Here is a 51,469-nt window from a genome sequence, read left to right on the forward strand (position 1 = left end):
CTCCCCGGCCCCACCAGGCCGGGGAGGGCGCTCGCTGCGGTCAGGGCCGGCCCGTCAACGCCGCGTACGCCCGCTCGACCTCGCCCAGGTACTGCCCGAGGCGGAAGTGAACCTCCTCGACGGTCCCCTCGTCGGGACCCGGGTACATCAGGTCGGACCAGATGACGGTCTCGCCCCGGAGCCGGACCCGGACGGTCAGCCTGTCCGGCCCCGGATCGGGCCGCTCCTCGGCCGCAATGTCGACCTCGCGCGGCATGTCGGCCGGATGGAGCGGTCCGCCGGGGCGCAGGAGTTGCCCCGGGTCGAGGCCGGCCATTCGGCTGTCGCTGCGCGCCACCAGGTCGAGGCCGTCGACGAAGAGGTGGGTGTGCACGGCGGTACAGGCCGGCGGGCCGGGGCACGCGCTGATGAGCAGCGTGCTGACCGCATGGTTCCGGCCCTGGTGCCGGCTATCGGGCACGGTCGCCCTCGGCCCGCGCGGGGATCTACGAGGCATCTGCCCGATGTGACGTCATGAGCCGATCGTAGTGACCGCGCCGCACGGGTTCGGAAGACCGCGTACCCGTCCGGGGCCGGGAGGTCAGTGCAGGGGAATCGTGCGGATCAGGCCCGCGAAGGCCTGCTTCTCCGCCTCGGTCAGTTCCACCGACTCCATCGGGTGCGCCGCGGAGCTGCGCTGGGCCGGGATCATCGGGAGGCCTTCGGGTGCGGTGGGCTCCGGGCGGTGGAAACGGTTGTCCCGCAGCATGTGACCGAGGCCGAGGACCCAGACGATCGCGGCCACGAGCAGGACGGCGAGGCCGATTTCCTGAGCGAGGGATATGGAGGGGAACACGAGGATCCTCCGGGGATGCGGTCGGTACAAGCCGGTACAAGATCGGGCGTGGAGATACTCAACACCACTGCCGGTCGATTCGGTGGAGATGTGTCGAGCGTCACGCCAGGGCCGAAAGTCCCTACCTTGTCCGAGAAGGCCCCGTTACGGCTCCAGCTGCAGCTTGAAGCCCTCGTGGCTGCGTGCGAAGCCCAGCCGCTCGTAGAAGCGGTGCGCGGTCGTCCGTCGCTTGTTGCTGGTCAGCTGGATCAGGCCGCAGCCGCGCTCGCGGGCCCGCTCGACGGCCGGCCGCATCAGTTCGGCGCCGAGTCCCGCGCCCCGCCGGTCCGCGCGGACCCGTACCGCTTCCACGAGCGCCCGTTCCTGTCCGTTCCGGCCCAGACCCGGGACGTAGGTCAGCTGGAGGCAGCCGAGGACCGCCCCGCCGACCCCGTCCGGGTGGCCTCACGGAAGATCATGGCCGGATTGTGGCAGGGGGCCCGGCCTGGACGGTGGCCGGACCCCTGCGGCTTCGGGACCCGAGGGGTTACGGGCGGAAGCGCAGCACCTGCGGGTCGTGGTCGCTGTTCTGGGCGGCGAACTCCGCGTTGATGTGCACGCTGTCGTACGTGAACTTCTTGATCGCCGGGCTGGTCAGGATCTGGTCCAGCACCTGCGCGTTGCCCTGGTAGACGTACGAGTACCGCTCCGCCTTCGGCAGCGACTTGATCGCCGGGTACAGCGCCCCGCCGTCCGCCAGCGCGTCCGTGGTCGCCGAGAACTCGAAGTCGTTGATGTCACCGAGGACCAGGACGTTGGCGTTCTTGTCCTCCGCCAGGATCTGCTTCACGAAGCCGTTCACGGCCTGCGCCTGGAGCAGTCGCTTGGTCTCCGAGGAACGGAGCGGCGGCTGGTGGTGCGAGGTCAGACCCTCGTCCCCGCCCTTGGAACCGAAGTGGTTGGCGATCACGAAGACCGTCTTGCCGCGGAAGACGAACTCGCCGGCGAGGGGCTTGCGGCTGTCCGCCCACGCCGGGTTGGCGGGGTCGATGCGGCCGGGGGAGTGGGTCAGGGCGGCCTTGCCGTTCTCCTTGACCACGCCGGTCGCCGTCACCGCGTCACCGGGGGCGCGCTCGGTGAAGGAGACGCGCGCCGGGTTGAAGAGGAACACCTGGCGGATGTTGCCGCCGGGCTCGCCGCCGTCCTTCTTGTCCTCCGGGTTGACGGTCCGCCACTGGTAGGCAGGGCCGCCCGCCGCGGAGATCGCCGCGGTGAACTTGGCGAGGGTCTGCTCGGCCGAGACGGTGCCGTCGTTCTTGGCGCCGTTGTCGTCCTGGATCTCCTCCAGGGCGAGGATGTCGGGGGAGGCCAGGTTCTCGACGACGGCCTTCGCCAGCGCGTCGAACTTCTCCTGCGGGTCGGTCGGGTCGAGGTTCTCGACGTTGTACGTGGCCACCGCGAGCTCCTGCTCGGCCTGCGGCTTGGTCTTCTCGGGGGCGAGGGTGCCCGCCTTGACGGTGCCGAGGGTGCGGGCCACCAGCGTGTAGCCGCCGAACTGGTTGAAGTCCAGCGGGCCTTCCGTGGTGCCGGTCAGCTTGTCGCCGACGTTGGCCACGGGGAAGGGCTGCTGCGCGATGGGCGCGAGCTGCTGGATCTGCAGGCGGCCGGTGTTCTGGGACTCGTAGGAGCCGTAGACGGTGCCGCCGCGCTTGGCGGTGTTCTCCCAGCCCTTCACCGTGACCCACAGCTCGGAGTACGGGTCGGTGGCGCCGACGACGCGCGAGGTGCCGATCTTGACGTTCATGCCCTCGAGGGACTCGTAGTGGTCCAGGGCGTAGCGCGAGGGCTCCAGCACCAGGCCGTTGATGCTGCCGCCGGCGGCCGGGTCGCCGGCCGGGGTGTACTCGGCGGGCACGGAGTACTCGTTGATCGCGGTGGCCTCGGGCAGCGCGTTGCCGGAGGAGACCACGGTCACCGTCGGCTTGGAGATCTGGGTCACCGACTGGTTGCCGGAGTTGACGCCACCGGGGATGTACTCGCCGACGGTGCCGGAGACCTTGACCGCGTCGCCCGCGGCGACGGTCGGGACCGAGTTGGTGAAGACGAAGACGCCCTCGCTGGTGGCGTCGTTGTCGTCGGCGTCCGGGTCCTGGATCCAGAAGCCCCGCGAACCGTACGTCCGCACGCCCGTCACGATGCCCTCGACGTCGGTGACCTGCTTGCCGTTCAGCGGGGATATGCGGGTGGTGCCCTGGATGTCGTGGATGCGTATCGGATCGGCGGACACGGCGCCTTCGGCCGCGTCGGCGGAGCCCGCGAGCAGGCCGGTGGCCAGTGCGGTGGCGACGAGGGCCGCGACGGCGGCGGAACGGGGATGCGAGGAGCGCATGGGCAGGAACTCCGGTGTGGGAGAGGGGAAGGTGGGGGGTGCGGCAGCGAGATCTGCGGATGGTCTGCCGCTCCCGATACATCTACGCGCGTCAATTTCCTGTGTGGCCAGCAAAGTTGTCAAGCCCTCCAGGGAATACGACAGCTGACTGTGGGATGAACCAAAGGGGATGGCCCGCCGGACGCGCCCGAAATGCGTCTACGCTGGAGCGCCGCACGACGCCGCATCTGTCATCTGCGCCACATCCGCCATGCCCGCACTGCCCGTCATGTCGGCCATGTCATCGAAATCCGGGCGCATCTGACGGTCCGCTCGTCGCACGGCCCGTGTCACCAACGCCACACCCCGTCCGACCCCGTTCAGACCCCTGTCACAGCCCCGCCCCGCCCCCGCTCCACCTGCGCCACAGCCCTGCCCCACCGCATCCGCGAGGAGAACCGCCCCATGTCCGCAGAGTCGCACCCCACGCTGCCGCCGGTCCGGCTGCACTCCGATGCGGAGCTGGCCCGCGACGCCCTCGGCGCCCCGCTGTTCGCGCGCGCCGTACGACTCGCCCGCTGGGCCGGACCCGACACCCGCGTCGGCGTCGGCGGTGAGCTCGCCGCCGACCAGCTGGCCGAGGCCGCCGCGGTGCTCGGCCTCGACACGGCCGACGCGGACTCCGCCGGGTACGCGAGTCAGGCCTGGCGCGTGGCCGTGGACACCGGCCTGGTCGACGTGACCGAACCGGAGGACGACGGCGGGGAGAGTGGAGGGGCGAGCGTCGAGGGGACCTCCGAGGGGACCCCCGGGGAGCGGTTCGGCACGGCAGCGCCCGGGGAGGACCTCGCACTGGTGACGGGCGGTGCGCCCGGTGACGTGCTCGACCTGTGGCTGGCGGCCCTGGACACGGTGCTCGCCGACGCGGCGGTGCCCGACCTGGACGACCTCGTCGACGCCCTGGACGCGGGCGGGGAGATCGACTTCGACCGGCTGGACTGGAACCCGGGGCGCGAGGCGGACTTCCTCGACGCGGTCCTCGCCAACCTCTACCTGCTCACCGTCACCGAGGGCGGGGCCGCGGACGGGCCGGTTCCGCTGCCGGTGCTCGCCGCGTCGATGGTCGTGCCCGACGACATGGGTGAGCCGACCGACGCCGTGCTGGAGCAGGTCTCGGACGCGATGATGCGCCTCGACGACCAGTTCCGGCAGCTGGAGCCGATCGGGCTGGTGGAGTTCCGGCCCGTCGACGAGGAACTGATGGCGGAGGCCGACGGCTCCCCGGAGCCGGGGACCGTCGGCGCAGACGCTGTCGACGACGAGGAGGTCTCCCGCTACGGCATGGTCCGCCTGACCCCGCTCGGCCTGTACGGGATCAGGGCCCGGATGCTGGAAGCCGGAGTCGACGCCCCCGCCGTGGGCGAACTGGCCGAGAAGGGCGCCGACGCACTGCTCGACGCGATCTCCTTCTACAGCGAGAGCGCCGCCCAGGCCGAGATCGAGCAGTGGCTCGCCGGCCGGGAGCTGCCCGCCGCGGCCGCCGAACTGCTGGCCGCCGCCCGCGGGGACGACGAGGGCGGCCCGCTGCGCCGGCTCCGGTGCCAGCAGGCCCTGGCGCCGGCCGGGCCGGAGGCCGAGCCCGTGGTCCGCTCGGTGCTGGACGACCCGGAGCTCGGTGGTCTCGCCCGGGTCTGGCTGGCCGAGCGCGGGGTGGGCGACGTACCGGCGCCGGACCCGGAGATGGTGTTCTGGCTGACGGTCGACACGATCGCGGCGCAGCTCGCCGCCGACGGGGAGACGGAGGAGCTGCCGCTCCTGATGGAGGGCCTGACCGCTCATCACACGGGCTTCTTCGATCAGGTGTGGCGGGTGGAGCACCCGGCGACGGCGTACGTGCTGGAGACGATGGGCCGGCTGCACCCGGACCGGAAGGCGGCCAAGGAGGCGCGCAAGGCCGCGTTCAAGGCGCGTTCCCGCCGGCCCTGAGGCAGCCGCCGCGGGCGGGCGGTGACAATGCGCCGTTCCTGGGGCCGGAGTTGGCCATTCCGGGGCAGGGCAAGGGGTCGGTTCTTCTTGGTGGGTAGTTCAGCCGCCGTTCACGTGCGGGCGGGAGCGTGTGCGCCGACGACCGCACGACAGGCGGACCACCTCCCCACCCCTGGAGCCCCGATGCCGCTCACCCGCAGAGACTTCACCGCCCGCACCGTCATCGCCGGCGCGGGAGTCGCGCTCACCGGGACGGTCGGCGCCCTCGCCACCGCCCCCGGGGCCCTCGCCGCCGAGGACAGCACGGCCCGCGACGAGCACGGGCGGCCCTGCGAGCCCGGCTACGGCCCCCTCGTCCCCGACCCGGCCGGACTGCTCGCCCTCCCCGCAGGGTTCACGTACCGCGTGATCACGCACAGCGGGGTCACCAAGCTGGACTCCGGCGAGACCACCCCGTCCAACCACGACGGGACCGCCGCCTTCGAGGGCCACCGCGGGGTCACCCTCCTCGTCAACAACCACGAGCTGAAGGGCAAGCGGGAGAACTGGGCCCACCCCGTCCCGCTCACCGAGGGCCTGGTCTACGACCCGGCCGCGGCCGGCGGCTGCACGGTCGTCGAGGTCCGGCGCGGCGGCGAGGTCGCCGAATGGGTGGGCATCGCCGGTACGTCGACCAACTGCGCGGGCGGCGCCACCCCCTGGGACACCTGGCTGACCTGCGAGGAGAACTCGGACCTCGCCGGAAAGAACGGCATGACCAAGGACCACGGCTACGTCTTCGAGGTCGACCCGCACGACCGGCGCGCCAACCGCGACCCGCGGCCCGTCAAGGCCTTCGGGCGCTACGACCACGAGGCCGTGGTCATCGACCCGCGCCAGGGCCACGCCTACCTGACCGAGGACGCCTCCGGCCCCAACGGGCTGCTCTACCGCTGGACCCCGCCCCGCGGCTTCCGCCACGGGCGCGGCAGGCTCCGTACGCTCGCGGCCGACGCCGGCGTGCTCCAGGCGGCCAAGTGCATCGACAGCTCGGGCCGGTTCGTCGACGACCTCTCGCGCGCCACGAGGATCGGCACGGTCTACGGGGTCGACTGGGTGGACGTGGCCGACCGCGACGCCCGGACCGTGCCGGTGCGCAAGCAGTTCGCGGACGGCGTGGTGACGCGCGGGCGCAAGCTGGAGGGCATGTGGTGGGCCGACGGAGGCGCGTACTTCGTCTCCTCCTACGCCCGTGAGGAGAGCCCGGGCGCGGCCCACGACGGTCAGGTCTGGTTCTACGACCCCAAGCGGCGCACGATCCGGCTCACCGTCCTCATCGGGGTCAACGCGGACCCGTCGGTGGACGGCGGCTACGACGGCCCCGACAACATCACCGTGTCCCCGTACGGCGGCCTGATCATTGCGGAGGACGGCTCGGGGCTGCAGCACCTGTTCGGTGCGACCGCATCGGGACGCACCTACCCGCTGGCGCGCAACGAGCTGAACATCGGGTCGGCCGAGGAGCCCGAATACTCCGAATTCACCGGGGTCTGCTTCGCTCCGGACGGACGCACGCTGTACGCCAACATCCAGGACCCGGGCATCATGCTGGCCATCACCGGGCCGTGGCGGCGCGCCCACTGACGGCGGGGCCGCTGCGGCGCCCGCACCTCAGTGGGCCGGGGAAACCTCCGCGCGGGAGGCCTCGGCCCACTCGGCGAGGAGGAACTCATACGCCTCCGAGGGCCACTCGCCGTCCACCCGGGTCTCCACAAGGTGCCGTATCGCCTCGTTCGCCTCGGCGGCGGACGGGCGGGCGGGCCCCGCGGGTGTGAGTGTCTCGTGCATGGTTTCAAGGCTACGGGCGGGCACTGACAGCCACCTGCACATTACGCGTGGCATCCATCACCCGGGATGCGCACCGGTGGCCGTATGTGCCCGCCCACCTGCTCAGAGTGCTTGTGCGGCGGGCTTGACCATGCCGCGCACTGTGCGCGACTTCACAAACTCGCCCATGGCCGTCATCTCCCACTCGCCGGAGAACTGCTTGATCAGCTTGGCCATCATCACGCCGGTCTGGGGCTCGGCGCTCGTGAGGTCGAAGCGCACCAGCTCCTCGCCGCTCGCCGCGTCGATCAGGCGGCAGTATGCCTTGGCCACCTCGGTGAACTTCTGGCCGGAGAAGGAATTGACCGTGAAGACCAGGCCGGTGGCGTCGGCGGGGATCCGGCCGAGGTCCACGACGATCACCTCGTCGTCGCCCGCGCCCTCACCGGTGAGGTTGTCGCCCGAGTGCTTGATGGCGCCGCCGAGGATGGACAGCTTGCCGAAGTAGCAGCTGTCGATGTGGTTGCGCTGCGGGCCGTACGCGATGACGGAGGCGTCGAGGTCGATGTCCCGGCCGCGGAACGCGGGCTCCCAGCCCAGGCCCATCTTGACCTGGGAGAGCAGCGGACGGCCGCCCTTGACCAGGGAGACGGTCTGGTTCTTCTGGAGGCTGACCCGGCCCTTGTCGAGATTGATCTTTCCGGTGCCGGGTGCGGGGGCCGGGGGCGCGGCGGGGGCCGCGGGCGCGGGCGGGACGGGAGCCGCGGGCGTGGTGGCGCCACCGAGCCAGGGGGAGGCCGGGTAGGAGACCGGCGGGGCCGGGGGCGCGGGGGGCGCCGGGGCCGGAGGGGGCGTCACGGCCTGGGCCGGTGCGGGCTCCTCGTCCACGGAGACCCCGAAGTCGGTGGCGATGCCCGCGAGGCCGTTCGCGTACCCCTGGCCGACCGCGCGCACCTTCCACACGCCGCCGCGCAGATAGATCTCGACGACCACGAGTGCGGTCTCGGTGCCCAGCTGCGGCGGGGTGAAGCCGGCGATCACCGCGCCGCCGTCGGCGTTGCGCACGGTGGCGGTGGGCTCGATGCCCTGGAAGCTCTGCCCGGCGGCGTCGGGGCTGGCCGTGACCACGATCCGCTCGATGCCCGGGGGCACCGCGCCGGTGTCCACGGTGATCGAGTCCGGCGTCGAACCGCCGCCGGACCGGTAGCTGACACCGGGCCCGGTGGGCTGGTTGAAGAAGATGAAGTCGGCGTCGGAGCGGACCTTGCCGTCGGCCGTGAGGAGCAGGGCCGATACGTCGAGCCGCACCGGCGCAGCCACGTCGACCGTCACGCGGACGGCATTGAGCGGCAGGTTGGATCCAGGGGTCATAGCGGTCATGCCCGGAGAACGACCGGAGGTGCTTTGCCGTTCCCTTACCCTCGCGGGATATTTCGGGATGTTTCAGTGCTGATTGCGTGAGCGGTCGCCCGACCGGTTGCGCGGGTGGCTGCGCGCGACGCGCTCGTTGCCGAACTTGTACGAGCCGGTCCAGCGGGCCATCACGAGCTGCGCGTCGCCGGACTCCACCTCGGTGAGGAACTGCTCGGCCCGGCCACCGCGCAGGGTGGCCGCGGTGCGGCCCCGGTGGGTGATGACCACGCGGTCGTCGCGGTGGCGTTCGTACGTGAACCCGTGCGGCTTCGGCATGCGGCGCAGCCTGCCGCGACGGGGCCGGACCGGCAAGGGGATTTACCGTGTCCCGGCGGGCGGGGCGGCCTGCCCGCCGGGACACCGTACGGGCGGTGCCCGCTCAGCCCCCGGTGACCTGGCGCGGCAGCCCCAGCGGGTTGGCCTCGCGCAGCTCCGCCGGAAGGAGCGCGTCCGGCACCGACTGGTAGGCCACCGGCCGCAGCCAGCGCTCGATCGCGGTCCCGCCCACCGACGTGGAGTGCGAGGTGGCCGCCGGGTAGGGGCCGCCGTGGTGCTGGGCCGGGGCCACCGCGACCCCGGTCGGCCAGCCGTTGACGACGATCCGGCCCGCCAGCCCGGTGACCTGCCCGATCAGCTCGGTGGCGGGGCCCGGCGCGCCCTCGGTCTCGGCGGCCGACAACTGCAGGGTGGCGCTCAGGTTCCCGCCGAGGCGGCCGAGGACGGCGCCCGCCTCGCCCTGGTCGGCGTAGCGCACGACGACGGTGACCGGACCGAAGCACTCCTCCAGGAGGAGGTCGTACCCGCCGCCCTCCAGAAGGTTCTCGGCCCGTACGGTCAGGTAGCCCGCCCCGACGGTGTGCTCCCCGCCGGAACCGGGGGTGACGGGGGCATCGACGCCGGGCAGCGCCGCCCGCTCGCGCACCCCGGAGACGAAGTTCTCCCTCATCCGGTGGTCGAGCAGCACGCCCGGTTCGGTCTCCCCGAGCGCCTTGGTGAGCTCGCCGGTGACCCGGTCGCCGGCCGCGCCCTCGGGGACGAGCACCAGGCCGGGCTTCACGCAGAACTGGCCGACGCCGAGGGTGACCGAGCCCGCGAGCCCGGCGCCGATCTCCTCGGCGCGTTCGGCGGCGGCGGCCGGGGTGACCACGACGGGGTTGAGGGAGCCCAGTTCGCCGTGGAAGGGGATGGGTGCGGGCCGGGCGGCGGCGGCGTCGAACAGGGCCCGCCCGCCCCGGATGGAACCGGTGAATCCGGCGGCCGCCACCAGCGGGTGGCGGATCAGCTCCAGGCCGGCGTCGAACCCGTGGACCACGCTCACCACTTCGGCCGGAAGGCCCGTGGCGACCGCGGCCCGGCGCAGCAGCGAGGCGCAGAGCTCGGAGGTGGCGGGGTGGTCGGGGTGTGCCTTGACGACCACGGGGCAGCCCGCGGCCAGCGCGCTCGCCGTGTCGCCGCCGGGGACGGAGAAGGCGAGCGGGAAGTTGGAGGCGGCGTAGACCGCGACCACGCCGAGCGGGACCTTGTAGCGGCGCAGTTCGGGGCGCGGCGGGCTGAGGGAGGGGTCGGCGCGGTCGATCCGGATGTCGAGGTAGGCCCCGGCGTCCACGGCGTCGGCGAAGGCGCGCAGCTGGCCGGTGGTGCGGGCCAGTTCGCCGGTGAGCCGGCCCGGTCCGAGCGCGGTCTCGGCGTCGGCGGCCTCGATGACGTGGGCGGCGGCCTCGTCGAGGGCCGAGGCGGCGGCGCGCAGGAAAGCGGCGCGGACGCCGGCGTCGGCGAGCGGGCCACGGGCGGCGTGGGCCGCCCGTACGGCTTCGTCCACCTCACGGGGTGTGGCCTCCACCGCAACCTGCTCGCGCTGCTTCCCGGTGCGGGGGTCCACACTCCAGACTGGTGTCGTTGTCATGGCCCACTGCCTCCTGGATCGTTCAGTATTCTGAACGCGGTTCCGGTGGATGAATGATCACATCTGCTGTGGACTCTATTTCCGCGTCCTCGGCGTGACAAGAGGCGATCAGAGGGGAAGCAGCCGTATGACGACGACCGAGTCGGGGATCCCGGCGCAGGCGGCGCCGGTCAAATCGGCGGTGCGGACCGTCCTGCTGCTGGAGCACTTCGCGGCCCGGCCGGGGCTGCACAGCCTGGCCGACATCCAGAACGACCTCTCGCTCCCCAAGTCCAGCCTCTACATGCTGCTGCGCACCCTGGTGAATCTGGGATGGGTGGAGACGGACGCGACGGGCACCCGGTACGGCATCGGCGTACGGGCCCTGCTGGTCGGCAGCTCGTACATCGACGGCGACGAGGTCGTCGCCGCCGCCCGGCCCACCCTGGACCGGCTCTCCGACGACACGACGGAGACCATCCACCTGGCCCGGCTGGACGGGACGAGCGTGGTCTACCTCGCCACCCGGCAGTCCCAGCACTACCTGCGGCCCTTCACCCGGGTCGGGCGGCGGCTGCCCGTGCACTCGACGGCTCTGGGCAAGGCGCTGCTGGCCACGCACACGGACGCGGAGGTGCGGGGACTGCTGCCGCGGCGGCTGGAGGCGGTCACCGAGCACACCATCACCGACCGGGAGCAGCTGATCGAGGAGCTGGCGCTGGTGCGGGAGCAGGGGTACGCGGTGGACCGGGAGGAGAACACGCTCGGGCTGCGCTGCTTCGGGGTGGCCGTGCCGTACCGGACGCCGGCCCGGGACGCGGTGAGCTGCTCGGTGCCGGTGGCGCGGCTGACGGGGGAGCACGAACAGGTCATCAAGGCGGCGCTGTTCGAGGCCCGGGACCGGCTGTCGGTGGTGACGCGCCGCATGTGAAGCGGGCCCCGTGTGCGGTGGTGCGGTGCTCCTTCCCGACGCGGGGCGGGTGGTCCTCCCCCGCGTGGGGGAGGCGGTTCCCCTTCAAGGGGGAGGTGGCGGGGCCGCGCAGCCGCGACCGTGGAGGCATGAACACGCGAGCGATGCACCCGAGTGATGTGACGGACGGCAAGCGGCCGTCGGCCGCCAGGCCGGGCACCGGGCGGCGGATCCTGCGGGTGGTGGCCCTGGCCGCCACCGTGCCGTACCTGGGGCTCAAGGCGGCCTGGCTGGCCGGGAGCCAGGTGGGGATACCGGCGGGCAGCCGGCTGAGCGAGCCGGGTCCGTTCTTCACCGCGGCCAATGCCGTCACGATGGCCATGGACGCCTGCGTGATCCTGCTCGTACTGGTGCTCACCAGGCCCTGGGGGATACGGGTGCCGGCCTGGCTGCTGACCGTCCCCGTGTTCGTGGCCACGGGACTGCTGACCCCGATCCTCTTCGCATTCCCCGGCCAACTGCTCGTACGGGCTCTCGGCTTCGGAGCGGACCCGGTCGCGGAGGCGGTGCGGGAGCCCTTCCTGGACCCCTGGGTGTTCAACGTCGTCTACACCGGATTCACGGTTCAAGGACTCGCCCTGGCCGGGCTGTTCGTCCCCTATGCGCGGGAGCGCTGGGGCCGGCGCTGGCAGGGCGTGACGGGGGAGCGGCTGCCGTCGTCCACGGGGGTGGTGGCGGCAGCCGCGACGGTCGTCGGCCTGGTGATCGCCGCGGTGCTGGTGTACGGGGCCTTCGGCGGGGGCGCCGGGAGGGGGGCCGCGCACTCCGCGGACACGGCCGTGGTGACCGCGACCCATGCGCTGTGCGTGCTCGCCGCGGCAGCCGGGACGCTGCTCCTGGCCCGCGGCGGGAGGTTCCCGGCACGGTGGGCGCTGGGTCTCGCCTGGACCGGCGGGGCGGCCGCGCTGAACTGGGGGGCCTGGATGCTGATCGCCGCGCTGGGCCCGCAGCTGGACGGAGGCGAAGGGCCTTCCACCGAGGCGCTGTTCATCTACGCTGGCCAGATGATCACCGGACTGCTCGCAGGGACCGTCCTCATACGGTCCCTCACCGCCCGCCGCCCGGGGTGAAGCGGCTGCTGGGGGCACGGGCCCGGTGGCGCTGGGTGCACCTGATACTCGGAGGCGCCCTGCTGATGCCGTACTTCCTGCTCACGGAGGTGGTGGTCGGCGTCGTCTCGGGCGGGGTCAATGTGCTCAACTCCTTGCCGCTCAGCCTCCTCGCCTACGCCGGCTCCCTGCCCCTCGTCGCCGCCACGGCGCTGGTCGGGCCCGTCCGGCCGATGTCGGTGGCCGCGGTGCGGGCCATGTGCGGGGTACCGGGGGAGCGGCTGGCCGAAGGGCCGGCGCGGTCCTGGGCCGCCCGGGGGCGGGCCTCGGCCTGGTGGACCCTGCACCTGGGGGTCGGCGCGCTGATCAGCGGAATGACCCTCGCGGTGCCGCCGATGGCCGTCCTGTTGATCATCCTGCCGATCGTGAGCGGACTGCGGGACGTCCGGTTGGACTACGGCTGGTTCACCACCGACGCCAACGTGTACCTCGCCCCCCTCATCGGGATCGGGCTGCTGGCCGGGCTCACCCTGTGCGCCGCCGGGGCCGGGAAGCTGCTGGCCGGGATGGCGCCCGTACTGCTCGGGCCGACGCCGGCGGACCGGCTGGCCGCGGCCGAGGAGCGGGCCGCCGACCTGGCGGTGCGCAACCGGCTGGCCCGGGAGCTGCACGACGCGGTCGGGCACGCGCTGAGCGCCGTCACCCTCCAGGCGGTCGCCGCCCGGCGGATGCTGGAGCGCGATCCCGCGTTCGTACGGGAGGCGCTGGCCGCGATCGAGGACACCACCCGGCGGACGGTGGGCGAGCTGGACGCCGTACTGGGCCTGCTGCGGGACGGGGATCCGGCCCGGCCGGAGGCCGCACCCGCGCCCACGCTCGCCGCCGACCTCGACGGGCTGCTGGCCCGTACCCGGGCCGCCGGCACCACCGTCACCGCGCACCAGGACCCCGGACCCTCCGGGGACTGGGCCGCCCTCCCCGCGATCGCCTCCCGCGAGGCGTACCGGATCGTCCAGGAGGGACTCAGCAACGCCCTGCGCCACGGCGCGGGACCGGTCGACCTGCGGATCCGCGTACGGACCCGCCCCGACACCGCACTGCGTGAACTGGAGATCACCATGACCAATCCGCCCGCTGCCCCGGGCGACCGGGAGCCCCGCACCACCGGGGGCCGCGGCCTGCGCGGCTCCGCGGAACGGGCCGCACTGCTCGGCGGCAGCGTCGAGGCGGGCCCGCAGGGCGACCGGTGGCGGCTGCGGGCCGTCCTCCCGCTCGCCGGGGACGACCGATGACCGCACCCGCACCCGCACCCGGAACCGGACCCGTTCCCGCATCCGTTCCCGCGGGGCGGCCGCCGCTGCGCATCGTGCTCTGCGACGACGAGCGGATGGTCCGCACCGCGCTGCGGGTCATCCTGGAGGCCGAGGCCGATCTGCAGGTCGTCGGCGAGGCGGCCACCGGGGCCGAGGCGGTTCCCCTGGTCCGCTCACTCGCTCCCGACGTGGTGCTGATGGACGTCCGGATGCCCGAGATCGACGGCATCCGGGCCACCGAGCAGATCCTCGCCACCATGGCCGAGCCGCCCAGGATCGTGGTCGTCACCACCTTCGAGAACGACGCCTACGTCTATGACGCGCTGCGCGCGGGAGCCGCCGGCTTCCTCCTCAAGCGGGCCGACCCCGACGAGCTGATCGGTGCGGTCCGGCTCGTCGCCCGCGGCGACTCCCTGCTCTTCCCGGCGGCCGTCCGCTCCCTCGCCGCCGCCCACACGGCCGCCGTCCCGCCCGCCGGCGCGCCCTGGGTGGCCCGGCTCACCGACCGCGAGGCCGACGTACTGCGTCTGATGGCCACCGGCCTGTCCAACCACGAGATGAGCGAGCGCCTCGGCGTCGGACCGCAGACGGTCAAGACGCACGTCGCGGCGGTCCTCACCAAGACCGGCTCCCGCGACCGCACCCAGGCGGTCATCGCGGCCTACGAGGGGGGCTTCATCATGAAGAAAAGCTGAGAACCCCGCCACAATCGGGGCAGAGCGGAACGGCTGGGGCCGCCGGGACGTCCTTCTGGGGGATGAACAAGACGATCAGGCGTGCGTCGGTCTTCTGTCTGCTTCTGGTGCTGGCCCTGCTGGTCCGCGTCACCTGGGTGCAGGCATACCAAGGCCAGGCCCTCGCAGACGACAAGCACAACCGCCGCAACCTCATCGGGCAGTACGAGAACCCGCTGGGCAACATCATCGTGGGCGGGGAGGCGATCACCGGTTCGGTGAAGACGGGCGGCAAGGACTTCGCCTACAAGCGGACCTATGTCGACGGCCCGCTGTACGCACCGATCACGGGCTACAGCTCCCAGGCCTACGGCACCACCCTGCTGGAGGGCATCTACAAGAACGTCCTCAACGGCTCCGACAGCCGGCTGAAGACCGTGATGGACATGCTCACCAACAAGCGGGCCGCCCCCGGCAACGTCCTGACCACCATCGACAGGGACGTCCAGAAGGCCGCCTACGACGCGCTCCAGGGCAAGCAGGGCGCGGCCGTGGCCATGGATCCCGCCACCGGCGAGATCCTCGCCGTGGTGAACAACCCGTCCTTCGACCCGGGCAGCATCGCCGGCGCCAACGACGAGAAGGCCTGGACCGAGCTCTCCGCCGACAAGGGCAAGGCCATGGAGAACGTGGCGCTGCGCAAGCCGCAGGCGCCCGGCTCCACCTTCAAGCTGGTCACCCTCGCGTCGGCGATCGAGAACGGCCTGGTCACCAACATCGACCAGCAGACCGGCATCCCCGACCCGTACACGATCCCCGGCACCCGCACCCTGCTGCCCAGCGAAGCCGGCTCCGCGGCCTGCAACAACGTCTCGGTGCGCACCGCCCTGCGGCTGTCCTGCAACAACGTCTTCGCCGAGCTCGCGTCCAAGCTCGGCCAGGACAAGATGCGCGCGACGGCCGAGAAGCTCGGCTTCAACACGCAGATCGACACGCCGGTGCGTACCAACCCGCCGAGCAAGTACCCGTCCAAGAAGATGTCGGTCGACCAGGTCGCGCAGACGGGCATCGGCCAGTTCGACGTACAGGCCACCCCGCTCCAGATGGCGATGGTGACCGCCGCGATCGAGAACGGCGGCAAGCTCGTCGCCCCGCACATGGTCTCCGAGGTCACCGACGCGGGCGGCAACGTGCTGGAGAGCTTCAAGGACCCGAAGTCCCGGCAGGTCATGAGCGAGAAGACGGCCTCGATGCTCCGCGACGCCATGCGTACGGTCGCCACCGAGGGCGGCGGCAAGCCGGCCCAGGTCCCGGGCGCGGAGGTGGGAGGCAAGACCGGTACCGCCCAGCGCGGTGTGAACAACAGCCTCGCCCCGCTGGCCTGGTTCACCTCCTACGGCAAGCTGAACGGCAAGCAGGTCGCGGTGGCCGTGGTGATCGAGAACTCCGACACCGACCGCTCCGAGATCGGCGGCGGCAAGCTGGCCGCCCCCATCGCCCAGAAGATGATGGAGGCGTGGCTGAAGAAGTAGCCGCGCGAGCCGCAGGACCCACGCGCCGGGAACCGTCGGGGTTCCCGGCGCGTTCCCCTTCCCATGATCAGAACCGCGCAGCCCGCCGACCTCGCCGCGATCGCCGCCCTGCACACCAGGGCCCGCGCCACCTACTACCAGGGACACATCCCCGAGCAGGCCTACGCGGGTGACGCCGAGATACAGCGGACCCGCGAGGGCTGGTCGCGGGCCATCGCCCGGGACGCCGCCGAGGGCGCGGTCCTCTGCGCCGAACAGGACGGCGAGCTCACCGGGGTCGCCGCGTTCCGCACGCAGGACGGCGAGACCACCCTCACCCAGCTCCACGTCGACCCGGTCCACTGGCGCCGCGGCACCGGGGCCGCGTTGCACGCCGCCTGTCTGGACGCCTGGCGCCGGGCCGGAATCCGCCGGGTCCGCCTGGAGGTCTACGAGCACAACCTCCGCGCCCGGGCCTTCTACGCCGCTCAGGGCTGGCTCGCGGACCCCTCGGTCCCCCGCACCGGCACCCACCGCACCCTGTGGCTGCAGGTGGACCGGATGCCGGATCCGTCCGGGGAATGAGACGGGGCGGTTGATGGTTTAACCACAAACCGTTTCACACCCCCCTGAACCCGGAGAGAAGAAGGATCATGCGCGTCGAGATCTGGAGCGACATCGCCTGCCCCTGGTGCTACATCGGCAAGGCCCGCTTCACCAAGGGGCTGGCCGAGTTCGCGCACCGCGACGAGGTGGAGGTCGTCTTCCGGTCCTTCGAGCTCGACCCGGGCGGCGCGAAGGGCGTCACCGCCCCCGTCGTGGAGATGCTCGCCAAGAAGTACGGCCGCACCCTCGACGAGGCGCGCGCCATGGAGGAGCACGTCGCTTCCAGCGCCCGCGCGGAGGGTCTCACCTACCGGACCGAGGGGCGCGACCACGGCAACACCTTCGACATCCACCGGCTGCTGCACCTGGCCGCCGCCCGCGGCCGCCAGGAGGAGCTGCTCGACCTCGCCTACCGGGTCAACTTCGGTGAGGAGCGCTCCGTCTTCGACCCCGAGGTGCTGGTCGCGCTCGCCGTCGAGGCCGGGCTGGACGAGGCCGAGGCCCGCACGGTCCTCGCCGACGGGTCCGCCTACGCCGACGAGGTCCGCGCCGACGAGCGCGAGGCCGCCGAACTGGGCGCGAACGCCGTTCCGTTCTTCGTCCTCGACCGCCGCTACGGGATCTCCGGCGGACAGCCCGCCGAGATCTTCACCCGGGCCCTGGAGCAGGCGTGGGCCGGGCGCGAGGTCGAGGAGCCGTCCGTCGCCGCCGACGCGTGCGGACCCGACGAGGCGTGCGCGGTCCCGCAGTCATAAGGATTGCTTTGGGTATGGGCAGTGAACTCGGCAATGGACTTTGGGTCGCTCCTGGCGCAGAGTTGAGGCATGGATCTTCAGCTCGATGAAGCGACCCGTGCCGAGTTCGCCCACTCCACCACCTACCTCAACACCGCCACCTGCGGGGTCGTCCCGCGTTCCGCCGTCGCGGCGATCAGGGAGCTGGCCGAGGCGGCGGGCGCCGGCCTTCCCACCGGCTTCGGCGACTTCGACCGCGTGAACCGGGCCCGCGCCTCCTTCGCCCGCCTGGTCGGGGTGGACGCCGACCGGGTGGCCGTCGGCTCGGCCGTCTCCACCCACGTCGGCCTCGTCGCGGCGTCGCTGCCCTCCGGCGCCGAAGTGCTGTGCCCGGAGGACGACTTCGCCTCCGTGATCAACCCGTTCGTGGTGCGGGACGACCTCAAGGTGCGTTTCGCCCCGCTGGAGTCCCTCGCCGAGGCCGTCGGCCCGGACACCGCCCTGGTCTCGCTGAGCGCCGTGCAGTCCGCGGACGGGCGGCAGGCCGACCTGCCGGCGGTGCGCGCGGCGACGACGGCGCACGGGGCCCGGATGCTCGTGGACGTCTCCCAGGCGGCCGGCTGGCTCCCCTTCGACGCCTCGCCGTACGAGTACACGGTCGCGGTCGGCTTCAAATGGCTGCTCAGCGTCCGCGGCGCCTCCTTCATGACCGTGTCGCCGGAGGCCCAGCACACGCTTACCCCGCTGCACGCCGGCTGGGTGGCGGCGGAGTCGATGTGGGACGCCATCTACGGGCCGATGCCGAAACTGGCCGACTCGGCACGGCGGTTCGACGAGTCCCCGGCCTTCCTCGCCTACCACGCGGCAGAGGCCTCACTGGCCCTGATCGAGCGGATCGGCATCGAGGCCGTGCACGCCCACGACACCGCCCTGGCCGCCCGTTACCGCGCCGGACTCGCGAGCCTCGGCCACGAGCCCGTCCCCGGCGACTCCGCCATCGTCTCCGTGCCGGGCCTCGCCGACCGGCAGCACGTCCTGCAGGCGGCCGGCATCGCCACATCGGCCCGCGCGGGCCTGCTGCGGGCCTCGTTCCACCTCTACACCACGGAGGCGGACGTGGACCGGCTCCTGGACGTCCTCTCCGCCTCCTGAGGCGGTGAGGCCCGCGCGTACAGTGCCGCCATGAGCGATGTGAGCGATGTGCTGCACGTGAAGGGGCGGGTGCTGGTCGGGCCCGACGAGGTCCGGGACGAGCTCTGGGTGGTCGGCGGGCAGATCTCCTACGAACGCCCGCCCGGCGCCCGGGAGGTCACCACGGTGACCGGCTGGGCGCTGCCCGGACTGGTCGACGCGCACTGCCACGTGGGACTGGACTCCCACGGCCCGGTCGACGCCGGGACCGCCGAGCGCCAGGCCCTCACCGACCGCGACGCCGGCACGCTCCTCATCCGGGACGCCGGATCGCCCTCGGACACCCGCTGGATCGACGACCGCGAGGACCTGCCGAAGATCATCCGGGCCGGTCGCCACATCGCGCGCACCCGCCGCTACATCCGCAACTACGCCCACGAGATCGAGCCCGCCGACCTGGTCGAGTACGTGGGCCGCGAGGCCCTGCGCGGTGACGGCTGGGTCAAACTCGTCGGCGACTGGATCGACCGCGACGCCGGGGACCTCGCGGCCTGCTGGCCGCGCGCCGAGGTCGAGGCGGCCATCGCCGAGGCGCACCGGCTGGGCGCCCGGGTCACGGCGCACTGCTTCGCCGAGGACTCGCTGCGCGACCTGGTCGAGGCGGGCATCGACTGCGTCGAACACGCCACGGGCCTCACCGAGGACACCATTCCGCTGTTCGCGGAGCGCGGGGTCGCGATCGTCCCCACGCTCGTGAACATCGCGACGTTCCCGAAGATGGCGGCGGGCGGGGAGACGAAGTTCCCGCGCTGGTCGGCGCACATGCGCAGACTCCACGAGCGGCGCTACGACACCGTGCGCGCCGCCCACGACGCGGGCATCGCGGTCTACGTCGGCACCGATGCGGGCGGCTCCCTCCCGCACGGCCTGGTCGCGGCGGAGGTCGCGGAGCTGGTCAAGGCAGGCATCCCGGCGATCGAGGCCCTCTCCGCCACGACCTGGGCGGCGCGCGAATGGCTCGGCAGGCCCGGTCTGACCGAGGGGGCGCCCGCCGACCTCGTGGTCTACGCGGCCGACCCGCGGGCCGACGTACGGGCGCTGGCGCAGCCGCTGAGGGTCGTCGTGAACGGCAGGGTCCGGGCCTGAGCCGCGCGCCGGTGCCCGGTTGACGCCGCGTGACGTCGGCGGCCCGCCGGTCGTTGGAGACGACCGTGCGGGCCGGGTGTCCGTGAAAGGGGAGAACTCGCGTTCTTCATGAGGCGCGATGATTCGAATGTGCGCCCGGAAACCACCCTTTGGGGTGAACTAACGTCAGGTTGACCCTCGTTCACCCATAGTGCGTAAAGATTCCGGGGTCGAGGCCGTCGGCGCGCGCAATGTCCCCCATTGGCCGCGCGACGGCACCCAACTCCCCGGGGGTTCCACCACCGTGAACAGCCATACCTTCCGCATGCCCGCGGCCGTCCTGCTCGCCACGGGAGCGGTGGCCCTGCTCACCGCTCCGCCCGCCCTCGCCACGGGCGGCGGCGCCGGGGGCGAGGGCAGGGCCGGTGCGGTCGTCCTGCGTGCCGGACTGGACGTGCGCCTGCTCAGCAACACCGTCCACGTCCCGCTGAAGACGACCCTCAACGAGGTCAGCGCACCGGCGGCGGCCGAGAAGACGGCGCTGACCGTCACCCTGGACGGCGTCGAGGGGAACCAGCCGGTCAGTGTGCTGCGCGCCGCCGTCGCGACCTCCAAGGCGACCGCCGACAAGACCCGGGCCGAGGCGCAGGCCAACCTCGCCAAGGCCACCGTGCACGTGCCCGGGATGCCGCTGCTCTCCCTCATCGAGGTGGAGAAGGTCACCTCCAAGGCCGTCTGTGAGGCGGGCAAGAAGCCTGTGGCCAGCGCGAACGCCCTCGGGAAGGTGACGGTGCTCGGCAAGAGGGTCACCCTGACGGCCGGCGGCCCCACCAAGGTCGACGTCCCCGGCGTGGGCCAGGTCCACCTGGAGCTGTCCGGGACGGAGACCACCTCCACCACGGCCGCCGCGGCCGCGCTCCGCCTGAACGTGGCCGTGAACCCGCTGAAGCTGAACGTGGCCCAGGTGGACGGCGAGATCGTGCTCGCCGAGGCGCACTGCGAGTCCCCGTCGGGCGCGGCGCCGGCGGCGGCCCGGCCCGCGAACCCGGACGCCCAGCCGGACGTCAAGCCGGACGTCAAGCCGCAGGCCGCGACGGGAACCGGCTCCGGCATCGCGTCCGGAACCACCGCCGACGCCAACCTCGCCGAGACCGGCGGCGGTTCACTGACTCCCTACGTCGCGGGCGGGGCGCTGACCCTGCTCGCCATCGGCGGGGGCGCACTCCTGATCACCCGGCGGGGCAGGGCCTCGTAGGGAGTGCGGGAGTCCCGGGCCGCCGCCCGGCGGACCCGACCCGAGGAGCACCCGGAGGGGAGTGCTCAACGGGTGACGGGCACGGCCGGGCGGCGCGACCGGGTGACCAGGCGGGCGCAGGCGGGCGCGAGGGGTGGCGTGCCCGGGGACCGGCGGCTCAGCGGGCGGCGTGCTCCAGGCCCTGCCCGCCCGCGCCGCGTGACACCACGGCCTCGGTGACCTGCCGGTCGATGCGCGCGTACTCGCTCCGCTTCGCGGCCGGGAGCGCGGGGTCCGAGGCCGCGCAGGAGGCGCAGACGACGCGGAACGGCGGTCCCATGTCCGAGTACTGCGTGAGGTATTCGGCCTTCACCACCTCCCAGCGGCCCGGCCGGTCCGCCGCCGGGGAGAAGGTGAACCGGGGGACCGAGGACTGGTTGCCGCGCAGCTTGTCGGCCGGTGTGAAACTGGCGACCTGATCGCCCATGCCGAAGACCACCCAGGTGCCGTTGATCTTCTCGTAGGGCTGCGGCACGTGGTTGTGCGTGCCGATGATCAGATCGATGTCGGCGAGGCCGTCGGCCGAGCGGGAGGCGGTGAGCGCCTGCGCCAGTGCCTTCTGCTGCTCGTCGGGCGCCGTCTGCCACTCGGTGCCCCAGTGGACGCTGAGCACCACCACGTTCGCGCCGCCCGCCCGGGCGGCCCGGGCGTCGGCGATGATCCGGTCCGCGTCGATCAGATTGACGGCCCACGGCTTGCCCTCGGGAAGCGGGATGCCGTTCGTGCCGTACGTGTAGGAGAGCTGGGCGACCTTCGCGCCGCCCGCCGCGAGCAGCGCCGGGGCCTTGGCCTCCTCCGCGCTGCGGGCCGAGCCGACGTGCTGGATGCCGACCCGGTCGAGGTGCTCCAGGGTGCGGGCGAGGCCCTCGTAGTCGTCGTCCAGGGTGTGGTTCGAGGCAGTGGAACAGCTGTCGTACCCGGCGTCCTTGAGGGCGTCCGCCAGCTGGTGCGGGGCCTTGAAGGTGGGATAGCCGGTGTAGGGGCCGCCGGGACGGCCGTACGGTATCTCGTGGTGGCATATCGCCAGGTCGGCGGCGGAGACCAGGGGTTTGACCCCGGCGAGTATCTTCCGGAAGTCGTACTCCCCGGCCTTGCCCGCGTCGTCCGCGGACCGCTGGACGATCGACGGATAGGGAATGATGTCGCCGGTCGCCACCAGCGTGAACGGCTTCCCGGCGGCCGGCTCCGGTCCGTCCGCCGTGCTCCGGCTCGGCCTGGCCCGGAGCTGCTGCCCCGTGTCGGGCGCCGTCTGCGCGTCCCGGTCGAGCAACCGCGGCATGGCGTGGATCCCGCCGCCCACGAGAGCGAGCCCGGCCAGCGCCGCACCCGCCTTGGCGTAAGCCTTCATCCCCGACCCCCGATGTGGTGCACCGATGCGGGGATCCTCGCCCGACCCCGCCCCCGTGGCCATCGTATGCGGGCCGTACGGGTGACTCCGGAGGCCCCGGCCGCCCGGTCGCCGCCCGGTCGGCGTCCGGGCGGCGCGCGGTCAGTGCACCGTCAGCGCCCGGTCAGAGCGAGGGCGTGGTCCAGGGCCTGCAGCAGCCGGCCCGTCGTCGCCCGGTCGCGCACCGCCAGCCGCAGCCAGGAGTGGTCCAGCCCCGGGAAGGTGTCCCCGCGGCGGACGGCGAAGCCGAGGGCGCGCAGCCGGGTGCGGACCTCGGCCCCGCCCGCCACCCGGATCAGCACGAACGGCCCCTGCGCCACCCCGGCGACCGTCACCTCGTCGAACTCCGCCAGCCCGGCCAGCAGATGCGCCCGGTCCACCGCGATCCGCCGGGCCGCCTCCTCCGCCTCGGCCAGCGCAGCCGGGGCCACACAGGCCTCGGCCGCCACCAGCGCCGGGGTCGACACCGGCCACAGCGGCTGCGCGGCCGCCAGCTTCGCGATCACCTCGGGCTCGGCCAGCACGTAGCCGATCCGCAGCCCCGCCAGCCCCCACGTCTTGGTCAGGCTCCGCAGCACCACCAGCCCCGGCAGGTCCATCCGTCCGGCCAGGGCCTCCCGTTCACCCGGGACGGCGTCCATGAACGCCTCGTCCACGACCAGGATCCGGCCCGGCCGGGCCAGCGCGGCGAGGGCCCCCGCCGGGTGCAGCACGGACGTCGGATTGGTCGGGTTGCCGATCACCACGAGGTCCGCGTCCTCGGGCACGGCCGCCGGGTCCAGCCGGAAGCCGTCCGCCGCCCGCAGCACCACCCGCTCCACCCGGTGCCCCGCGTCCCGCAGGGCCGCTTCCGGCTCGGTGAACTGCGGATGCACCACGACCGGGCGCACGGCTCCCAGCGCCCGCGCGATCAGCACGAAGGCCTCCGCGGCCCCGGCCGTCAGCAGCACCCGCTCGACCGGCAGCCCGTGCCGGGCCGCCACCGCCGCGCGGGCGGGCCGCCCGTCCGGGTATGCGGCGAGGTCCCCGAGGGAGGCGGCGATCCGCTGCTTGAGCCAGTCCGGGGGTGTGTCCGCACGTACGTTGACCGCCAGGTCCACGAGCGCGGAGCCCGCGTCGATCACCTCGGCGTCCCCGTGGTGGCGCAGGTCGTGCGCGTGCGCCGTGGCCACCGCGCAGGTCGCCGCCACCGACCGGCGCTTGGGCACGAGGAGTTCCCCGCCGCCCGCGAGGGCCGCGGCCTCCGCCACCGAGGGGGTCCCGGCGGCGGCGTGCGCGGCCTCCGACGGGTGCGGCACCGTGATGGCGGCCAGCTGTTCGGCGGGGTAGGTCACGAGAGGCACGCCGAAACGTTCCGCCGCGCCCGCGATCCCTGCCTCGCCCGCCTTCGACTCCACCGTGGCCAGTGCCGTCACCGCCCCCACGGCCAGCCCGGCCCCCCGCAGCGTCTCCTCGACCAGGGCACAGACCTCCGCGACGGAAACCCCCGCGCGTCCGCCGACCCCGACCACCACCTGCGTCGTGTACTCGCCCACCGCGGGGCCTCCCTCCGTAGTCACCGCCATCGGCACATCACCGGCCCACCTGCCCCGGTCGGTCGGTCGTCAACAGTCCGCCGCACGCCACCCGCGCGCGGATGTGCGTGCACGGCGAGGAGTCTGTATTCAGGGGCACATGGCCGTGATCGTGGCGTTGGGCGCGTTCCTGATGACCCTGGCGGGCGGATGGGCGGCGCAGCGCGTCACCGACCGCCGCCACCTCGTGCTGGGCCTGGCCGGCGGGCTGATGCTCGGCGTCGTGGGCCTCGACCTGCTCCCGGAGGCCGTCCACGCGGCCGGCGACGAGGTGTTCGGCGTTCCGCTCGCCCTGCTGCTCTTCGTGTCCGGCTTCCTGGTCGCACACGTCGTGGAACGGCTGCTCGCCGTCCGGCAGGCCGCGCACGGTGCCGAGGAGGGCGCGCAGGACGGCACCGGGAGCACCGCCCGCGTCCCCCAGGTCGGACTCACCGCGGCCGCGGCCATGGTCGGCCACAGCCTCGCCGACGGTGTGGCCCTGGGCGCTGCCTTCCAGGTCGGCGGGGGGATGGGCGTCGCCGTGGCGCTGGCCGTCATCACCCACGACTTCGCCGACGGGTTCAACACGTACACGCTCACCAGCCTCTACGGGAACGACCGCCGCAAGGCCCTGATGATGCTCTTCGCGGACGCCGTGGCCCCGGTCGTGGGCGCGGCGTCCACTTTGCTGTTCACCCTTCCGGAGGAACCCCTCGGGGCGTACCTCGGCTTCTTCGGGGGCGTCCTGCTGTACCTCGCGTCCGCCGAGATCCTGCCCGAGGCGCACCACAAGCACCCCGCCCTGTCCACGCTGTTGTGCACGGTGGGCGGGGTGGCCGGGATCTGGCTGGTGGTGGGCATCGCGGACTGAGCGCCGGCACGGGACGGAGGTCACCGCCGTGCTGCCGCGGCTTCCGTGAAACGGCGGGCGACGGACGGCTCCGCCGCCCAGTGCGTGTGCAGGTAGCTGGCGTGCACGCCCTGCTGCACGAAGCCCTCGACCCGGCGTTCCGGGTGCGTGAACCCCCAGGCCGGGTCGGCCCCGGCGCCCGGCTCGATCACCGTCCGGTGGAACTCGTGCCCGCGCAGCCGGGTCCCGGCCGGCGCGAGCGCGCTGTCGGACACCGCCACCGCCTCGCGGTAGCCCAGGGTCAGACGCTCCGACATCCGCGCGTCGGCATCGAGCACCCCGCACATGGGCTTCCCGTCCAGCGACCGCCCGAGGTACAGCAGCCCGGCGCACTCGGCCGCCACCGGGCCGCCGGACGCGGCGAAGGCGGCGACGGCCGCCCGCAGCGGTTCGTTGGCGGACAGCTCGGGTGCGTACATCTCGGGGAAGCCGCCGCCGATCACCAGGCCGCTGGTGCCGTCGGGCAGCGCCTCGTCCCGCAGCGGGTCGAAGGTGACGACCTCCGCCCCGGCGGCGGTGAGCAGCTCCGTGTGCTCGGCGTAGGAGAACGTGAACGCTGCCCCGCCGGCGACGGCGATGACCGGTGCGGCGCCGCTGCCGGAGCCGCAGCCCGCGGACTCCCGCGCCCCGGACGCCGGCGCGGCCGAACCGGGCGACCAGGCCTCGCAGTCCAGCGGCGGGGCCGTGCGGGCCAGGGCCATCAGGGCGTCCAGGTCGCAGCCCGCCCGCACCTGGGCGGCCAGTGCCGACACCGAGGCCAGCGCGTCCGTGTGCCGCTCGGCCACCGGAACCAGCCCCAGGTGGCGCGAGGGCGTCGCCACCTGGGGAGCCCGCCGCAGGACGCCGAGGACCGGCATCCCGGCCTCCTCCAGGGCCTCGCGCAGCATCACCTCGTGCCGGTCGGAGCCGACCTTGTTCAGGATCACGCCCCCCAGCCGCACCTGCGGGTCGAAGGACGCGAAGCCGTGCACCAGGGCCGCCACCGACCGCGACTGCGAGGAGGCGTCGACCACGAGCACCACCGGCGCCCGCAGCAACTTCGCGACCTGCGCCGTCGACGCCAGCTCTCCCCGGCCCGCGGCCCCGTCGTAGAGCCCCATCACGCCCTCGACCACGGCCAGATCACAGCCGGCCGCCCCGTGCGCGAACAGCGGAGCGACCAGGTCGGGCCCGCACATGAAGGCGTCGAGGTTGCGCCCCGGCCGGCCGGTGGCCAGCGCGTGGTAGCCGGGGTCGATGTAGTCGGGCCCGGCCTTGTGCGGGGACACGGCGAGGCCGCGCTCCGAGAAGGCCGCCATCAGGCCCGTGGCCACGGTGGTCTTGCCGCTGCCGGACGACGGAGCGGCGATGACCAGACGGGGCACGTTGAACCGGTACGAAGTCACCACTCGATGCCCTTCTGGCCCTTCTGCCCCGTGTCCATCGGGTGCTTGACCTTGGTCATCTCGGTGACGAGGTCCGCGAACTCCACCAGCTTCTCCGGCGCGTTGCGGCCCGTGATCACCACGTGCTGCGTGCCGGGACGGCCCCGCAGCACCTCGATGACCTCGTCGACATCGATCCAGCCCCAGTGCATCGGGTACGCGAACTCGTCCAGCACGTACAGCTTGTGCGTCTCGGCGGCCAGGTCGCGCTTGACCTGCTCCCAGCCCTCCTTGGCCGCCTGCTCGTTGTCGAGCTGCGCGTCGCGCTGGACCCAGGACCAGCCCTCGCCCATCTTGTGCCAGACGACGGAGCCGCCCTCGCCGGAGGCGCCGAGCACCTTGAGCGCGTTCTCCTCGCCGACCTTCCACTTCGCCGACTTGACGAACTGGAACACCCCGATCGGCCAGCCCTGATTCCAGGCGCGCAGGGCCAGCCCGAAGGCCGCCGTCGACTTGCCCTTGCCGGGGCCGGTGTGGACGAAGACCAGCGGACGGTTGCGGCGCTGGCGCGTCGTGAGCCCGTCGTCCGGAACGACGGACGGCTGTCCCTGAGGCATTACGCGGCCCTCCTGTTGCTGTTGGGTGATGCAGTGGACACCACTGCGGTACGTACGTTCTTCACGAGCCCGGCCAGCGAGTCGGCCCGCAGCCCGTCGAGCGTGACGGCGGGCCCGCCGAGGTCACGGGCCAGTACTCCGGCCAGCCCCAGCCGGACCGGCCCGGACTCGCAGTCCACGACCACGGAGGCGACGCCCCCGGCCTGCAGCAGCCGCGCGCTGTGCCCCGCGAGCTCCCGCGGGCTGCTGTCCGTACGGCCCCCGGCGTTCCCGGCCGAGGTGGCCCGCCCGTCGGTGACGACCACGAGCAGCGGGCGGCGCGAGGGGTCCCGCAGCCGCTCGATCCGCAGCACCTCGTGGGCCTTCAGCAGCCCGGCGGCCAGCGGGGTGCGGCCGCCCGTCGGCAGCTGCTCCAGCCGGGCCGCCGCCGCGTCGACCGAGGAGGTCGGCGGCAGGGCCAGCTCGGCCGTGGCCCCCCGGAAGGTGATCAGGCCGACCTTGTCCCGGCGCTGGTAGGCGTCCAGGAGCAGCGAGAGCACGGCGCCCTTGACCGCGCTCATGCGCTGCCGGGCGGCCATGGAGCCGGAGGCGTCGACGACGAAGAGGACGAGGTTGCCCTCGCGGCCCTCCCGCGTGGCCTGGCGCAGATCGTCCTTGCGGATCACCAGACCGCGCCCGTCGCGGCCGCGTGCCTTCTGGTGCGGGGCGGCGGCCTGGATGGTGGCGGTCAGGTGCAGTTTCGTCAGGTGCCCGCGCGGGCGCTGGGCGCCGGTGGTGCGGCCGTGCGCGGTGCGTGCGCGGGACCGGCGTCCGGACGCGCCCTCGCCGAGGCCGGGCACGCTGAGCATCTTGGTCCGGAACGGCTCGGCGGCGCGTACGGCGGCCTGCTCCGGCCCGGCGCTCTCCCGGGCGGAGGGCTGCGGGGACTCGGGGTCTTCCGCGGGGGCCTCGGCGGGCTCGCCGCTCTCGGGGGTGTCGGCCCGGGTGCCCGGGTCCTGGGGGCCGTCACCCTGCGGGGGAGCACCGCCACCGCCGTCCGGGCCACCGTCCCCGGGGCCGCTGTCGTCGGGTCCCTCCGGGCCCTCCGGTCCGGGCTCGGGGTCGGGCTCCGGGTCGGGTTCCTCGTCGGGGAACTCGTCCAGGATCCGGTCGAGCAGGTCCTCGTCGAGGCCCGGCGCGTCGAACGGGTTGCGGCGCCGGCGGTGCGGGAGCGCCAGCAGGGCGGCCTGCCGGACGTCCTCCTTGCGCACCTCGGTCCGCCCGGCCCAGGCGGCCAGGGCGGTCGCGGTCCGCGCCATCACGATGTCGGCCCGCATGCCGTCGACCTCGAAGCCGGCGCAGGCCGCCGCGATCTGCAGGAGCGCGGTGTCGCCGAGCGAGACCTTCGGCAGCAGTGCCCGCGCGGCCACCACGCGGGCGCGGACCTCGTGCTCGTCCCCGGCCCAGCGGGTCGCGAAGCCCGCGGGATCGTCCTCGTAGGCGAGCCGGCGGCGGACCACCTCGACCCGCTGGGCCGGTTCGCGGGAGGCGGCCACCTCGACGGTGAGCCCGAACCGGTCGAGGAGCTGCGGGCGGAGCTCGCCCTCCTCGGGGTTCATCGTGCCGACCAGCAGGAAGCGGGCGGCGTGCCGGACGGAGACGCCCTCGCGCTCCACGTACGAGGCACCCATCGCGGCGGCGTCCAGCAGCAGGTCGATCAGGTGGTCGTGGAGGAGGTTGACCTCGTCGACGTAGAGGATCCCGCGGTGGGCGTCGGCGAGCAGTCCGGGCTCGAAGGCCTTCACGCCCTCGGCGAGCGCCCGTTCGATGTCGAGGGAGCCGACGAGGCGGTCCTCGGAGGCGCCGACGGGCAGTTCCACCATGCGGGCGGGCCGGGCGCCGCCGGCGCCGGACCCGTGCGGGCCGTCGGGGCAGGCCGGGTCCGGCGCGGCGGGCGCGCAGCTGAACCGGCAGCCGGACACGACGTCCACCTGCGGCAGCAGCGCGGACAGCGCGCGGACGGCGGTGGACTTGGCGGTCCCCTTCTCACCGCGCACGAGCACCCCGCCGACCGCTGGGCTCACGGCGTTGAGCAGGAGCGCCAGCCGCAGGTCGGTCTGGCCGACCACTGCGGTGAACGGATACGGGGTGCTCATGTGTTGCTCACTCCTTGGAAGGTGTGGACCGTTGCCGTGTGCGGCGCCGCTGCCGGGGCTCCGCCCCGGACCTCGCGCCTCGATCGCCGGCGGGGCTTGATCCGGCTGGTGCCGTGCGCCCGGTGCGGCCGGAATGCCCGCAGGACCCGGCCCGTCACGGGGCACCCGGTGGGAGGAACGGGAGGCCGGCCGGGGCGCCGTCCTCGATCAGCCTCAGCAGCGCACGCGTATCGGCGTGCTCTTCGATCAAGTCGCCGAGCAGGTCCAGCTGCTCCTCCCGCAGCGTGCCGAACGAGGTGTCCGGCGCCGGGACGAAGCGCCGCCCCGCGGCCGCCGCCACCTCCCGCAGGAACGCCCGCCGGAAGCCGTCCGACTCCAGCGACCCGTGCCAGTGGGTGCCCCACACCGACCCGACCCGGCAGCCGTCCAGGAAGGCCTCGCCGCCGAGCACCTCGGCCACGCCGTGGTGGATCTCGTAGCCCGCGACCTCCTCGCCGAGAGCCGTCCCGGAAGGCCGCGCCAGGGTCTTCTCCCGCTCGAAGCGCACCCGTACGGGGAGCAGACCGAGGCCGTCGACCTCGCCCGCCTTCGATTCGACCTCGTCCGAGATCCGCTCGCCCAGCACCTGGAACCCGCCGCAGATGCCCAGCACCGGCCGCCCCTCGGCGGCCCGCCGCAGCAGCGCGTCCGCGAGTCCGCGTTCGCGCAGCCACTCCAGGGCCTTCACCGTGCCCCGGGTGCCGGGTACGACGACCAGGTCCGCGTCGGCCAGTTCCTCGGCCCGGTCCACGAAGCGCACCACGACCCCGGGCTCCGCGGCGAGCGCGTCGACGTCCGTGAAGTTCGACATCAGGGGCACGGCGCAGACGGCCACCCGCAGCACGTCCTCGCCCACGGGCGGCGCCACCACGGACTCGCGCACGGCGCCCCGCAGCGAGACGCGCAGGCCGTCCTCCTCGTCGATGCCCAGCCCGTGCCGGAACGGCAGCACCCCGTAGGTCGCCCGCCCGGTCAGCCCGCGCAGCATCTCCATGCCCGGCTCCAGCAGCGACACGTCACCGCGGAACTTGTTGACCATGTAGCCGGCGATCAGCTCCTGGTCCTCGGGGGAGAGCAGCGCCGTCGTCCCGAAGAAGGACGCGAAGACCCCGCCGCGGTCGATGTCGCCGACCACGACCACCGGGAACCGCGCGGCCCGCGCGATGCCCATGTTCACGATGTCGGTCCGGCGCAGGTTGATCTCGGCCGGACTGCCCGCCCCCTCGCAGATCACGGCGTCATACGTGCCCCGCAGCTGCTCCAGGCAGTCCGTGACGATGCCGAGCAGCTGCTCCTGGCGGCCGCCGTGGTAGCCGCGGGCGCTCATCTCGCCCACCGGCTTGCCCAGGAGCACCACCTGGCTGCTGCGGTCGCTGCCCGGCTTGAGCAGGACCGGGTTCATCAGTGCGGTCGGCTCCACACGGGCCGCCTGCGCCTGCATCGCCTGGGCGCGGCCGATCTCGGCGCCCTCCAGGGTGACGAAGGAGTTCAGCGACATGTTCTGCGCCTTGAAGGGCGCCACCTTGACGCCCTGCCGGGCCAGCCAGCGGCAGATGCCCGCCGTGACCACGCTCTTGCCCGCGTCCGACGTGGTGCCCGCGACGAGCAGTCCGCCCCCGCGCTTCGCGCCGCTCATGCGCGCCGCCCTCTCTGTGCCGTACGGGATTCCAGCGTTCGGGAGACCAGCAGCCGGGCCGCCACGCAGGCGCCCAGGGCCAGCCAGGTCACCTGCCGTGACAGCCGGACCGCCCGTTCGATGTCCGCGACCTCCACCGGCCGCCCCGCCCCGCCGTTGAGGACGGCCCGGTGCTCGACCCGGCCGCCGTAAGCGAGGGTCCCGCCCAGCCTGACGCCGAGCGCCCCGGCGAAGGAGGCCTCGACGGGGCCGGCGTTGGGGCTCGGGTGCGCGGCGGCGTCCACGCGCCAGGCCCGTACGGCGCCGCGCCGGTCGGGGCCGGCCAGTACGGCGGCGACCGCCGTCAGCCGGGCCCCCGGCCAGCCCGCCAGGTCGTCGAGCCGGGCGGAGGCCCAGCCGTAGCGCAGGTAGCGGGGGGACTTGTGGCCGACCATCGCGTCCAGGGTGTTCACGGCCCGGAAGGCCAGCAGACCGGGGACTCCGGCGGCGGCACCCCACACCAGGGCGCCGACCACCGCGTCGGAGGTGTTCTCGGCGACGGACTCCACGACGGCGCGGGCCATCTGCTGCCCGTCCAGGGCCTGGGGGTCGCGTCCGCACAGGTGGGGGAGCCGCTCCCGGGCCACTTCGGTGTCCCCGGCGGCGAGCGCCCCGCCGATGGCCCGGGCCTCGCGGCCCAGCGAGGTGCCGCCCACCACGGCCCAGGTGGCGGCGGCGGTCAGGGCGATACGGGCGGCCGCAGGCCGGGAGCGCACGGCGCGGGCGCCCAGCGCACCGATGGCGGCTGCGCCCCCGGCGCACACCAGGGTGTGCAGGAGGCCCCGGGCGCGGTCGTCGCGCCACAGGGTGCGCTCGACGGCGGCGGCGGCCCGTCCGAAGGCGGCCACGGGGTGCCCTCGGCGCGGATCTCCGAGGATCCGGTCGCCGATCAGGCCCGCCGTGGCGCCGTACGCGAAGACGCGATCGGCACGCATGGTGGCAGGTATGTCCTCACTCAGGGTCCGCGCCCTGGTTCGACGTGTCCGGCGGCGAGAGTTCCTGGCTCCCGGGACGCACGCGCGGCGTGCGCTCCCGGTGACAGTGGCGGGACCGCGCCGGATTCGCACCGGACTTCCTCTCCATGCCGCCGTATTGGCTCGGGCAGTCCACCACGCACCGAGAAGGCCCGTCAACTCGCCGTTGACCTGCGGCGCGGCAGGGGCGGGGGATGCGAAAAGCTCCCTCCGGGACAAACCCGGAGGGAGCCTTCACGCCTGGTCCGCCGTGAGGCGGCCGGTCAGGCGACGATCAGGTAGATCCCGTAGCCCACGGCCGCCGTGACGAGCGCGAAGCAGGCGTACGCGCCGCTGCGGGCGAGAGTGGCCGTGCCACCCTGCTCGGTCGCGGTCTCGTGCTTGGACAGGCCCACCAGGCCCAGGGTGAAAAGGGCCACGAGGGCGACGGTGGCGAAGAGGCTGACCCCGAAGACGGAGCCGAGCGCTTCCCAGTCGATCTTCATACTGCCACTTTCTGAGTGTCCGGGTCTCTGTGTGTCTCGGTCAGACCGCGGCGGCCGGAGCCGCCGGGGTCTGCGTCGCGGCCGGGATGGTGGCCTTGAGGGCGTCGTCCGTGACCTCGGCGGTCGTGGCGGCGCCGGTGGTACCGGCGGCGGCGACGGTCGGCGGGACGGTGACGGCGGCGATCGCCGTCGTGATGACGCCCGGCTCCTCGGCGGCGGCCGGCTCCACCTCGTTGACGTTGTTGTGGTCGACGACCTGGCGGCGGGAGATGAGCCAGATGGCGAGGCAGGAGCCGATCAGGAAGACCGTGACCGCGGCGATGCCGACGTCACCGATGCGCATGACCAGCTCGGCACCGGCCGAGACGAGCGCGGCGGCCGGCAGGGTCAGGCCCCAGGCGACGAACATGCGGGTCGCGGTGGACCAGCGGACCACACCGCCCTTGCGGCCCAGGCCCGCACCCATGACCGCACCGGAGCACGAGTGGGTGGTGGAGAGCGAGAAGCCCAGGTTCGAGGAGGCGAGGATGACGGACGCGGCCGAGGTCTGGGCGGCGAAGCCCTGCTGCGGCTGCAGATCGGTCAGGCCGCTGCCCATGGTGCGGATGATGCGCCAGCCGCCCAGGTAGGTGCCCATCGCGATGGCGAGACCGGCGGAGACGATGACCCAGACCGGCGGGTTCGCGTCGGGCGCGATCGCGCCGCCGGCGATGAGGGCCAGGGTGATGATGCCCATCGTCTTCTGCGCGTCGTTGGTGCCGTGCGCGAGGGACACGAGACCGGCCGAGGCGATCTGACCGGCGCGGTAGCCCTTGGCGGAGGTCTTCTCGCCGACCTTGTTGCCCAGCTTGTAGGTGAGCTTGGCGGCCAGGTACGCGGCGATGCCGGCCACCAGCGGGGCGGCGATCGCGGGGATGAGCACCTTGGTGACGATGACGCTGCCGTTGACCGCGCCGATGCCGGCGGAGGCGACCGCGGCGCCGATCAGGCCACCCATCAGGGCGTGCGAGGAGCTGGAGGGGAGGCCGACCAGCCAGGTGACGAGGTTCCAGAGGATCGCTCCGACCAGCGCGGCGAAGATCACCTCTGGCTGGATGCCCTCCTCGTTGACCAGGCCCTTGGAGATCGTCTTGGCGACCTCCACGGACATGAACGCGCCGACGAGGTTGAGCACGGCGGACATGGCCACCGCCGTCTTGGGCTTGAGGGCGCCGGTCGAGATGGTGGTGGCCATCGCGTTGGCCGTGTCGTGGAAACCGTTCGTGAAGTCGAACACGAGAGCGGTAATGATCACGATCCCGAGGAGAAGCGTTATGTGCTCCATTTACCCAGGCTTCTGTTTGACGTCAGTGGCTCGGCGACCGTAGGCAACCTGGATGAACGGAAGGTGAACTGACTCGGGCGGAGCGGTGTACTGGGACGGGGTGCGATCGGGCCATTCGTCCTGATTCTGGCGTAGATAACGCCATTAATGCACGTCAAAGGCGGGTGAATGAACCCCTCCGCAGGGGGGTCGACCTGCATACGATCCCGCCTCCGGGGCCTCGAATGAGACCTAGATCACTCTCCCTGTGCCGGCGGCGGAGGGATCTCCTCCGGTGGCCCGCCCGAGGCCGCGACCCGACACTGGAGCCGTGCGTACCGCGACAGCGACGGCTGCGGCCGTCACGACGACCATCCTGGGTGCCGGCGCGGCCGCCGTTGCCGCCGGCCGGTACGCCGCCGACGCGGCCCTGCGGCCGGAACCCGGACGTCCGCTCCCTGGCGGGCCACGGCTCAGCGTCCACTGGACCGCCGCCGGCCGGATCGCCCTGACCCGTTCGCTCGCCTCCCTGCGCCCCGGCACCCACGGCCTGGTCGCACCCGGCGTGCACGCCGTCGTCGGTCCCGTCCTCCCCGACGCCGACCACGGCCCGGACGCCGTCGTGCGGCGGCTCGTCTCCGTCACCCACGGCACCCTCGCCCCCGGCACCCGGGTCACGCTCACCCCCCAGGTGTACGTCGGCAATCCGCGCACCGCCCTCGGGCTCGACCACGCCGACGTGGACGTCCCCGGGGAGCTCGGCGCCCTGCCCGCCTGGTTCGTGCCCTCGGTCCGGGACACCTGGGTGATCACCGTGCACGGGCTCGGCAGCAGCCGCGAGCACCCGATGGTGGTCATGCCCTTCCTCCAGCGCCACCGGCTGCCCGTCCTGGACCTGGCCTACCGGGGCGACCTCGGCGCCCCCGCCTCCCCGGACGGGCTCGGCCACCTCGGTGAATCCGAATGGCGGGACCTGGACGCCGCCATCCGCTACGCCGTCCGCTACGGCGCCCGGCGCGTGATCCTGCACGGCTGGTCCACCGGCGCCACCATGGCCCTGCACGCGGCCGAGCGATCGGCGCTGTCCCACCTGATCTCCGGACTGGTGCTGGACTCGCCGGTGCTCGACTGGCACACCACCCTGCGCGGGCTCGCCGCGGCGCGCCGCACCCCGGCCCTGGTGCTGCCGCTGGCCGTCCGGGCCGCCGAGGGCCGCGCGGGCCTGCGCGCCGACCGCCGGCCGCCGGGCGCGGACCCGGGCACGCTGCGCGTCCCCGTGCTGATCTTCCACGGCCCGGACGACGCGCTCGCCCCCTGGGGACCCTCCCGCAGGCTCGCCGCGGCCCGCCCCGACCTCGTCACGCTGCACACCGTGCGCGGGGCCGGGCACGGTGCGATGTGGAATGCCGATCCGGCCGGTTACGAGGAGGCCCTGCGCCGCTTCCTCACCCCCCTCATGTGACGGGCCGCGCGCAGGCCCCGACGCCGGCCCGTCCGAAGGCCCCGGTGAAGGTCCGTCATGTGAAGGCCCTGTGACGTACAGGGCCCAGCGGGCGGCTTGTCCCGGTCTGCACTGCAGGTGGCCGATGGCAACGGCTGGTTCCGTTTGGGCTTTCGGCCAGTGACGGGCGAGACTGCTTCCGTGACGTCCCGAAAGCCTGATGAGCAGTTGGCTCGCGACTCCAGACTCCGACTCGTCTCGCCGCGTTCCGTCGCCGCGGCCCGCAAGGCGGTGACCGACCGACGCACCCGGCCCGCGCCCCGGCCCCCGGCGGGTACGCCCGCCACGGCCGACCTCGCGAACCGGGCCCGGGCCTCGCTCGTCGACGCCGTACGCCTGACCCGCTGGGCCGAGCGCAACCTCGGTGCCGGGGACGGCGGCCGGCCCGCCCCCACGGGCGCCCTGTCCGCGGCCGACGTCGAACGCGCCGCCGGAGAACTGAACCTGACGCACGGCCAGATCAGGGTCGGCTGGGACCGCGCCCGGCTCGCCGGACTGGTCGAGGTGCACGGCGGCCACGCCCGGCCCGGCTGGCGGCTGCGCGCCTGGGACCGCGACGACACGGCCGTGCTGCGCGGCTGGGTCGCCCTCTTCGACGCCTGGTCGCTCGTCCACCCCGCACCCGCGGACATCGCCCCCTCGGCCGTCGCCGAGGTGGTCGAGGCGATGCCCCAACTCCTCTCCCTGCTCCAGCTGTCCGCCGGCCCGGTGACCGTCCCCGACCTGCTCGACCTGCTCGGGCAGCGCGTCACCGAACTGCGCGACGAGCGCTGCGAGATCCCCTACGAGGCCGAGCCCGCGACGGCGCTGACGTCCGCCGCCGGCTCCGCGGAGGCCCGCCCCGTCCCGCTCGCCCGGCTGCTGCGCTGGGCGCTCGGCGGACTCGCCGCCGTGGACGCCGTCACCCTCGGCCCCGCCCGGGCCACGCTCACCCCGCTCGGCAGCTGGGCCGTCTGGGTCAAGCTGGAGCAGATCTGCGTCGCGGCGCAGAGCCCCGCCGGGAACATCGAGCAGTCCGCCGCCGCCATGCTGCACGGCTGCGCGCGGCTCACCCCCGGCCCGGCCCGCGCCGAGTACCAGGCCTGGCTCGCCGCCCGGCCCGTCGGTCACGCCGTCGCCGAGCTGCTGCAGGCCGCCCGGGGCGAGGACGCCCTGCTGCGCGGCCTCGCCTTCGAGGCGCTGCGCGTGGTCGGCGCCCCCGCCGAGCCCGAGGTGCGTGCCGCCGTGCGCGAGCCCGCCCTGCGCCCCTACGCCCTGCTCTGGCTCGCCGAGCACGACGGGATCGACCCCGACGAGGCGCAGGACGTCCTCACCGCCGAGGAGTCGACCTGGCTCTGGGTGGACACGGCGGCCGCCATCGCCGACCACGGCGAGGCCGAACTGCTGGCCCGCCACCTGGATTCGGCCGTCCGCACCACCGTCCCCCGGCTGCTGGACGAGGTCCGTGCGGTCGGCCATCCGCGGACCGTGCAGGTGCTGGTCGCGCTGGCGGCGGCCCATCCCGACCCGACGCTGGCCAAGGCGGTCCGCCGGGCGGCCTTCCAGGTCCACACCGGCGGCGAGTGACTCCGCAGGGAGCTTCGGGACGTACGCGCCGCAGGGGTCAGACCTGCGGTGCGTACGTCCCGAAGCTCCAGACGTTGCCCTCGGCGTCCCGTGCCATGTAGTCGCGGGAGCCGTAGTCCTGGTCGGTGGGCTCCATCACGATCTCCGCACCGTGCTCGACCGCCCGCCGGTGGTGGGCGTCGACGTCGTCGACCACGACATAGACCCCCGACGGCCCGGCGCCCTCCATGGCCTTGTCGAAGACTCCGCCCCTGCCCGCGCTGCCCAGCATCACCATGCCGTTGCCGTACGCCAGCTCGGCGTGCATCACCGAGCCGTCCTCACCCTCGTAGACGGCGACCTGGCTGAAGCCGAAGGCCTCGGTCAGCAGCCTGATGGCCGCCTTCGCGTCGCGGTAGACCAGGGTGGGACAGATGGACGGAACGCCTGCCATGACGATCACTCCCTCTCGTGACGGTGACCCGCGTCACACCAGCATGGCAGGCGGCGGCGACAGTCAGCGGAAGGTGTTGCACTGGGCCATGTCGCCGGTCCGGTAGCCCTGGTGGAACCACTGCTGACGCTGTTCGGCCGAGCCGTGCGTCCAGGATTCCGGGGTCACCCGGCCCTGGAACCTCTCCTGGATCCGGTCGTCGCCGACCGCGGCCGCCGCGTTCAGCCCGTCGTCGATGTCCTCCGCGGTCAGCGTCCTGATCAGCGGCCGCCCGGTGGACGCGTCCGCGACGTCGGTCGCGTTGTGCGCCCACACCCCGGCGTAGCAGTCGGCCTGCAGCTCGACCCTGACCGCGTTGCTGTTCGCGCCCTGCTGCCCGTCCTGGGCCCGCTGGAGGGTTCCGAGCAGGTTCTGGATGTGGTGGCCGTACTCGTGGGCGACGACGTAGGCCTGGGCGAAGGGGCCGCCGGTCGCGCCGAACTCCGTCCGCAGCTCCTCGAAGAAGCCCAGGTCCAGATAGACCTTCCGGTCCGCGGGGCAGTAGAAGGGGCCCACCGCCTTCGAGGCGGTCCCGCACGCGGTGCTCACCCGGTTCTCGAAGAACACGGTCGTCGCCGGGCTGTACCGGCCGCCGCGCCTGGCGAACTCCTGCTTCCAGAAGGCCTGGGTGCTCCTGACGACCGCCAGCAGCCGGCAGTCCTCCCGCGCGTTCGCGTCCCGCCCCGTGGTGCAGGCCCGCTCCACCTGACTGAGCGACGAGGAGGCCGGCACCGGCAGCTCCTCCTCGGGGGCCAGTCCCAGCTCCTGCGGCCCCACGCCGAACAGCAGCCCCATGACCAGCGCGATGAGGCCGACGATGCCGCCGCCGATGGTGGCCTTCCCGCCCGGGATGCGGCCGCCGCGACCGCCGCGCAGGTCCTCGACCTCCGAGCTGTCGAGACGGGCGTCGTCGTCGAACTGCATCCCGCACCGCCCTCCGTCCGTGCAACAGGTGCGGTCACGTTTCCGCCCATGCGGCGAGTATCGACCCATCCCTACCGATACGCGCCCCGGCCACCCCAAGGCGGCGCTGGGCCGAACGGGTGACCCGGGGAAGCGGCCCCGAGCCTCCGCGCGGCCCGGCCCGCGCCCCGAAACCAGTTGCACACCCCCGGTAGAATGTCTCCCATGGCAAATCTCCTCGCGGATTAGCGGCGTCGAAGCTTCGCGTCCTGCCCCCCTTCCGCCGTCCCGACCCGCCCTGGAGTATTTCCGTGATCACCGCCACCGGCATCGAGCTGCGCGCCGGCGCCCGCATCCTCATCGAGTCCGCCTCCTTCCGCGTCGCCAAGGGCGACCGCATCGGCCTGGTCGGCCGCAACGGAGCGGGCAAGACCACCCTGACCAAGTGCCTCGCCGGCGAGGGCCAGCCCGCCGCCGGCTCCATCGCCCGCTCGGGCGAGGTCGGCTACCTCCCGCAGGACCCGCGCACCGGCGACCTCGACGTCCTGGCCCGCGACCGGATCCTGTCCGCGCGCGGTCTCGACGTGCTGATCAAGAAGATGCGCGCCAACGAGGAGCGCATCGCGACCGGCACCGGCGGCACCCGCGACAAGGCGATGAAGCAGTACGAGCGCCAGGAGACGGAGTTCCTGACCAAGGGCGGGTACGCCGCCGAGGCGGAGGCCGCGACCATCTCGGCCGCCCTCGGCCTGCCCGACCGGGTGCTCGGCCAGCCGCTGCACACCCTCTCCGGCGGCCAGCGCCGCCGCGTCGAGCTGGCCCGGATCCTCTTCTCGGACGCCGACACCCTGCTCCTCGACGAGCCCACCAACCACCTCGACGCCGACTCGATCGTCTGGCTGCGCGACTACCTGAAGACCTACCGCGGTGGCTTCATCGTCATCTCCCACGACGTCGACCTGGTCGAGACCGTCGTCAACAAGGTCTTCTACCTGGACGCCAACCGCTCCCAGATCGACGTCTACAACATGGGCTGGAAGCTCTACCAGCAGCAGCGCGAGGCCGACGAGAAGCGCCGCAAGCGCGAGCGCCAGAACGCCGAGAAGAAGGCCGCGGCGCTGAACTCGCAGGCCGACAAGATGCGCGCCAAGGCGACCAAGACCGTCGCCGCGCAGAACATGGCCAAGCGCGCCGACCGGCTGCTGGCCGGCCTGGACGCCGTCCGCGTCTCCGACAAGGTCGCCAAGCTCCGCTTCCCGGACCCGGCGCCCTGCGGCAAGACCCCGCTGACGGCCGAGGGCCTGTCGAAGTCCTACGGCTCGCTGGAGATCTTCACCGACGTCGACCTGGCCATCGACAAGGGCTCGCGCGTCGTCATCCTCGGCCTCAACGGCGCCGGCAAGACCACCCTGCTGCGCCTGCTCTCGGGCACCGAGAAGCCGGACACCGGCACCGTGGTCCCGGGTCACGGCCTCAAGCTCGGCTACTACGCGCAGGAGCACGAGACGCTCGACCCCGAGCGCACCGTCCTGGAGAACATGCGCTCCTCCGCTCCCGACCTGGACCTGGTCGCGGTGCGCAAGACGCTCGGCTCCTTCCTCTTCTCCGGCGACGACGTGGACAAGCCCGCCGGGGTGCTCTCCGGTGGCGAGAAGACCCGTCTCGCCCTGGCCACGCTGGTCGTCTCCTCGGCGAACGTGCTGCTCCTCGACGAGCCCACGAACAACCTCGACCCGGCCAGCCGCGAGGAGATCCTGGGCGCGCTGCGCACGTACAAGGGCGCGGTCATCCTCGTCACGCACGACGAGGGCGCCGTCGAGGCGCTGGAGCCGGAGCGGATCATCCTGCTCCCGGACGGCGTCGAGGACCTGTGGGGACCGGACTACCGGGACCTGGTGGCCCTCGCCTGATCGGGTTCCGGTTCCCGTTCCGCTTCTGATCCAGTTCCTTATGGATCATTCGGCTCACGGGTGATCCATCATCTGAGTGAGACGGTCTCGTACCGTTGCGCGTCGTACGACGGCCCCGGCCGCACCCGCGAAGGTGCGCGACCGGGGTCGTTCGTTTTCCGCTTCCGCGCCCCTGACCTGGAGATTCCTGGTGGGGGCAGCGGAGTGTGACGGAAGTCATGCGGCGGAAGAGGAGATTCCGTTCTGCTCGGGCGTCCACCGCTCGGGAAATGCCGTCGTACCGACCTTGCTGAATGGGTGGCCAGGAAGCGTGGGAGGGGTGATCATGAGAAGTCCAGAGCGCACTTCCCATGAGGAGGCACGGGTGGCCGAGACTCTGAAGAAGGGCAGCCGGGTAACCGGCGCCGCGCGCGACAAGCTCGCGGCAGACCTGAAGAAGAAGTACGACTCCGGTGCGAGTATCCGGGCGCTGGCCGAAGAGACCGGCCGGTCCTACGGATTCGTCCACCGGATGCTCAGTGAGTCCGGGGTGTCGCTACGTGGTCGCGGTGGCGCGACGCGCGGCAAGAAGGCGGCTACGGCCTGACCCCGGACCCAGTGGTTCCAACGCTCCAACGGCTTCAAGGTCCATCATGATCCAACGGTGCCTTCGGTGACCCCCGGTCGGCCTTCCGGTCGACCGGGTGGTTACTGTGCAGTCACTTAGGCCGAGCTTGCGGCCGACTGCACACCGGAGGCATGAAAGATGGCTCTGCTCGACAAGGACGGCGTACGACTTACCGTCGACGACACGGTCGCCACGGTGACACTGACCAATCCGGCCAAGCGAAATGCCCAATCCCCCGCGCTCTGGCGGGCTTTGGCCGAGGCCGGGAAGTCGTTGCCGGGCACCGTCCGGGTCGTCGTGCTGCGCGGTGAGGGCAAGTCCTTCTCCGCCGGGCTCGACCGGCAGGCGTTCACCCCCGAAGGTTTCGAGGGCGAGCCGTCCTTCCTCGATCTGGCACGCGGTTCGGACGAACTGCTCGACTCCACGATCGCCGAGTACCAGGAGGCATTCACCTGGTGGAGGCGCAACGACATCATCTCCGTCGCCGCCGTGCAGGGGCACGCGATCGGCGCCGGCTTCCAGCTCGCGCTCGCGTGCGACCTGCGCGTGGTCGCGGACGACGTGCAGTTCGCCATGCGCGAGACCAGCCTGGGTCTGGTCCCCGACCTGGCCGGTACCCAGCCCCTGACCTCCCTGGTCGGCTACGCCCGCGCGCTCGAGATCTGCGCGACGGGCCGCTTCGTGCACGCCGAGGAGGCGGAACGGGTCGGCCTCGCCAACCTCGTGGTCCCGGCCGATGAGCTCGACGCCGCCGTCCAGGACCTCACCACCGCCCTGCTGGCCCCGCCGCGGGACGCCGTGATCGAGACGAAGGCGCTGCTGCGCACCGCGCAGTCCCGCCCCTACGACGACCAGCGCGCCGCCGAGCGCGCGGCCCAGGCCCGCCGCCTGCGGGATCTGGCAGGTCTCTCCGACTGAGGGCCGCCGTGACACCGGAGCCCCGGGGGAAACCGGCCAGCCGACCGGCGTACTCCCGGGGCGCCCGCGCGCCCGGGCGCCTAACGTGGTGCGGAGTGAGTCCGATTCCGCACGCGCGAAAGGGCACGCCATGACCGAATCCGCATCAGGCCGCGGTGGCTCCGGCAAGGAACCCGGCGACCGGGGACGTACGAGCATCTCCGACGGCGTGGTCGAGAAGATCGCAGGGCTGGCCGCCCGCGAGGTGGTCGGCGTACACGCCATGGGCAGCGGCACCGCCCTCTCCCGTACCTTCGGCGCCGTCCGCGATCGTGTGCCCGGCGGCCAGAAGGCATCCGTCAGCCGCGGCGTCAAGGCGGAGGTCGGCGAGGTCCAGACCGCCCTCGACCTGGAGATCGTCGTCGACTACGGCGTGTCGATCCGCGACGTGGCACGGGCGGTCCGTGAGAACGTCATCTCGGCGGTCGAGCGGATGACCGGCCTGGAGGTCGTCGAGGTCAACATCGCCGTCAGTGACGTCAAGCTGCCCGACGAGCCCGACGAGGAGCCGGAGTCCCGTCTCCACTAGCCGAGAGGATCCAGCAAATGAGCATGGCGATCGCCGGCCTGTTCGCCGGAATGGCCCTGGCGTTCGCCGGCTACTTCGGCGGTTTCGGCGCCTTCCTCCTGGTGGCGGCCCTGGGCGCCCTCGGCTTCGTCGCAGGACGCTTCCTCGACGGGGACCTGGACGCCGGGGACCTGTTCCGCCGCCGTGACGACCGGCGCGGGTGAGGGGCCGATGAGTACGACCCAGCCCCGGGCCACCCCGCCGCGGGTGGCCGCCGCCGACCGCGGGTCCACCCTCATCGCCGACCGGGTCGTCGCCAAGATCGCGGCCCAGGCCGCGAGGGAGGCGCTCTCCGCCCCCTCGGGCGCGCCCCCGCACGCCACCGTCACCGTGCACCACGACATCGCACGGGTACGGGTGAGCCTGGAGCTCGACTACCCCTCCGACCTCGCCGCCCAGTGCGCCGCCGTCCGCGCCCGGGTCGCCCTCCGCGTCGAGGAGTGCGCGCAGATGTCCGTGCCCGAGGTGGACATCGACGTCGAGCACCTGCACTCCACGCACACCCGGACCGCCGCCGGGCGGGACCGGCGGCTGCGGTGACGGCCCCCGGCTCCGGCCGCGCCCACCGGTTCCGCTCCGCCCGCCGGGTGCCGGCCGCGCTCACCGCCCTGGCAGTGCTGGGGGTGGCGGCGCTGTTCCTGTACGACCTGGCCGCGGAACGGTCCGGCCGGCCCGCCATGAGCTGGCGCCACGACCTCGCCCACTGGCTGGAGACGGCGACCCCCGCCGACCTGTCGGTGCAGCTGACCGGCGGGGCCCTGGCCCTGGCCGGGGCGGTCCTCCTGCTGCTGGCGCTCACCCCCGGGCTCCGCCGGATCCTGACCATGCGCACGCCCGGCCAGGACACCGCCGTACGGGCCGGTCTCGGCCGCAAGGACGCCGCGCAGGTCCTGCGGGACCGGGCCATGGAGGTCGCCGGGGTGCGCTCGGTCCGGGTCAAGGTGGGCCGGTCCCGCATCGGGGTGCGGGCCACCTCGCACTTCCGCGAGTTGGACGACGTACGGGCCGACCTGGACGCCGTACTCGCCGTCGGCGTCGAGGAACTGGGCCTCGCGCACCCGCCGCACACACGCGTACGGGTCAGGAGATGAGCGGGATGCTCGGAACGGTGAACCGGATCCTGCTCGCGGTGGCCGGGACGGTCCTGCTGGCGGCCGGGGTCGTGGTGCTGACGGGATCGTGGCCGCTGAACGGCCGCCACGCGGCGCTGCTGAGCGCGCAGACCCGGAGCCGGTACTGGCACGACGACGGCTGGTGGTGGGTGGTGCTCGCCGGGCTCGCGGTGTGCGTACTGCTGGCGCTGTGGTGGCTGCTGTCCCAGCTGCGGCGTCCGCGGCTGCAGGCGTTGTACGTGGACACCGGGGACGGGGCGTTCGCCCTGCTGCGCGGGCGCGCGCTGGAGGAGGCGGTGGCCGCGGAGGCCGGCGCCCTGGACGGCGTCGCCGGCTGCCGGGTCGTCCTGCGCGGGCGGCGCGGGTCGCCCGCTCTGCGGGTCGCCCTGAAGCTGGAACCCCACGCGGTCCCCGCCGACGCCCTGGCGCACGTGGCCGGCCCGGTCCTGACCCACGCCCGGACCTCGGCGGGCCTCCCTGAACTGCCGGCGGAGGCCCGCCTCAAGGTGACGTCCCACCGGGCCCAGCGCGTCAACTAGGGGGTGTCTTGTCGACCGGTCCGGGTCAGAAGCCGTGCCGGGAGCCGCCGTCGACCGGGATCATCACGCCCGTCAGGTACGACGCCGCCGGGGAGAGCAGGAAGGCCGCGGTGCGGCCGAACTCCTCCGGGGCGCCGTACCGGCGCAGCGGGATACGGGACTCGTTGCCCGCCCGCGCCGCCTCGGCGTCACCGGACAGGGCGTCGAGCTCACGGACGCGGTCGGTGTCGATGCGCGCCGGAAGCAGGCCGACGACCCGGATCCCGCGCGGTCCGAGCTCCAGGGAGAGGGACTTCGCGAAGCCCGCGAGGCCCGGGCGCAGGCCGTTGGAGATGGTCAGGCCGGGGATCGGCTCGTGGACCGAGCCCGACAGGACGAAGCCGATGACCCCGCCCTCGCCCAGCTCGGCGGCCGCCGCCCGGGCGAGGCGGACCGCGCCGAGGAAGACCGACTCGAAGGCCGCCGCCCACTGCGCGTCGGTGTTGTCCGCCGCGAAGCCCGGCGCCGGGCCGCCGACGCTGATGAGGATGCCGTCGAGCCGGCCGAAGCGCTCCCGCGCGGTGGCGACGAGCCGCGCGGCCGCCTCCGGGTCGGAGTTGTCGGCCGCGACACCGGCGGCGTTCGGGCCGAGCTCGGCGGCGGCGTCGGCCGCCCGCTTCTCGTCCCGGCCCGTCAGGAGGACCTTCGCGCCGTCGGAGGTCAGTTCCCGGGCGGAGGCGAAGCCGAGGCCGCGCGTGGCCCCGGTGACGATGTAGACACGGTCTTTCAGTCCAAGATCCATGCCGACACGCTACGCGGTCGCCGGCTCCTGCCGGGAGGCTTCGCGCTTGGCGGCCTCTTCCTCGCGCTCGCGCTTCTCCCGCCGTACGAGGACCACCCAGCCCACCGGGACCGCGCCCGTGAACAGCCACCACTGGATGGCGTACGCCATGTGCGGGCCGATCGAGTCGTGGTCGGGGTCGGCGACCGTCTCCGGACCACCCTCCGCCGGAGCCGGACCGGTGAGCTCCAGGTACCCGCCGAGGACCGACCGGCCGAGGTACTCCGCCTGCTGCGCGCTGTTGATCAGCATCACCTGGCGGTCCGGCAGGCCCTTGCGGTCCTTGATGCCGCTGCCGCCGCTCGTCTCGTCGGCCTTCAGCCGGCCGGTGACCGTGACCTCGCCCGCGGGCGCGGCCGGCACCGGCGGGTAGGCGCGGGGGTCGTCGCCGCCCGGCACCCAGCCCCGGTTGACCAGGACCACCCGGCCGTCGGACAGCACCAGCGGGGTCAGGACGTGGAAGCCGACCTTGTCGTCGTTGTCGGTGCGCATCCGTACGACGACCTCGTGCGCGGTGTCGTACGTGCCGGTCGCGATGACCGTGCGCCAGAAGTCGGCGCGGGGGACCCGGTGCCCGGGGGAGGTGACCTCGGTGATGGGGACCGGCTGCGCCCGCAGGTTCGCCTCGATCAGCTGGTTCTGTGCGACACGGTGTTCATGGCGGTGGTACTGCCAGAACCCCAGCTTGATCATCACGGGGATGAGGGCGAGGGCGATCAGGGTGAGGAACACCCACTGCCGGGTCAACACAAAGCGGTACACGCCCACGACGGTACCCGCAGCGCGAAGGACCCCGGCGGCCGGGTGGCCGTCCGGGGTCATGGCGTACGGGACGGGGGCGTCGGGACGGGCGTCCCGGTACGGGGCGTCGGGACGCGGGGGAGGAGGAGTCAGACGCGGTCGACGATGCCCACCTTCCCCTCCGCCCGGGCGCAGTGCGCCCCGCAGAACCACTGGCCCGCGACCTCGACACCCTGGCCGATGATCGAGACCCGGCAGTGCTCGCAGACGGGCGCCATGCGGTGGATGGCGCAGGAGAAGCAGTCGAAGACGTGCACGGCGCCCTGCGCGTGCACCTCGAAGGACATGCCGTAATCGTTTCCGCAGACCTCACAACGTGCCATGGGCGGAATGCTGCGCACGGGGAACGGACGGAACAAGATCCAGCCGGGTGAGTCGCCGCGCCTGCACCCGGCCGGCGCAACGGCCCTCCGGTTCAGGACTCGGCCGGGGCCACGTCCCGCAGCAGCTGGGTGAAGGCCGCCTCGTCGACGACCGGGGTGCCGAAGCTCTTCGCCTTGACCGTCTTGGAGGTCGCCGAGTCGGGGTCGTTGGTCACGAGGAGACTCGTGAGCCGCGACACACTCGTCGCGATGTGCAGGCCCGCCTCGACCGCGCGGTCCTCCAGGAGCTCCCGCTCCACCGAGGTGTCACCGGAAAAGGCGATCCGCATGCCCTGCTTCAGGGGCTTGCCGTCCTCGAAGCGCCCCGGGTTCGGGTGCGGGCACGGCGGCCGCTTGCGCGAGGGCCGCCAGCTGCTGCCCCGGTAGGAGGCCTGGTACCCGACCCGCGGGGTGACGGCCGAGTCCGACCACTCCGTCAGCGGCCGGCATTCCAGCAGGGGCAGCCGTACACCGCCCTGCGCGGCCGCGTGCAGCGAGGGACGGAACGCCTCCGCGAGCACCCGGGCGTCGTCGAGCGCGTGGTGGGCGCGCTGCTGGACCACGCCGAAGTGCGCGGCGAGCGACTCCAGCTTGTGGTTGGGCAGCGGCAGGTTCAGTTCCTTGGACAGGGCGATGGTGCACAGCCGCTGACGGACCGGCGCGGTGGCGGCGGCCCGTGCGTACTCCCGGGCGATCATCTGCCAGTCGAAGATGGCGTTGTGCGCGACCAGCACCCGGTCCGCGAGCCGGTCGGCGAACTCCTCGGCGATGTCCTCGAAGAGCGGGGCGTCGGAGAGCATCGCACTCGTCAGTCCGTGGATCCACACCGGTCCCGGGTCCCGCCGCGGATTGACCAGCGTGTACCAGTGGTCCTCCACATTGCCCTGGGCGTCGAGCCGGTAGACGGCGGCGGAGACTATCCGGTCGTCGCGAGCGAGCCCGGTGGTCTCCACGTCGACGACCGCGTACCCCTGTGGGTACGCGGTCGGCCACATCGTGTCTGCGGTCGTACGGTCGTCGAGCATGGTCACAGAGGATATCGGCCCCGACTGACACCCGTGGCCGCACCGGCGGCTTCCCGCCGTCGGGACAGGGCGGCGATGGGATCACCCGCCGCGAGCCGTTCGGTCCCGCAGCCGTCAACCGGCCCCGGCAGCAGCCGGTATCGCGGAGCCGCGCGCACCGGCGGGCACGCACCGCGCGATCTAGTGCGGCGGGGCCGCCCCCGGTGCGAGCAGGGCGTGCACCAGGGCCCGTACGGACAGCAGGAACAGCCGGTCCGGGTCCGCCGGGCGGGCCAGGGCGCGGGCGAGGGCCGGGTCGTGGGGGGCCGAGGCCGGGTCCCAGAGCTCGCTCTCGGCCGGGGACTGCGCCGGAGCGCGTTCGCGGTTGCGCTCGACGAGCAGGTACCCGACGACCTGGAACTGGACGGCACGCACCGCGTCCGCCGCCCGGGCGCCGCGCAGTCCCGCGGCGTGCACCTCGTGGACGAGTGCCTGCTGGGCGGGCAGGAACATGCGCTCGGTGAGTCCGCGTTCGTGGACCATGGCGATCAGGTGCGGACGTGTCCGCAGTTCGCGGCGCAGGGTCCGGGCCACCGACAGGATCCGTTCGGCCGGGGTGCGGCCGGTGGGCCGGATCGCGCCCATCTCCTCCACGGTCCGCCGCACGAGGGCGTCGAGCAGCGACTCGCGGTTGCCGACGTGCCAGTAGATGGACGTCACGGCGGTGCCCAGCTCGGCGGCGAGCCCCCGCATGGTGAGGGCGGCCGGACCGTGCCGCATGACCAGGGACGCGGCCGCGTCCAGCACCTCCTCCCGGGTCAGCGCGCTTCTGGCCATGGATCCGGTCCGCCCGTCTGTCGAGGTCCGAAAACTGTCGATGCGTCAGTTCTGCTGCGTGCAGGGGTCTTTACCCTTCATCGGTGCCGGTGTAACTGTGTTACAGAACCGCCCCCGGCCGTCGCCGGGAGGGACTGAAGGGTGGTGCGGTACATGGCACGCGTACGGTACGGAGCGCGGACCGAGGCCGAGATCGCGGCGTCGCGCGAGAAGAGCTCCAAGCTCCCTGACATCTGGTCCACCGGTGTCGTCGCCGTCTGGGAGAGCGACCCCGACGTGGTCGCGGCGGTCCTGCCGCCGCCGCTCAAACCGGCCGACCGGCCCCTCGTACGGGCCAACATCAGCAAGGTCGACCTGCCCGGCTACCCGCTCGGCGCCGGCTCGGTGGCCGTCGCCGCCCAGCACGGCGGGGTCGAGGGCTGGTACCCCCTCGTCATGCCGATGACGCACGAACGCGCCCTGACCGGCGGCCGCGAGGTCTTCGGTGAGCCGAAGAAGCTGGGCGAGGTCACCGTGGAACGCGACGGCCTCGTCGTACGGGCGGCCCTCGCCCGGCACGGGATCGCCTTCGTCGAGGTGCGCGGCGCCGTGGACCGCGCACTGCCCCTGCCCGAGCCCACCACGAAGACCGATTTCTACTTCAAGTTCCTGCCCGCCGTGGACGGCTCGGGCTTCGACGTGGACCCGGTGCTCGTCCACTGCACGCGCAACGAGAAGGTCCGCAGGCTGGAGCACATCACCGGGGACATCGTCCTGCGGGAGTCGATGTTCGACCCCGTCGCCGACCTTCCCGTCCGCCGGATCGTGGAGATCACCATCGGCGAGAAGACCACCGACCAGAAGGGCCGGGTCGCGGAACGGGTCAGCGCCCAGGCCCTGCTCCCCTACATCCACCAGCGCTACGACGACCCCCAGCAGATCCTCGACGCGCCCCCGGAGGGATCGTCGGCGGGGAGGGGCTGACGTGCGACTCGAACCGGGACAGGTGGCCGTGGTCACCGGAGCCGCCGGCGGCATCGGCCTCGCGATGGCCCGCCGCTTCGCCGCCGAAGGGCTGAAGGTGGTCCTCGCCGACGTGGAGGAGGGCGCGCTGCGCAAGGCCGCGGACGAGCTCGTCGCGGAGGGCGCCGAGGTGCTCGCCAGGGTGGTCGACGTCAGTGACCGGGACAGCGTGGTCGCGCTCGCCGACGCCGCCTACGACGCCTTCGGCTCCGTGCACGTGCTCTGCAACAACGCGGGCGTCGGCTCCGGCGCCGAGGGCCGGATGTGGGAGCACGAGCCCAACGACTGGAAGTGGGCCTTCTCCGTCAACGTGTGGGGGGTCTTCCACGGCATCCAGGCCTTCGTCCCCCGCATGATCGCCGCCGGCGCCCCCGGCCACGTCGTCAACACCTCCTCCGGCGACGGCGGCATCGCCCCGCTGCCCACCGCCTCCGTGTACGCCGTCACCAAGGCGGCCGTGGTCACCATGACCGAGTCCCTCTACGCGCACCTCAAGGCGGAGGGCGCCTCCGTCGGGGCCTCCGTCCTCTTCCCCGGACCGCACATGCTGCGCACCGGGCTGTGGGAGTCGCACCGCAACCGGCCCGCGCGGTACGCGAAGGAGCGGCCGCGCAAGGCCCCGTACCGCAGCCTCGACCAGTACGAGGCGGCGATGCGGCAGGCCGGGCACGAGGTGCAGTTCACCCCGGTCGAGGAGGTCGCCGAGCACGTCGTCGACGGCATCCGCGCCGACCGTTTCTGGATGCTCCCGGCCGGCGAGCACAGCGACCGGCAGATCCGCGCCCGGTCGCAGTCGATGCTCGACCGGTCCAACCCCGCCTACCTGGAAAGCTTCATCCTCGACTGAGGGGCGTGTGTGGTGAGTACGAACGAAGGCCGGCCCGAACGGACGGGCCCGCACGAAGACCCGTATCTGATCATCTCCTCCGACTGCCACGCGGGCCTGCCCACCGAGCAGTACCGGCCCTACCTGGATTCCCGCTTCCACCCCCAATTCGACGAGTTCCTCGGCGAACGCGACGCCCGACGCGCCGAGGCCACCCGCCTCGGCGTCCGCAACGAGGCCTTCGCCGAGAAGTGGTTCCACGACCACGAGGAAGGCCTCAAGGGCGGCTGGGACACCGGGCAGCGGCTGAAGGAACTCGACGGCGACGGCGTGGCCGCCGAGGTCGTCTTCCCCGACGCGGACGCGGTCGACAGCCAGACCGCCGCCCCCTTCGGGGTCGGCCTCGGCCTCTGCGGCGACCAGGACCCCGAGCTCGGCATGGCGGGCGCGCAGGCGCACAACCGCTGGCTCGCGGAGTTCGTGGGGCAGACCCCGGAGCGGCACTGCGGAGTGGCCCTGCTCCCCATCACGGGCGAGCCCGCGAAGGTCGTGGCGGAGATCCACCGGGCCAAGGAGTCCGGGCTGGGCGCGCTGATGATCCCCGCGATGTGGGTGGACAAGGCGCCCTACCACGACCGCCGCTACGACCCCGTCTGGGCGGCGGCCGCCGAGACGCAGATGCCGATCGTCACCCACTCCGGGTCCTCGCCGCGCCACGAGTACGGCGACCACCTGGGCATCTTCGTCTCCGAGGTCACCTGGTGGCCGTCCCGTCCGCTGTGGTTCCTGCTCTGGTCGGGGGTCTTCGAGCGCCACCCCGGCCTGCGGTTCGGCGTCGCCGAGGCGGGCTGCTGGTGGCTGCCGAACCAGCTGTGGTTCATGGACCGGCTCTACCTCGGCGCGCACGGCGGCAAGAAGCTCTCGCCGTTCGAGGAGCTGAAGCGACCGCCCAGCGAGTACCTGGACCGCCAGGTCTTCATCTGCGCCACGAACACCAAGCGGCGGGAGCTGGCGCAGCGGTACGAGATCGGCGTGGACAACATCCTGTGGGGCTCGGACTTCCCGCACCCCGAGGGCACCTGGCCGAACACCCGGACCTGGCTGAAGAACACCTTCCACGACATCCCGGTCGCCGAGACCCGCCGGATGCTGGGGCTGGCGGCGGCCGAGGTCTTCGGCTTCGACACCGCGAAGCTGGCTCCGATCGCCCGCCGGATCGGCCCCACCCCGGCGGAACTGGGCCAGTCCCCGGACCAGGCGGCGGTGGAGGCATCCTGGGCCCGCTCGCGAGAGACGGGACGCCACTGGCTCACCGGCAACGACTTCCCGGTACTGGGGGTGAACCCGTGACGTCCGAGGACCGCTACACGGTGATCTCGGCGGACTGCCACGCGGGCGCCGACCTGCTGGACTACAGGCCGTACCTGGAGAAGCGCCACCACGAGGACTTCGACGCCTGGGCCGCCACCTACGTGAACCCGTACGAGGACCTCCTCGCGGACACCGCCGACCGCAACTGGAACTCCGCCCGGCGACTGGCGGAACTGGAGGCGGACGGCATCGTCGCCGAGGTCGTCTTCCCCAACACCATCCCGCCGTTCTTCCCCAAGGCATCCCTGATGGCCCAGCCCCCGACGGCCGCCGAGTACGAGATGCGCTGGGCGGGGCTGCAGGCCCACAACCGGTGGCTGGCGGACTTCTGCGCGGACGCGCCGGGACGCCGGGCGGGGGTGGCACAGATCCTGCTGAACGACGTGGACGCGGCGGTCGGCGAGATCCGCCGGGTGCGGGCGGCCGGACTGACGGGCGGCATCCTGCTGCCGGGCGTCCCGCCCGGCTCGACGGTGCCCGAGCTCTACTCCGCCGCCTACGACCCCATCTGGGCTGTGTGCGACGAGCTCGACGTCCCGGTCAACCACCACGGCGGCTCGGCCTCGCCGCCGCTCGGCGACGAACCGGCGGCCCGGGCCGTCTTCATGGTGGAGACGACCTGGTTCTCGCACCGAGCCCTGTGGCACCTGGTCTTCGGCGGGGCCTTCCGCCGCCACCCGGGCCTCAAGCTGGTGCTCACGGAGCAGGGTTCCGGGTGGATCCCCGGCGTGCTGGAGATGCTGGACTACTACCACGGCCGCCTCGTCGCGGCCTCGGCCACGGCCGAGTCCAAATTCGGGGCGGGCCTCGCGGAGGCGATGGGGCGGGGGCCGAGCGAGGTCTGGCGGGACAACTGCTTCGTGGGAGCGAGCTTCATGCGCCCCCACGAGGTCCCGCTGCGGGAGCGGATCGGCCTGGACAAGATCATGTGGGGCAGCGACTACCCGCACGACGAGGGCACCACCCCCTTCTCCCGCGAAGGTCTCCGCATCGCCTACGCGGGCCTCCCGCGCGAGGAGGTCGCCGCGATGGTCGGCGGCAACGCGGCCCGCGTCTACGGCTTCGACCTCGCCCTGCTGGACGCGGTCGCGGCCAAGCACGGCCCGCTGGTGTCGGAGATCGCGGAGCCCCTGACGCAGGTCCCCCCGGAGGCCACCAGCCCGGCGTTCGCCCGAGGGGGGTCGGTCCGGGTC

General features: G+C 73.1%; 50 protein-coding genes, 1 pseudogene and 1 riboswitch. Of the genes and pseudogenes, 27 read left to right on the forward strand and 24 right to left on the reverse strand.

What is annotated here, in order from left to right; all coding sequences use genetic code 11:
* Positions 1–40: 40 nt before the first annotated feature.
* From ACWGE1_RS14025 to ACWGE1_RS14040, 4 genes and pseudogenes are all read right to left on the reverse strand, one after another.
* Complete coding sequence (locus ACWGE1_RS14025) at positions 41–460, reverse strand: hypothetical protein (RefSeq protein ID WP_453420744.1); 420 nt, start codon at positions 458–460, stop codon at positions 41–43.
* Between the two features lie 120 nt (positions 461–580).
* Complete coding sequence (locus tag ACWGE1_RS14030; protein ID WP_453420745.1) at positions 581–835, reverse strand: hypothetical protein; 255 nt, start codon at positions 833–835, stop codon at positions 581–583.
* Between the two features lie 144 nt (positions 836–979).
* Positions 980–1,258, reverse strand: a pseudogene (locus tag ACWGE1_RS14035) (GNAT family N-acetyltransferase); the annotation flags it as partial.
* 103 nt (positions 1,259–1,361) lie between these two features.
* Positions 1,362–3,203, reverse strand: coding sequence for an endonuclease/exonuclease/phosphatase family protein (locus ACWGE1_RS14040; protein ID WP_453420746.1), 1,842 nt, complete (start codon positions 3,201–3,203; stop codon positions 1,362–1,364).
* Between the two features lie 444 nt (positions 3,204–3,647).
* On the opposite strand from ACWGE1_RS14040, the gene ACWGE1_RS14045 reads away from it, so the two are divergent.
* Together ACWGE1_RS14045 and ACWGE1_RS14050 are read left to right on the forward strand one after the other, a co-directional pair.
* Entirely contained in the window at positions 3,648–5,168 is a 1,521-nt protein-coding gene (locus ACWGE1_RS14045) for a hypothetical protein (protein ID WP_453420747.1), read from the forward strand.
* A gap of 183 nt (positions 5,169–5,351) precedes the next feature.
* Positions 5,352–6,791, forward strand: coding sequence for an alkaline phosphatase PhoX (locus ACWGE1_RS14050; RefSeq protein WP_453420748.1), 1,440 nt, complete (start codon positions 5,352–5,354; stop codon positions 6,789–6,791).
* Positions 6,792–6,818: 27 nt separating this feature from the next.
* Here the strand turns inward: ACWGE1_RS14050 and ACWGE1_RS14055 are convergent, their stop codons facing one another.
* From ACWGE1_RS14055 to ACWGE1_RS14070, 4 genes are all read right to left on the reverse strand, one after another.
* A complete protein-coding gene (locus ACWGE1_RS14055; protein WP_167344711.1) occupies positions 6,819–6,995 on the reverse strand; it encodes a hypothetical protein in 177 nt (58 codons plus the stop codon).
* 102 nt (positions 6,996–7,097) lie between these two features.
* Positions 7,098–8,345: a TerD family protein gene (locus tag ACWGE1_RS14060; RefSeq protein ID WP_453420787.1), complete on the reverse strand. Its 1,248-nt coding sequence runs from the start codon at positions 8,343–8,345 to the stop codon at positions 7,098–7,100.
* A gap of 72 nt (positions 8,346–8,417) precedes the next feature.
* Positions 8,418–8,663, reverse strand: coding sequence for a hypothetical protein (locus ACWGE1_RS14065; protein WP_453420749.1), 246 nt, complete (start codon positions 8,661–8,663; stop codon positions 8,418–8,420).
* Positions 8,664–8,766: 103 nt separating this feature from the next.
* Positions 8,767–10,290, reverse strand: a complete 1,524-nt coding sequence (locus tag ACWGE1_RS14070; protein ID WP_453420750.1) for an aldehyde dehydrogenase family protein — start codon at positions 10,288–10,290, stop codon at positions 8,767–8,769.
* Positions 10,291–10,417: 127 nt separating this feature from the next.
* Here ACWGE1_RS14070 and ACWGE1_RS14075 point away from each other — a divergent pair, with 127 nt between their 5' ends.
* The 10 genes from ACWGE1_RS14075 to ACWGE1_RS14120 all read left to right on the forward strand — a co-directional run bounded on the left by ACWGE1_RS14075 (position 10,418) and on the right by ACWGE1_RS14120 (position 20,637).
* A complete protein-coding gene (locus ACWGE1_RS14075) occupies positions 10,418–11,200 on the forward strand; it encodes an IclR family transcriptional regulator (RefSeq protein WP_453420751.1) in 783 nt (260 codons plus the stop codon).
* Positions 11,201–11,328: 128 nt separating this feature from the next.
* The gene (locus ACWGE1_RS14080; RefSeq protein ID WP_453420752.1) at positions 11,329–12,309 is read left to right on the forward strand and encodes a hypothetical protein; all 981 of its coding nucleotides are present in this window, start codon (positions 11,329–11,331) and stop codon (positions 12,307–12,309) included.
* 5 nt (positions 12,310–12,314) lie between these two features.
* Entirely contained in the window at positions 12,315–13,580 is a 1,266-nt protein-coding gene (locus ACWGE1_RS14085; protein WP_453420788.1) for a sensor histidine kinase, read from the forward strand.
* A complete protein-coding gene (locus ACWGE1_RS14090) occupies positions 13,577–14,296 on the forward strand; it encodes a response regulator (RefSeq protein ID WP_453420753.1) in 720 nt (239 codons plus the stop codon). Before ACWGE1_RS14085 ends, ACWGE1_RS14090 begins: the two co-directional genes overlap by 4 nt.
* 62 nt (positions 14,297–14,358) lie before the next feature.
* Positions 14,359–15,807 carry a peptidoglycan D,D-transpeptidase FtsI family protein gene (locus ACWGE1_RS14095; protein ID WP_453420754.1) on the forward strand — a complete coding sequence of 483 codons (1,449 nt, stop codon included), beginning with the start codon at positions 14,359–14,361 and terminating at the stop codon, positions 15,805–15,807.
* Between the two features lie 63 nt (positions 15,808–15,870).
* Entirely contained in the window at positions 15,871–16,371 is a 501-nt protein-coding gene (locus ACWGE1_RS14100; RefSeq protein ID WP_453420755.1) for an N-acetyltransferase family protein, read from the forward strand.
* Between the two features lie 68 nt (positions 16,372–16,439).
* Positions 16,440–17,147: a DsbA family oxidoreductase gene (locus ACWGE1_RS14105; protein ID WP_453420756.1), complete on the forward strand. Its 708-nt coding sequence runs from the start codon at positions 16,440–16,442 to the stop codon at positions 17,145–17,147.
* Positions 17,148–17,216: 69 nt separating this feature from the next.
* A complete protein-coding gene (locus ACWGE1_RS14110; protein WP_453420757.1) occupies positions 17,217–18,278 on the forward strand; it encodes an aminotransferase class V-fold PLP-dependent enzyme in 1,062 nt (353 codons plus the stop codon).
* Positions 18,279–18,308: 30 nt separating this feature from the next.
* Complete coding sequence (locus ACWGE1_RS14115; RefSeq protein WP_453420758.1) at positions 18,309–19,403, forward strand: amidohydrolase family protein; 1,095 nt, start codon at positions 18,309–18,311, stop codon at positions 19,401–19,403.
* A 283-nt stretch (positions 19,404–19,686) separates the two neighbouring features.
* Entirely contained in the window at positions 19,687–20,637 is a 951-nt protein-coding gene (locus tag ACWGE1_RS14120) for an SCO1860 family LAETG-anchored protein (protein ID WP_453420759.1), read from the forward strand.
* Between the two features lie 157 nt (positions 20,638–20,794).
* On the opposite strand, the gene ACWGE1_RS14125 is transcribed toward ACWGE1_RS14120, so the two are convergent.
* Entirely contained in the window at positions 20,795–22,024 is a 1,230-nt protein-coding gene (locus ACWGE1_RS14125; RefSeq protein ID WP_453420760.1) for a CapA family protein, read from the reverse strand.
* Positions 22,025–22,176: 152 nt separating this feature from the next.
* Entirely contained in the window at positions 22,177–23,628 is a 1,452-nt protein-coding gene (gene cobC / locus ACWGE1_RS14130; RefSeq protein ID WP_453420761.1) for an Rv2231c family pyridoxal phosphate-dependent protein CobC, read from the reverse strand.
* A 109-nt stretch (positions 23,629–23,737) separates the two neighbouring features.
* On the opposite strand from cobC, the gene ACWGE1_RS14135 reads away from it, so the two are divergent.
* The gene (locus ACWGE1_RS14135) at positions 23,738–24,487 is read left to right on the forward strand and encodes a ZIP family metal transporter (protein ID WP_453420762.1); all 750 of its coding nucleotides are present in this window, start codon (positions 23,738–23,740) and stop codon (positions 24,485–24,487) included.
* Positions 24,488–24,507: 20 nt separating this feature from the next.
* On the opposite strand, the gene ACWGE1_RS14140 is transcribed toward ACWGE1_RS14135, so the two are convergent.
* The 7 genes from ACWGE1_RS14140 to ACWGE1_RS14170 all read right to left on the reverse strand — a co-directional run bounded on the left by ACWGE1_RS14140 (position 24,508) and on the right by ACWGE1_RS14170 (position 33,139).
* Entirely contained in the window at positions 24,508–25,914 is a 1,407-nt protein-coding gene (locus ACWGE1_RS14140) for a cobyrinate a,c-diamide synthase (protein ID WP_453420763.1), read from the reverse strand.
* Positions 25,908–26,507 (reverse strand): cob(I)yrinic acid a,c-diamide adenosyltransferase, encoded by a 600-nt coding sequence (gene cobO, locus ACWGE1_RS14145; RefSeq protein ID WP_030386572.1) that lies wholly within the window; start codon positions 26,505–26,507, stop codon positions 25,908–25,910. Before cobO ends, ACWGE1_RS14140 begins: the two co-directional genes overlap by 7 nt.
* Positions 26,507–28,642 carry a putative cobaltochelatase gene (locus tag ACWGE1_RS14150; protein ID WP_453420764.1) on the reverse strand — a complete coding sequence of 712 codons (2,136 nt, stop codon included), beginning with the start codon at positions 28,640–28,642 and terminating at the stop codon, positions 26,507–26,509. The genes cobO and ACWGE1_RS14150 overlap by 1 nt, the downstream gene beginning before the upstream one ends.
* Before the next feature lie 154 nt (positions 28,643–28,796).
* Complete coding sequence (locus ACWGE1_RS14155) at positions 28,797–30,317, reverse strand: cobyric acid synthase (protein WP_453420765.1); 1,521 nt, start codon at positions 30,315–30,317, stop codon at positions 28,797–28,799.
* Complete coding sequence (locus tag ACWGE1_RS14160; protein ID WP_453420766.1) at positions 30,314–31,291, reverse strand: cobalamin biosynthesis protein; 978 nt, start codon at positions 31,289–31,291, stop codon at positions 30,314–30,316. Before ACWGE1_RS14160 ends, ACWGE1_RS14155 begins: the two co-directional genes overlap by 4 nt.
* 37 nt (positions 31,292–31,328) lie before the next feature.
* A riboswitch (cobalamin riboswitch) is annotated at positions 31,329–31,481 on the reverse strand.
* A gap of 112 nt (positions 31,482–31,593) precedes the next feature.
* Positions 31,594–31,815 (reverse strand): hypothetical protein, encoded by a 222-nt coding sequence (locus ACWGE1_RS14165; RefSeq protein WP_453420767.1) that lies wholly within the window; start codon positions 31,813–31,815, stop codon positions 31,594–31,596.
* Positions 31,816–31,855: 40 nt separating this feature from the next.
* Positions 31,856–33,139, reverse strand: coding sequence for an anion permease (locus ACWGE1_RS14170; RefSeq protein WP_453420768.1), 1,284 nt, complete (start codon positions 33,137–33,139; stop codon positions 31,856–31,858).
* A 310-nt stretch (positions 33,140–33,449) separates the two neighbouring features.
* Here ACWGE1_RS14170 and ACWGE1_RS14175 point away from each other — a divergent pair, with 310 nt between their 5' ends.
* Both ACWGE1_RS14175 and ACWGE1_RS14180 read left to right on the forward strand, forming a co-directional pair.
* Positions 33,450–34,580: an alpha/beta hydrolase family protein gene (locus ACWGE1_RS14175; RefSeq protein WP_453420769.1), complete on the forward strand. Its 1,131-nt coding sequence runs from the start codon at positions 33,450–33,452 to the stop codon at positions 34,578–34,580.
* Between the two features lie 180 nt (positions 34,581–34,760).
* Positions 34,761–36,185, forward strand: coding sequence for a hypothetical protein (locus ACWGE1_RS14180; RefSeq protein WP_453420770.1), 1,425 nt, complete (start codon positions 34,761–34,763; stop codon positions 36,183–36,185).
* Positions 36,186–36,222: 37 nt separating this feature from the next.
* Here ACWGE1_RS14180 and ACWGE1_RS14185 read toward each other — a convergent pair whose 3' ends face one another.
* The gene (locus ACWGE1_RS14185; RefSeq protein ID WP_453420771.1) at positions 36,223–36,618 is read right to left on the reverse strand and encodes a VOC family protein; all 396 of its coding nucleotides are present in this window, start codon (positions 36,616–36,618) and stop codon (positions 36,223–36,225) included.
* A 63-nt stretch (positions 36,619–36,681) separates the two neighbouring features.
* Positions 36,682–37,581 carry a KPN_02809 family neutral zinc metallopeptidase gene (gene ypfJ, locus ACWGE1_RS14190; protein ID WP_453420772.1) on the reverse strand — a complete coding sequence of 300 codons (900 nt, stop codon included), beginning with the start codon at positions 37,579–37,581 and terminating at the stop codon, positions 36,682–36,684.
* 290 nt (positions 37,582–37,871) lie between these two features.
* Between ypfJ and ACWGE1_RS14195 the strand changes: the two genes are divergently transcribed.
* The 8 genes from ACWGE1_RS14195 to amaP all read left to right on the forward strand — a co-directional run bounded on the left by ACWGE1_RS14195 (position 37,872) and on the right by amaP (position 43,253).
* The gene (locus ACWGE1_RS14195) at positions 37,872–39,470 is read left to right on the forward strand and encodes an ABC-F family ATP-binding cassette domain-containing protein (RefSeq protein WP_453420773.1); all 1,599 of its coding nucleotides are present in this window, start codon (positions 37,872–37,874) and stop codon (positions 39,468–39,470) included.
* Between the two features lie 364 nt (positions 39,471–39,834).
* Entirely contained in the window at positions 39,835–40,056 is a 222-nt protein-coding gene (locus ACWGE1_RS14200) for a helix-turn-helix domain-containing protein (protein WP_030010789.1), read from the forward strand.
* A 159-nt stretch (positions 40,057–40,215) separates the two neighbouring features.
* Positions 40,216–40,995: an enoyl-CoA hydratase/isomerase family protein gene (locus tag ACWGE1_RS14205; RefSeq protein ID WP_453420774.1), complete on the forward strand. Its 780-nt coding sequence runs from the start codon at positions 40,216–40,218 to the stop codon at positions 40,993–40,995.
* A gap of 130 nt (positions 40,996–41,125) precedes the next feature.
* A complete protein-coding gene (locus ACWGE1_RS14210; RefSeq protein ID WP_382510831.1) occupies positions 41,126–41,563 on the forward strand; it encodes an Asp23/Gls24 family envelope stress response protein in 438 nt (145 codons plus the stop codon).
* Positions 41,564–41,580: 17 nt separating this feature from the next.
* Positions 41,581–41,766, forward strand: a complete 186-nt coding sequence (locus tag ACWGE1_RS14215; RefSeq protein ID WP_453420775.1) for a hypothetical protein — start codon at positions 41,581–41,583, stop codon at positions 41,764–41,766.
* A 7-nt stretch (positions 41,767–41,773) separates the two neighbouring features.
* Positions 41,774–42,142 carry a hypothetical protein gene (locus tag ACWGE1_RS14220; protein WP_453420776.1) on the forward strand — a complete coding sequence of 123 codons (369 nt, stop codon included), beginning with the start codon at positions 41,774–41,776 and terminating at the stop codon, positions 42,140–42,142.
* Complete coding sequence (locus ACWGE1_RS14225; RefSeq protein ID WP_453420777.1) at positions 42,043–42,693, forward strand: DUF6286 domain-containing protein; 651 nt, start codon at positions 42,043–42,045, stop codon at positions 42,691–42,693. The genes ACWGE1_RS14220 and ACWGE1_RS14225 overlap by 100 nt, the downstream gene beginning before the upstream one ends.
* The gene (gene amaP / locus ACWGE1_RS14230) at positions 42,690–43,253 is read left to right on the forward strand and encodes an alkaline shock response membrane anchor protein AmaP (protein WP_453420778.1); all 564 of its coding nucleotides are present in this window, start codon (positions 42,690–42,692) and stop codon (positions 43,251–43,253) included. The genes ACWGE1_RS14225 and amaP overlap by 4 nt, the downstream gene beginning before the upstream one ends.
* Positions 43,254–43,278: 25 nt before the next feature.
* On the opposite strand, the gene ACWGE1_RS14235 is transcribed toward amaP, so the two are convergent.
* The 5 genes from ACWGE1_RS14235 to ACWGE1_RS14255 all read right to left on the reverse strand — a co-directional run bounded on the left by ACWGE1_RS14235 (position 43,279) and on the right by ACWGE1_RS14255 (position 47,077).
* A complete protein-coding gene (locus tag ACWGE1_RS14235; RefSeq protein WP_453420779.1) occupies positions 43,279–44,034 on the reverse strand; it encodes an SDR family oxidoreductase in 756 nt (251 codons plus the stop codon).
* Between the two features lie 9 nt (positions 44,035–44,043).
* Positions 44,044–44,835 (reverse strand): SURF1 family cytochrome oxidase biogenesis protein, encoded by a 792-nt coding sequence (locus ACWGE1_RS14240; RefSeq protein ID WP_453420780.1) that lies wholly within the window; start codon positions 44,833–44,835, stop codon positions 44,044–44,046.
* Positions 44,836–44,963: 128 nt separating this feature from the next.
* Entirely contained in the window at positions 44,964–45,197 is a 234-nt protein-coding gene (locus ACWGE1_RS14245; RefSeq protein ID WP_030009585.1) for a hypothetical protein, read from the reverse strand.
* Between the two features lie 92 nt (positions 45,198–45,289).
* Positions 45,290–46,267, reverse strand: coding sequence for a DEDDh family exonuclease (locus ACWGE1_RS14250; RefSeq protein WP_453420781.1), 978 nt, complete (start codon positions 46,265–46,267; stop codon positions 45,290–45,292).
* A 174-nt stretch (positions 46,268–46,441) separates the two neighbouring features.
* Entirely contained in the window at positions 46,442–47,077 is a 636-nt protein-coding gene (locus ACWGE1_RS14255; RefSeq protein WP_453420782.1) for a TetR/AcrR family transcriptional regulator, read from the reverse strand.
* A gap of 153 nt (positions 47,078–47,230) precedes the next feature.
* Between ACWGE1_RS14255 and ACWGE1_RS14260 the strand changes: the two genes are divergently transcribed.
* From ACWGE1_RS14260 to ACWGE1_RS14275, 4 genes are all read left to right on the forward strand, one after another.
* Positions 47,231–48,040, forward strand: coding sequence for an acetoacetate decarboxylase family protein (locus ACWGE1_RS14260; RefSeq protein WP_453420783.1), 810 nt, complete (start codon positions 47,231–47,233; stop codon positions 48,038–48,040).
* Between the two features lies 1 nt (position 48,041).
* Positions 48,042–48,926 (forward strand): SDR family NAD(P)-dependent oxidoreductase, encoded by an 885-nt coding sequence (locus ACWGE1_RS14265; protein WP_453420784.1) that lies wholly within the window; start codon positions 48,042–48,044, stop codon positions 48,924–48,926.
* A gap of 12 nt (positions 48,927–48,938) precedes the next feature.
* On the forward strand, positions 48,939–50,255 hold the full coding sequence (locus ACWGE1_RS14270) for an amidohydrolase family protein (protein ID WP_453420785.1): 1,317 nt from the start codon (positions 48,939–48,941) through the stop codon (positions 50,253–50,255).
* On the forward strand, positions 50,252–51,469 hold a 1,218-nt coding region (locus ACWGE1_RS14275), incomplete at its 3' end, for an amidohydrolase family protein (protein WP_453420786.1). The genes ACWGE1_RS14270 and ACWGE1_RS14275, both read left to right, overlap by 4 nt.

This window comes from Streptomyces sp. NPDC054932 (assembly GCF_053610205.1).

Coding starts and splice junctions, on each gene's coding strand:
- ACWGE1_RS14040 (WP_453420746.1), bottom strand. CDS start 3,203: ATGCGCTCCTCGCATCCCCGTTCCGCCGCCGTCGCGGCCCTCGTCGCC.
- ACWGE1_RS14045 (WP_453420747.1), top strand. CDS start 3,648: ATGTCCGCAGAGTCGCACCCCACGCTGCCGCCGGTCCGGCTGCACTCC.
- ACWGE1_RS14050 (WP_453420748.1), top strand. CDS start 5,352: ATGCCGCTCACCCGCAGAGACTTCACCGCCCGCACCGTCATCGCCGGC.
- ACWGE1_RS14055 (WP_167344711.1), bottom strand. CDS start 6,995: ATGCACGAGACACTCACACCCGCGGGGCCCGCCCGCCCGTCCGCCGCC.
- ACWGE1_RS14060 (WP_453420787.1), bottom strand. CDS start 8,345: ATGACCCCTGGATCCAACCTGCCGCTCAATGCCGTCCGCGTGACGGTC.
- ACWGE1_RS14065 (WP_453420749.1), bottom strand. CDS start 8,663: ATGCCGAAGCCGCACGGGTTCACGTACGAACGCCACCGCGACGACCGC.
- ACWGE1_RS14070 (WP_453420750.1), bottom strand. CDS start 10,290: ATGACAACGACACCAGTCTGGAGTGTGGACCCCCGCACCGGGAAGCAG.
- ACWGE1_RS14075 (WP_453420751.1), top strand. CDS start 10,418: ATGACGACGACCGAGTCGGGGATCCCGGCGCAGGCGGCGCCGGTCAAA.
- ACWGE1_RS14080 (WP_453420752.1), top strand. CDS start 11,329: ATGAACACGCGAGCGATGCACCCGAGTGATGTGACGGACGGCAAGCGG.
- ACWGE1_RS14090 (WP_453420753.1), top strand. CDS start 13,577: ATGACCGCACCCGCACCCGCACCCGGAACCGGACCCGTTCCCGCATCC.
- ACWGE1_RS14095 (WP_453420754.1), top strand. CDS start 14,359: ATGAACAAGACGATCAGGCGTGCGTCGGTCTTCTGTCTGCTTCTGGTG.
- ACWGE1_RS14100 (WP_453420755.1), top strand. CDS start 15,871: ATGATCAGAACCGCGCAGCCCGCCGACCTCGCCGCGATCGCCGCCCTG.
- ACWGE1_RS14105 (WP_453420756.1), top strand. CDS start 16,440: ATGCGCGTCGAGATCTGGAGCGACATCGCCTGCCCCTGGTGCTACATC.
- ACWGE1_RS14110 (WP_453420757.1), top strand. CDS start 17,217: ATGGATCTTCAGCTCGATGAAGCGACCCGTGCCGAGTTCGCCCACTCC.
- ACWGE1_RS14115 (WP_453420758.1), top strand. CDS start 18,309: ATGAGCGATGTGAGCGATGTGCTGCACGTGAAGGGGCGGGTGCTGGTC.
- ACWGE1_RS14125 (WP_453420760.1), bottom strand. CDS start 22,024: ATGAAGGCTTACGCCAAGGCGGGTGCGGCGCTGGCCGGGCTCGCTCTC.
- cobC (WP_453420761.1), bottom strand. CDS start 23,628: ATGGCGGTGACTACGGAGGGAGGCCCCGCGGTGGGCGAGTACACGACG.
- ACWGE1_RS14135 (WP_453420762.1), top strand. CDS start 23,738: ATGGCCGTGATCGTGGCGTTGGGCGCGTTCCTGATGACCCTGGCGGGC.
- cobO (WP_030386572.1), bottom strand. CDS start 26,507: ATGCCTCAGGGACAGCCGTCCGTCGTTCCGGACGACGGGCTCACGACG.
- ACWGE1_RS14150 (WP_453420764.1), bottom strand. CDS start 28,642: ATGAGCACCCCGTATCCGTTCACCGCAGTGGTCGGCCAGACCGACCTG.
- ACWGE1_RS14155 (WP_453420765.1), bottom strand. CDS start 30,317: ATGAGCGGCGCGAAGCGCGGGGGCGGACTGCTCGTCGCGGGCACCACG.
- ACWGE1_RS14160 (WP_453420766.1), bottom strand. CDS start 31,291: ATGCGTGCCGATCGCGTCTTCGCGTACGGCGCCACGGCGGGCCTGATC.
- ACWGE1_RS14165 (WP_453420767.1), bottom strand. CDS start 31,815: ATGAAGATCGACTGGGAAGCGCTCGGCTCCGTCTTCGGGGTCAGCCTC.
- ACWGE1_RS14170 (WP_453420768.1), bottom strand. CDS start 33,139: ATGGAGCACATAACGCTTCTCCTCGGGATCGTGATCATTACCGCTCTC.
- ACWGE1_RS14185 (WP_453420771.1), bottom strand. CDS start 36,618: ATGGCAGGCGTTCCGTCCATCTGTCCCACCCTGGTCTACCGCGACGCG.
- ypfJ (WP_453420772.1), bottom strand. CDS start 37,581: ATGCAGTTCGACGACGACGCCCGTCTCGACAGCTCGGAGGTCGAGGAC.
- ACWGE1_RS14205 (WP_453420774.1), top strand. CDS start 40,216: ATGGCTCTGCTCGACAAGGACGGCGTACGACTTACCGTCGACGACACG.
- ACWGE1_RS14210 (WP_382510831.1), top strand. CDS start 41,126: ATGACCGAATCCGCATCAGGCCGCGGTGGCTCCGGCAAGGAACCCGGC.
- ACWGE1_RS14215 (WP_453420775.1), top strand. CDS start 41,581: ATGAGCATGGCGATCGCCGGCCTGTTCGCCGGAATGGCCCTGGCGTTC.
- ACWGE1_RS14220 (WP_453420776.1), top strand. CDS start 41,774: ATGAGTACGACCCAGCCCCGGGCCACCCCGCCGCGGGTGGCCGCCGCC.
- amaP (WP_453420778.1), top strand. CDS start 42,690: ATGAGCGGGATGCTCGGAACGGTGAACCGGATCCTGCTCGCGGTGGCC.
- ACWGE1_RS14235 (WP_453420779.1), bottom strand. CDS start 44,034: ATGGATCTTGGACTGAAAGACCGTGTCTACATCGTCACCGGGGCCACG.
- ACWGE1_RS14245 (WP_030009585.1), bottom strand. CDS start 45,197: ATGGCACGTTGTGAGGTCTGCGGAAACGATTACGGCATGTCCTTCGAG.
- ACWGE1_RS14255 (WP_453420782.1), bottom strand. CDS start 47,077: ATGGCCAGAAGCGCGCTGACCCGGGAGGAGGTGCTGGACGCGGCCGCG.
- ACWGE1_RS14260 (WP_453420783.1), top strand. CDS start 47,231: ATGGCACGCGTACGGTACGGAGCGCGGACCGAGGCCGAGATCGCGGCG.